The sequence below is a fragment of the Nonomuraea corallina genome, from assembly GCF_027620315.1.
Lineage (GTDB): Bacteria > Actinomycetota > Actinomycetes > Streptosporangiales > Streptosporangiaceae > Nonomuraea > Nonomuraea corallina.
The window spans coordinates 1-54,380 of the sequence record NZ_JAPNNL010000028.1 but is presented as its reverse complement, the minus strand read 5'-3'; the positions used below and the strand labels follow the sequence as shown (position 1 = coordinate 54,380).

Annotated in this window: 54 protein-coding genes, 1 pseudogene and 1 riboswitch; of the genes and pseudogenes, 22 read left to right on the top strand and 33 right to left on the bottom strand. The window is 71.1% G+C overall.

From position 1 onward, the window contains the following. Positions 1 to 21: 21 nt before the first annotated feature. Entirely contained in the window at positions 22 to 2,952 is a 2,931-nt protein-coding gene (locus OUY22_RS10355) for a glycoside hydrolase family 48 protein (protein ID WP_270154624.1), read from the bottom strand. Positions 2,953 to 3,250: 298 nt separating this feature from the next. On the opposite strand from OUY22_RS10355, the gene OUY22_RS10350 reads away from it, so the two are divergent. After that, positions 3,251 to 5,602, top strand: coding sequence for a glycoside hydrolase family 6 protein (locus OUY22_RS10350; RefSeq protein WP_270154621.1), 2,352 nt, complete (start codon positions 3,251 to 3,253; stop codon positions 5,600 to 5,602). Positions 5,603 to 5,718: 116 nt separating this feature from the next. Here OUY22_RS10350 and OUY22_RS10345 read toward each other — a convergent pair whose 3' ends face one another. The 5 genes from OUY22_RS10345 to OUY22_RS10325 form a co-directional block, all read right to left on the bottom strand. Beyond that, positions 5,719 to 6,123 carry a DnaJ family domain-containing protein gene (locus tag OUY22_RS10345; RefSeq protein WP_270154620.1) on the bottom strand — a complete coding sequence of 135 codons (405 nt, stop codon included), beginning with the start codon at positions 6,121 to 6,123 and terminating at the stop codon, positions 5,719 to 5,721. 73 nt (positions 6,124 to 6,196) lie between these two features. Further along, entirely contained in the window at positions 6,197 to 6,661 is a 465-nt protein-coding gene (locus tag OUY22_RS10340; RefSeq protein WP_270154619.1) for an ATP-binding protein, read from the bottom strand. A 104-nt stretch (positions 6,662 to 6,765) separates the two neighbouring features. Further along, on the bottom strand, positions 6,766 to 7,824 hold the full coding sequence (locus tag OUY22_RS10335; protein ID WP_270154618.1) for an NAD-dependent epimerase/dehydratase family protein: 1,059 nt from the start codon (positions 7,822 to 7,824) through the stop codon (positions 6,766 to 6,768). A gap of 43 nt (positions 7,825 to 7,867) precedes the next feature. After that, complete coding sequence (locus OUY22_RS10330; RefSeq protein ID WP_270154617.1) at positions 7,868 to 9,049, bottom strand: zinc-dependent alcohol dehydrogenase; 1,182 nt, start codon at positions 9,047 to 9,049, stop codon at positions 7,868 to 7,870. Positions 9,050 to 9,152: 103 nt separating this feature from the next. Further along, positions 9,153 to 9,491, bottom strand: coding sequence for an STAS domain-containing protein (locus OUY22_RS10325; RefSeq protein WP_270154616.1), 339 nt, complete (start codon positions 9,489 to 9,491; stop codon positions 9,153 to 9,155). Positions 9,492 to 10,074: 583 nt separating this feature from the next. Between OUY22_RS10325 and OUY22_RS10320 the strand changes: the two genes are divergently transcribed. Beyond that, positions 10,075 to 10,479: a C40 family peptidase gene (locus OUY22_RS10320; protein WP_270154615.1), complete on the top strand. Its 405-nt coding sequence runs from the start codon at positions 10,075 to 10,077 to the stop codon at positions 10,477 to 10,479. 43 nt (positions 10,480 to 10,522) lie between these two features. On the opposite strand, the gene OUY22_RS10315 is transcribed toward OUY22_RS10320, so the two are convergent. Both OUY22_RS10315 and OUY22_RS10310 read right to left on the bottom strand, forming a co-directional pair. Beyond that, positions 10,523 to 11,083, bottom strand: a complete 561-nt coding sequence (locus OUY22_RS10315; protein WP_333486653.1) for a MarR family winged helix-turn-helix transcriptional regulator — start codon at positions 11,081 to 11,083, stop codon at positions 10,523 to 10,525. Further along, a complete protein-coding gene (locus OUY22_RS10310; RefSeq protein ID WP_270154614.1) occupies positions 11,080 to 11,706 on the bottom strand; it encodes a type 1 glutamine amidotransferase family protein in 627 nt (208 codons plus the stop codon). The genes OUY22_RS10315 and OUY22_RS10310 overlap by 4 nt, the downstream gene beginning before the upstream one ends. A 59-nt stretch (positions 11,707 to 11,765) precedes the next feature. Between OUY22_RS10310 and mads6 the strand changes: the two genes are divergently transcribed. The 4 genes from mads6 to OUY22_RS10290 all read left to right on the top strand — a co-directional run bounded on the left by mads6 (position 11,766) and on the right by OUY22_RS10290 (position 16,019). Continuing rightward, positions 11,766 to 13,109, top strand: a complete 1,344-nt coding sequence (gene mads6, locus OUY22_RS10305; RefSeq protein ID WP_270154613.1) for a methylation-associated defense system protein kinase MAD6 — start codon at positions 11,766 to 11,768, stop codon at positions 13,107 to 13,109. Positions 13,110 to 13,275: 166 nt separating this feature from the next. Further along, complete coding sequence (gene trpB, locus OUY22_RS10300; RefSeq protein WP_270154612.1) at positions 13,276 to 14,481, top strand: tryptophan synthase subunit beta; 1,206 nt, start codon at positions 13,276 to 13,278, stop codon at positions 14,479 to 14,481. Then, the gene (trpA, locus tag OUY22_RS10295) at positions 14,478 to 15,254 is read left to right on the top strand and encodes a tryptophan synthase subunit alpha (protein WP_270154611.1); all 777 of its coding nucleotides are present in this window, start codon (positions 14,478 to 14,480) and stop codon (positions 15,252 to 15,254) included. The genes trpB and trpA overlap by 4 nt, the downstream gene beginning before the upstream one ends. Positions 15,255 to 15,263: 9 nt before the next feature. Further along, on the top strand, positions 15,264 to 16,019 hold the full coding sequence (locus OUY22_RS10290; protein WP_270154610.1) for a GntR family transcriptional regulator: 756 nt from the start codon (positions 15,264 to 15,266) through the stop codon (positions 16,017 to 16,019). A 9-nt stretch (positions 16,020 to 16,028) separates the two neighbouring features. Here OUY22_RS10290 and OUY22_RS10285 read toward each other — a convergent pair whose 3' ends face one another. After that, positions 16,029 to 16,835, bottom strand: coding sequence for an FKBP-type peptidyl-prolyl cis-trans isomerase (locus tag OUY22_RS10285; protein WP_270154609.1), 807 nt, complete (start codon positions 16,833 to 16,835; stop codon positions 16,029 to 16,031). Positions 16,836 to 16,926: 91 nt separating this feature from the next. Between OUY22_RS10285 and OUY22_RS10280 the strand changes: the two genes are divergently transcribed. Together OUY22_RS10280 and OUY22_RS10275 are read left to right on the top strand one after the other, a co-directional pair. Beyond that, positions 16,927 to 17,973, top strand: coding sequence for a DUF2293 domain-containing protein (locus OUY22_RS10280; protein ID WP_270154608.1), 1,047 nt, complete (start codon positions 16,927 to 16,929; stop codon positions 17,971 to 17,973). Continuing rightward, positions 17,970 to 18,347, top strand: a complete 378-nt coding sequence (locus OUY22_RS10275) for an MmcQ/YjbR family DNA-binding protein (RefSeq protein ID WP_270154607.1) — start codon at positions 17,970 to 17,972, stop codon at positions 18,345 to 18,347. Before OUY22_RS10280 ends, OUY22_RS10275 begins: the two co-directional genes overlap by 4 nt. Here OUY22_RS10275 and kynU read toward each other — a convergent pair. Genes kynU through OUY22_RS10245 form a run of 6 tightly spaced genes read right to left on the bottom strand, consistent with a single transcriptional unit; the run spans position 18,340 to position 23,375 of the window. Beyond that, positions 18,340 to 19,581, bottom strand: a complete 1,242-nt coding sequence (gene kynU, locus OUY22_RS10270; RefSeq protein WP_270154606.1) for a kynureninase — start codon at positions 19,579 to 19,581, stop codon at positions 18,340 to 18,342. The genes OUY22_RS10275 and kynU overlap by 8 nt on opposite strands. Beyond that, positions 19,538 to 20,653, bottom strand: coding sequence for an ABC transporter substrate-binding protein (locus OUY22_RS10265; RefSeq protein ID WP_270154605.1), 1,116 nt, complete (start codon positions 20,651 to 20,653; stop codon positions 19,538 to 19,540). Before OUY22_RS10265 ends, kynU begins: the two co-directional genes overlap by 44 nt. Before the next feature lie 12 nt (positions 20,654 to 20,665). Continuing rightward, on the bottom strand, positions 20,666 to 21,634 hold the full coding sequence (locus tag OUY22_RS10260; RefSeq protein WP_270154604.1) for an amidohydrolase family protein: 969 nt from the start codon (positions 21,632 to 21,634) through the stop codon (positions 20,666 to 20,668). Further along, positions 21,635 to 22,150 carry a 3-hydroxyanthranilate 3,4-dioxygenase gene (locus OUY22_RS10255; RefSeq protein ID WP_270154603.1) on the bottom strand — a complete coding sequence of 172 codons (516 nt, stop codon included), beginning with the start codon at positions 22,148 to 22,150 and terminating at the stop codon, positions 21,635 to 21,637. Then, positions 22,147 to 22,581, bottom strand: coding sequence for a RidA family protein (locus tag OUY22_RS10250; protein WP_270154602.1), 435 nt, complete (start codon positions 22,579 to 22,581; stop codon positions 22,147 to 22,149). Before OUY22_RS10250 ends, OUY22_RS10255 begins: the two co-directional genes overlap by 4 nt. After that, positions 22,578 to 23,375 (bottom strand): 2-keto-4-pentenoate hydratase, encoded by a 798-nt coding sequence (locus tag OUY22_RS10245; protein ID WP_270154601.1) that lies wholly within the window; start codon positions 23,373 to 23,375, stop codon positions 22,578 to 22,580. Before OUY22_RS10245 ends, OUY22_RS10250 begins: the two co-directional genes overlap by 4 nt. Positions 23,376 to 23,597: 222 nt before the next feature. Between OUY22_RS10245 and OUY22_RS10240 the strand changes: the two genes are divergently transcribed. The 3 genes from OUY22_RS10240 to OUY22_RS10230 all read left to right on the top strand — a co-directional run bounded on the left by OUY22_RS10240 (position 23,598) and on the right by OUY22_RS10230 (position 25,333). Next, complete coding sequence (locus OUY22_RS10240; RefSeq protein WP_270154600.1) at positions 23,598 to 24,062, top strand: VanZ family protein; 465 nt, start codon at positions 23,598 to 23,600, stop codon at positions 24,060 to 24,062. A gap of 153 nt (positions 24,063 to 24,215) precedes the next feature. Continuing rightward, positions 24,216 to 24,968 (top strand): GntR family transcriptional regulator, encoded by a 753-nt coding sequence (locus OUY22_RS10235; RefSeq protein ID WP_270154599.1) that lies wholly within the window; start codon positions 24,216 to 24,218, stop codon positions 24,966 to 24,968. A gap of 125 nt (positions 24,969 to 25,093) precedes the next feature. Further along, positions 25,094 to 25,333, top strand: coding sequence for a hypothetical protein (locus OUY22_RS10230; protein ID WP_270154598.1), 240 nt, complete (start codon positions 25,094 to 25,096; stop codon positions 25,331 to 25,333). A gap of 138 nt (positions 25,334 to 25,471) precedes the next feature. Here the strand turns inward: OUY22_RS10230 and OUY22_RS10225 are convergent, their stop codons facing one another. Beyond that, positions 25,472 to 26,473, bottom strand: coding sequence for a coiled-coil domain-containing protein (locus tag OUY22_RS10225; protein ID WP_270154597.1), 1,002 nt, complete (start codon positions 26,471 to 26,473; stop codon positions 25,472 to 25,474). Positions 26,474 to 26,628: 155 nt separating this feature from the next. Here OUY22_RS10225 and OUY22_RS10220 point away from each other — a divergent pair, with 155 nt between their 5' ends. Beyond that, positions 26,629 to 27,150, top strand: a complete 522-nt coding sequence (locus OUY22_RS10220) for a gamma carbonic anhydrase family protein (RefSeq protein WP_408638137.1) — start codon at positions 26,629 to 26,631, stop codon at positions 27,148 to 27,150. Here the strand turns inward: OUY22_RS10220 and OUY22_RS10215 are convergent. Continuing rightward, positions 27,122 to 28,024, bottom strand: a complete 903-nt coding sequence (locus OUY22_RS10215; protein ID WP_270154595.1) for a hypothetical protein — start codon at positions 28,022 to 28,024, stop codon at positions 27,122 to 27,124. The two genes, OUY22_RS10220 and OUY22_RS10215, sit on opposite strands and share 29 nt — an antisense overlap. A 62-nt stretch (positions 28,025 to 28,086) precedes the next feature. Between OUY22_RS10215 and OUY22_RS10210 the strand changes: the two genes are divergently transcribed. Continuing rightward, complete coding sequence (locus OUY22_RS10210) at positions 28,087 to 29,601, top strand: hypothetical protein (RefSeq protein ID WP_270154594.1); 1,515 nt, start codon at positions 28,087 to 28,089, stop codon at positions 29,599 to 29,601. A 475-nt stretch (positions 29,602 to 30,076) separates the two neighbouring features. Here OUY22_RS10210 and OUY22_RS10205 read toward each other — a convergent pair whose 3' ends face one another. The 7 genes from OUY22_RS10205 to OUY22_RS10175 form a co-directional block, all read right to left on the bottom strand. Next, positions 30,077 to 30,358, bottom strand: a complete 282-nt coding sequence (locus tag OUY22_RS10205) for a metal-sensitive transcriptional regulator (RefSeq protein ID WP_049560737.1) — start codon at positions 30,356 to 30,358, stop codon at positions 30,077 to 30,079. Between the two features lie 29 nt (positions 30,359 to 30,387). Continuing rightward, the gene (locus tag OUY22_RS10200) at positions 30,388 to 31,449 is read right to left on the bottom strand and encodes a glycosyltransferase (RefSeq protein WP_270154593.1); all 1,062 of its coding nucleotides are present in this window, start codon (positions 31,447 to 31,449) and stop codon (positions 30,388 to 30,390) included. Further along, entirely contained in the window at positions 31,446 to 32,228 is a 783-nt protein-coding gene (locus OUY22_RS10195; RefSeq protein WP_270154592.1) for a hypothetical protein, read from the bottom strand. Before OUY22_RS10195 ends, OUY22_RS10200 begins: the two co-directional genes overlap by 4 nt. A gap of 161 nt (positions 32,229 to 32,389) precedes the next feature. Further along, the gene (locus OUY22_RS10190) at positions 32,390 to 34,498 is read right to left on the bottom strand and encodes a (Fe-S)-binding protein (RefSeq protein ID WP_270154591.1); all 2,109 of its coding nucleotides are present in this window, start codon (positions 34,496 to 34,498) and stop codon (positions 32,390 to 32,392) included. Between the two features lie 138 nt (positions 34,499 to 34,636). Next, positions 34,637 to 35,221: a TetR/AcrR family transcriptional regulator gene (locus OUY22_RS10185; protein WP_270154590.1), complete on the bottom strand. Its 585-nt coding sequence runs from the start codon at positions 35,219 to 35,221 to the stop codon at positions 34,637 to 34,639. A gap of 4 nt (positions 35,222 to 35,225) precedes the next feature. Then, the gene (locus OUY22_RS10180; RefSeq protein ID WP_270154589.1) at positions 35,226 to 36,002 is read right to left on the bottom strand and encodes a class I SAM-dependent methyltransferase; all 777 of its coding nucleotides are present in this window, start codon (positions 36,000 to 36,002) and stop codon (positions 35,226 to 35,228) included. Further along, positions 35,999 to 36,808, bottom strand: a complete 810-nt coding sequence (locus tag OUY22_RS10175) for a sugar phosphate isomerase/epimerase family protein (RefSeq protein ID WP_270154588.1) — start codon at positions 36,806 to 36,808, stop codon at positions 35,999 to 36,001. Before OUY22_RS10175 ends, OUY22_RS10180 begins: the two co-directional genes overlap by 4 nt. A 56-nt stretch (positions 36,809 to 36,864) precedes the next feature. On the opposite strand from OUY22_RS10175, the gene OUY22_RS10170 reads away from it, so the two are divergent. From OUY22_RS10170 to disA, 5 genes are all read left to right on the top strand, one after another. Then, entirely contained in the window at positions 36,865 to 37,563 is a 699-nt protein-coding gene (locus tag OUY22_RS10170) for a class I SAM-dependent methyltransferase (RefSeq protein ID WP_270154587.1), read from the top strand. A 42-nt stretch (positions 37,564 to 37,605) separates the two neighbouring features. Further along, positions 37,606 to 37,980: a MerR family transcriptional regulator gene (locus tag OUY22_RS10165; RefSeq protein WP_270154586.1), complete on the top strand. Its 375-nt coding sequence runs from the start codon at positions 37,606 to 37,608 to the stop codon at positions 37,978 to 37,980. Further along, positions 37,977 to 38,321, top strand: coding sequence for a thioredoxin (gene trxA / locus OUY22_RS10160; protein WP_270154585.1), 345 nt, complete (start codon positions 37,977 to 37,979; stop codon positions 38,319 to 38,321). The genes OUY22_RS10165 and trxA overlap by 4 nt, the downstream gene beginning before the upstream one ends. A gap of 10 nt (positions 38,322 to 38,331) precedes the next feature. Further along, the gene (gene radA / locus OUY22_RS10155) at positions 38,332 to 39,738 is read left to right on the top strand and encodes a DNA repair protein RadA (protein WP_270154584.1); all 1,407 of its coding nucleotides are present in this window, start codon (positions 38,332 to 38,334) and stop codon (positions 39,736 to 39,738) included. A 351-nt stretch (positions 39,739 to 40,089) separates the two neighbouring features. Next, entirely contained in the window at positions 40,090 to 41,172 is a 1,083-nt protein-coding gene (gene disA, locus OUY22_RS10150) for a DNA integrity scanning diadenylate cyclase DisA (protein WP_270154583.1), read from the top strand. 57 nt (positions 41,173 to 41,229) lie between these two features. Here the strand turns inward: disA and OUY22_RS10145 are convergent, their stop codons facing one another. After that, positions 41,230 to 41,898 carry a hypothetical protein gene (locus OUY22_RS10145; protein ID WP_270154582.1) on the bottom strand — a complete coding sequence of 223 codons (669 nt, stop codon included), beginning with the start codon at positions 41,896 to 41,898 and terminating at the stop codon, positions 41,230 to 41,232. 196 nt (positions 41,899 to 42,094) lie between these two features. Between OUY22_RS10145 and OUY22_RS10140 the strand changes: the two genes are divergently transcribed. Continuing rightward, positions 42,095 to 42,850: an HhH-GPD family protein gene (locus OUY22_RS10140; protein WP_270154622.1), complete on the top strand. Its 756-nt coding sequence runs from the start codon at positions 42,095 to 42,097 to the stop codon at positions 42,848 to 42,850. A gap of 35 nt (positions 42,851 to 42,885) precedes the next feature. On the opposite strand, the gene OUY22_RS10135 is transcribed toward OUY22_RS10140, so the two are convergent. After that, positions 42,886 to 43,302: a cupin domain-containing protein gene (locus OUY22_RS10135; RefSeq protein WP_270154581.1), complete on the bottom strand. Its 417-nt coding sequence runs from the start codon at positions 43,300 to 43,302 to the stop codon at positions 42,886 to 42,888. Positions 43,303 to 43,363: 61 nt separating this feature from the next. On the opposite strand from OUY22_RS10135, the gene OUY22_RS10130 reads away from it, so the two are divergent. Beyond that, positions 43,364 to 43,834 (top strand): MarR family winged helix-turn-helix transcriptional regulator, encoded by a 471-nt coding sequence (locus OUY22_RS10130; RefSeq protein ID WP_270154580.1) that lies wholly within the window; start codon positions 43,364 to 43,366, stop codon positions 43,832 to 43,834. Between the two features lie 66 nt (positions 43,835 to 43,900). Here the strand turns inward: OUY22_RS10130 and OUY22_RS10125 are convergent, their stop codons facing one another. From OUY22_RS10125 to OUY22_RS10100, 6 genes are all read right to left on the bottom strand, one after another. Beyond that, a complete protein-coding gene (locus OUY22_RS10125) occupies positions 43,901 to 44,785 on the bottom strand; it encodes a TIM barrel protein (RefSeq protein ID WP_270154579.1) in 885 nt (294 codons plus the stop codon). A gap of 346 nt (positions 44,786 to 45,131) precedes the next feature. Then, positions 45,132 to 47,633, bottom strand: a complete 2,502-nt coding sequence (locus tag OUY22_RS10120) for an ATP-dependent Clp protease ATP-binding subunit (protein ID WP_270154578.1) — start codon at positions 47,631 to 47,633, stop codon at positions 45,132 to 45,134. A gap of 758 nt (positions 47,634 to 48,391) precedes the next feature. Continuing rightward, a complete protein-coding gene (locus tag OUY22_RS10115; protein WP_270154577.1) occupies positions 48,392 to 48,724 on the bottom strand; it encodes a histone-like nucleoid-structuring protein Lsr2 in 333 nt (110 codons plus the stop codon). A gap of 511 nt (positions 48,725 to 49,235) precedes the next feature. Continuing rightward, a complete protein-coding gene (locus OUY22_RS10110) occupies positions 49,236 to 49,724 on the bottom strand; it encodes an RDD family protein (protein ID WP_270154576.1) in 489 nt (162 codons plus the stop codon). Positions 49,725 to 49,832: 108 nt separating this feature from the next. Continuing rightward, a complete protein-coding gene (locus OUY22_RS10105; protein ID WP_270154575.1) occupies positions 49,833 to 51,056 on the bottom strand; it encodes an RDD family protein in 1,224 nt (407 codons plus the stop codon). Between the two features lie 205 nt (positions 51,057 to 51,261). After that, positions 51,262 to 51,819, bottom strand: a complete 558-nt coding sequence (locus OUY22_RS10100; RefSeq protein WP_270154574.1) for an amino-acid N-acetyltransferase — start codon at positions 51,817 to 51,819, stop codon at positions 51,262 to 51,264. A 287-nt stretch (positions 51,820 to 52,106) separates the two neighbouring features. Further along, positions 52,107 to 52,259, top strand: a riboswitch (cyclic di-AMP (ydaO/yuaA leader). Positions 52,260 to 52,266: 7 nt separating this feature from the next. Here OUY22_RS10100 and OUY22_RS10095 point away from each other — a divergent pair. Further along, complete coding sequence (locus OUY22_RS10095) at positions 52,267 to 53,310, top strand: C40 family peptidase (protein WP_270154573.1); 1,044 nt, start codon at positions 52,267 to 52,269, stop codon at positions 53,308 to 53,310. Between the two features lie 52 nt (positions 53,311 to 53,362). Here OUY22_RS10095 and OUY22_RS10090 read toward each other — a convergent pair whose 3' ends face one another. Beyond that, a complete protein-coding gene (locus OUY22_RS10090) occupies positions 53,363 to 53,575 on the bottom strand; it encodes a helix-turn-helix domain-containing protein (protein ID WP_270154572.1) in 213 nt (70 codons plus the stop codon). 189 nt (positions 53,576 to 53,764) lie between these two features. Here OUY22_RS10090 and OUY22_RS10085 point away from each other — a divergent pair. Next, positions 53,765 to 54,380, top strand: a pseudogene (locus OUY22_RS10085) (hypothetical protein); the annotation flags it as partial.

Genomic DNA, 54,380 nt, shown 5'->3' with positions numbered 1-54,380 from the left:
CCCTCCGGAGGGTGCGGCTGATCACGGGAAGAGCCGCCCGTATTCGGCCAGGGCCACGGCCACGTCGACCTGCGCCCAGAACCGGTGGTAGTTGAACGTCGGCACCGGCCCGGTGCCGTTGAGGTACGCCTGGACCTCGGGCCAGTCCGGGTCGTCCTCGTAGAAGGACCTGATCGACATGAACGTGGAGTTCGAGTTGATCGGGTCGCCGTTCGGCATGGTGCCGGTCCAGCCCGGCGGCACGTAGACGGGGTCGTTGACGCGCTGGTAGTCCGCCTTGGTCTCCTCGACCGAGACGCCCTTGTCGTCGCGGTTCTCCCACACGGCGTCGAGCAGCGCCTTGGCCGTGTCACGGGCCTCGGCGTGGTTCGCCCTGGCCGCGTAGTACATCAGCACCTTGGCGTAGGAGCCGGCCACGCCGACGTCCTGGGTGTGGTTGACGACCTCGACGTGCAGGTTCGGGTTGGCCGGCGGCATGCCGGTGGTCGCGTTGAAGTTGCCCGCGGGCGCGCCGGTCCAGCGCAGCGTGGACGGGATCTCGTAGCTGCCGTCCGTCCCGACCGTGGTGTTGTCGAGCGCCCAGGCCACCCACTTGTCGAGCAGCCGCTTGGCGTCGGCGTTGCCGGTCACGTTGTACAGCTCCGCGACCCGCTCCATCGTCCACGCCTGGAAGCCGAACCACTGGTTCGACGGCGGGTCGTGGTAGACGGGCTGCCAGTCGTAGGTCATGCCGTGGAACTTGGGCAGGTTGCTCGGCGGGGTGCCGTAGTCGCCTTCCCAGCTGTTGGTGGCGCCGCCCGCGATCGCGCCCTCGGCCGACTGCAGCCAGGTGTAGAACTGCAGCTGCCGGGTCAGGCTGGTGCTCCAGTCGTTGGCGCCGGTGGAGCTGCGCGGCCGCAGCTCGGTGACGTTCGACAGGGCCCAGGCCGCGAACGGGTTCTGGTAGCCGGAGTGGTTGTGGCTGGAGCCGATCCGCCAGGCCCAGCCCGCGTTGGCGTCGGTCGCGCCGCCCCAGGCGTAGTACCAGGACATCAGGTACGAGGCGGCGTTCTTGCCGGTGCCCGCCGGGCAGGACGGGCTGGTGCACCCGGGCTGCTTGAAGTACTTGTCGTACATCGAGTAGCGCAGGTAGTCGCCCATCTTGGCGGCCTTGGCCACGGTGGCGGAGATCTGCGACTCCTTGCCCTGCGCCTTGGCCCAGGTCAGCGCCCAGTACGCCACCTGCACGGCGCGGGCGTCGGCGTCGGGGGCGTTGGTGTACTTCCACTGCTTGGCGTAGGACGAGTCCTTGATGAACAGGTCGAGGAAGCCGTTGGGCCCGCCGTGCTCGAACGTGTCGCACGACGGCTGCGGGATCGTCTCGAACACGGACTCCTCGGCCCCGCGCTGGTAGGTGTTGATGTAGGCGGGCTTGGTGGTGCCGTCGCCGCAGCGGCCGAAGCCGTAGGTGTTGTCGACGTCGAGCAGCCAGTGCATGCCGTAGATGTCGCGGGTGCCGTACGCGCTCTGCAGCTCGTTCGCGATCGGGTCGGTGCCCACGCTCACGCCCTGCTCGATCTGCGACGGGTAGTCGCTGACGCTGGGGTGCTCGGCCGCGTACGTGGCCGGCTTGGACGGGTCGTAGAACGAGTTCGTCGGCTGGTCGGCGGTGGCCGGGATGATGTACCTCTCCATGGAGGCCCAGGCGTTGTTGAACTTCGACCAGTCACCGGTGACCTGCCCGTAGACCGCCTCCAGCCACAGGTAGTAGCTGTAGGCCTCGGACGTGGTCTCGTGCCCGTGGTCGGGCGCCTCGACCATGAACGTCTCCACCGAGTGGTACGGCACGCCCTCGGGCGAGAAGTAGCCGTTGGCGGGGTCGTGCAGGTCGTTGTACAGCTCGGTGAAGCGCTGGATGTACTCGTTGTCGCCGCCGGACCCGTCGTCGTCCACCTCGGTGGCGTTGACGTCGACCGGCGCGTACCCGCTCGCGCTGACCCGGAACACGGCGGAGCCGCTGGTGTCGTCCGCGTCGTCGGCCGCGTTGAGCGTCACGGTCTGCGCGGTGTTCCAGTTGGAGGTGCTGAACGTGCGGGTGGCCCCGGTGCCGACGGTCAGGTCCGTGTCGCCGCTGACCCGCGCGGTGGTGACGGACACGTTGCCGGAGGGCTGCGCCGACAGCCGGACACTGAAGGAGGCGTCGCCCGACTCGGGCACGGCAAGGCTGAGCGGGCTGACGAGGAGCGCGGGGGTGTTGCTCGACGTGACGGTGATCCCGACCGGCGACGACACGGTGGTGTCTCCGTCGTCGTCGGTCGCCCTGGCGGTGATCGAGTAGTTCCCGGCCGCCACGTTCTGCCAGTTGTAGGTGTAGGGCGCGCTGGTGTCGGTGCCCAGCAGCGTGCTGCCCTGGTAGAAGTCGACCTTGGCGACGGTGCCGTCGGCGTCGGCGGCGGTCGCGGCGATCGGCACGGTGGCCGGGGCGGTGAAGCTCTGCCCGGCGGTCGGCGAGGTCAGCGAGACCGTGGGCGGGGTGTTGACGGGCCCGCTGTCGCCGCAGGTGGTGCCGTTGATCGCGAAACTGGTCGGCGCCGGGTTGCTGCCGGACCAGGTGCCGTTGAAGCCGATGGAGGTGCTGGCGCCGGTGGCCAGGTTGCCGTTCCACGGCATGTTCTGCGCCGTGACCCGCGTGCCGGACTGGCTCCAGGTGGCGCTCCAGCCCTGCTGGTAGCGCTGGGTGGTGGTGGGGAAGTCGAAGGTCAGGGTCCAGTTGGTGAGGGGGTCGCCGCGGTTCTCGATGGTGATGGCCGCGGTGAAGCCGCCGCTGGAGCCGCTGCTCCAGTCGTTGGAGGCGTAGGTCACCTGGCAGGCGACGGCCGCGCTGGCCGGCGCCTGGGCGAGTACGGTGGTGGTGCCCGCCACGAGGACCAGGACCGCGGGTGCGGCGAGCCTCCTGGCCAGGCGTGAGAGCATCGAACGGGGTCTACGGATCACGGCTGCTCCATGGGAGTAGGGGGTGGGAGCGCTCCCATGGGGATTGTGCGATGCGCCGTGGAGCCGGTGTCAACGAAACGCCCTCCGCGTGACAGCCGTATTTCCTCTCACCTGGTGGCGTGGCATGAAAGTTTCACACCGGTTCATCGGCGTTCGGCGAGCGTGTGACCGCGGGGCGGGGCTCGCGCAGCGTCGTCGGCTGTACACCCTGGCGGACCCGGTTGCACGATGGGAGCGCTCCCAAGTCAGCCTCTGTCCCCCCTGGAGATGATGACTCGTGAACATCCCACGCGGCCTGCGTAAATGGGCCGTGACCGCGACCGCGACCTGCGTCGCGGCCTTCGGCCTGGTCGCCGGCCAGACGACGGCGGCGCACGCCGCGGTCTCCTGCGACGTCGTGTACACCGCCAACACGTGGACATCCAGTCCGGGACAGGGTGGCTTCACCGCCGGCATCACCCTGAAGAACCTCGGTGACCCCCTCAGCAACTGGACGCTGACCTTCGACTTCCCGACCACCGGCCAGCGCTACACGCCCGAGGGCTGGGGCGCCAGTTGGAGCCAGTCCGGCACCACCGTGACCGGCAGGAACATGCCGTGGAACGGCAGCCTGGCCACCGGCGCCAGCACCTCCATCGGCTTCAACGGCACCTGGACCGGCAGCAACCCGAACCCGACGTCGTTCGCCGTGAACGGCACCACCTGCGGCGCCCCCGGCGGCGAGACCCCCTCGGTCGTCACCTCCGCCAGCTCCGTGGCGGTCCCCGAGGGCGGCACCGCCACCTTCACCGCCCGCCTGTCGTCGGCCCCCACCTCCAACGTGACCGTCAGCACCACCAGGGCCAGCGGTGACACGGACCTGACCGTCTCCTCCGGCGGCTCGCTCACCTTCACCCCGTCCAACTGGAACACCCCGCAGACCGTGACGCTGGCCGCGGCCCAGGACGCCGACACCGCCTCCGGCACCGCCGCCTTCACCGTCGGCGGCACCGGCGCCACCTCGGCGACCGTCAACGCCAGCGAGGTGGACGACGACGCCGCCGTGGAGCAGTCGCTGATCGTCACACCCACGTCGGTGACCGTGCCGGAAGGCGGCACCGCCACGTACACCGTCCGCCTGGCCGCCAGGCCCAGCGCGAACGTGACCGTCACCTCGACCGGCGGCAGCGGCGACACGAACCTGACCGTCTCCGCCGGGGCCTCGCTCACCTTCACCCCGGACAACTGGAACACCCCGCAGACGGTGACCCTGGCCGCGGCGCAGGACTCCGACACCACCGCCGGCACCCGCACCTTCACCGTGGCGTCCACCGGCCTGACCTCACGGACCGTCACGGCCACCGAGGCCGACGACGACGGCGGCACCAACCCCGTCCACGTCGAGAACCCGTACGCCGGAGCGACCGGCTACGTCAACCCCGACTGGTCGGCCAAGGCCGCGGCCGAGCCCGGCGGCGCCGCGGTGGCCAACATCTCCACCGCCGTGTGGATGGACCGGATCGCCGCCATCGGCGGCTCCGCCTCCGCCATGAGCCTGCGGGAGCACATGGACGAGGCGGTCGCCCAGGACGCCGCCAACGGCACCGCGCCGCTGACCATCCAGGTCGTCATCTACAACCTGCCGAACCGCGACTGCTCGGCGCTGGCCTCCAACGGCGAGCTGCGCATCGCGCAGAACGGCTTCAACCGCTACAAGGCCGAGTACATCGACCCGATCGCCGGCATCCTCGACGACCCGCAGTACGCCAACCTCAGGATCGTCACGATCATCGAGCCGGACTCGCTGCCCAACCTGATCACCAACACCGACCAGTTCGCCGACTGCCGCGAGGCCGACGGCCCCGGCGGCTACCGTGACGGCGTCCGCTACGCGCTCGACAAGCTGCACGCGATCACCAACGTCTACACCTACATCGACGCCGCCCACCACGCCTGGCTCGGCTGGGACTCCAACTTCCAGCCCGCGGTCGACCTCTTCTACCAGACCGTGGCCGGCACAGCCGCAGGCGTCGACAGCGTGGACGGCTTCATCGTCAACACCGCCAACTACTCCGCGCTCAGGGAGCCGCACTTCACCATCAACACCATGGTGAACGGCACCACCGTCCGCCAGTCCGAGTGGGTCGACTGGAATTACTACATCGACGAGGCGAGCTTCGCCACCGCGCTGCGCAACGCTCTGATCGCCAAGGGCTTCCGCCAGGGCCTGGGCATGCTCATCGACACCTCGCGCAACGGCTGGGGCGGCACCGCCCGCCCGTCCGGGCCGAGCAGCTCGACCAACGTCAACACGTTCGTGGAGGAGTCGCGCGTCGACCGCCGCATCCACGCCGGCAACTGGTGCAACCAGAGCGGCGCGGGCCTCGGCGAGCGGCCGCAGGCCAGCCCCGCGGCCGGCTTCGACGCCTACGTGTGGATCAAGCCGCCGGGCGAGTCCGACGGCGCCAGCAGGGAGATCGACAACGACCAGGGCAAGCGCTTCGACCGGATGTGCGACCCCACCTACACGGGCAACGAGCTCAACGGCAACAACCTGACCGGCGCCCTGCCCGACGCGCCGATCTCCGGCCAGTGGTTCTCCGCCCAGTTCAGGGAGCTGCTCAGGAACGCGTACCCCCCGCTGTCCTGACCTCCGGCACCTGACAACGAGCACAGGGCCCAGACCGCCGGACCTGCCCCGGTCTGGGTCCTGTTCCCACCCCTGGTGAACGCCCCGTCGCACGCGGCGGGGCGTTCACCGCGCTCTCAGCCCGCGTTCCTCTCGCGCCACTCCGCGACCAGGCGCTCGACGTCGTAGGGCACGAGGTTGAGCGGCGGCCCCGGCAGCCCGGTCCTGATCGCCTCGCGGATCCGGTCGTTGATCTCGCCGGCGATCCGCCGCACCTCGGCTTCGGTACGCGCCCCCTCGGCCTGGCGCAGCGCCTCCTCCGCGTCCTTGCGCAGCTGCAGCGTGGGCGGCAGCGGCATCGACAGGCCCTCGGCGCGCACCTTCTGCTTGACCCACCACAGCTCGTCGTACGGCTGGTCGAGCCCGGGGATGGGCTTGCCGGCGCCGGGCAGGTCGTCGAACTCCCCGCGCTCGATCGCCTCGCGGATCTGCCGATCGACCCAGCTCTCGAAGGGCACTCCCGGCGGTTTGCGCTCGCTCACACGCGACCCCCTGATCTCGGCTCTCCTTGCGAGGCTACCCGGGGTACGCGAGAGCCCGCCGGGGCGTCCGTGATCAGGCGGTGAACCCGCCCGGCTGCCCGTCGGCCGCCACCCGGATGCGCTTCATCGGCGACCGGCGCCGCACCCGGCGCACGGGCAGGAGCATGGTGATCTCGACCCGGGTGCCGCGCGGCCCGGTGCGGACGGTGACGCCGTCGCTGAGCTCGCGGATGAGGTAGAGGCCCCGGCCGTCGCACACCGTCGCCGGAGGCCGGCGGTGGACCTCCAGATAACCGCCGGGGATGCCGGCCCCGTGGTCGACGGTCTCGGCGCCCAGCACCCCGTCCACCGTCCACAGCTTCACGTGGCCGTGCCCGCCCGCGTGGGTCACCACGTTGATGACGCTCTCGTGCACGGCCAGGACGAAGTCCTCCAGGCGAGGGCTCGCCAGCCCGCAGCCCGTCGCGTGGCGAGCGACCGCCCGGCGCAGGTCGGCGACCTCCGTGCCGGTGATGGATCGGGTCAGCAGAGTGCGCATCCCAGCCTCCTCACGCTTCCTCCGTGTCGGATGACACGCAGGCCGCGCTTCCGGACCTCGCGCAGTCCGCTTGTTCCCCCGGTCTGACCGGTTTACACCCGGGATCAGCCTTCCGGGGTGGAACGACCGCCGACTCCCGTGACGAGCTCGCGCAGCCGGCCCCGCGCGCTGTCGGGGGCGAGCGGCGCGGTGTCCGCCCCGGCGCCCTCCCGGATGCCCTCCAGCGCCTCCAGGATCGCGTCCTGCGCGGTGTGCCGGGGCTCCCAGCCGAGCTCCTGCCGCGCCCGGTCCGTCTTCATCAGCGGAATGGCGAGCGCCAGCTCCAGCAGGCCGGGCGCGGCCGGCACCAGCCGCAGATGCCAGCCGGCCGACACGGCGGCCCTGGCCAGCGGCCCGGAGACCGGCACCACCCGCGCGCCGAGCAACTCCGCCAGCGCGCGCGGGTCGAGCACCGGCTCGGCCGCGAGATTGAACGCCCCGCTGACCTCACGGGTGACGGCCAGCCGGTACGCCTGCGCGGCGTCCTCGGCGTGCAGCACCTGCAGCTTGAGCCCGGGGATGTCGGGCACGAACGGGACGCGCCCCGCCTTGACCAGCCGGCGCGGCAGGAACGGCCCGGCGAACAGCCTGCGCTGCTCGGTGCCCGCCTCCCGCTTGAAGATGAACCCGGGCCGCATGCGGACCACCCGGATGCCCGGGTTGTCGTTCTCGAACACGTCGAGCACCCGCTCCACGTAGGCCTTCTCCCGCCCGTAGGCGGCGCCGGGGAAGCCGTGCGTGGGCCAGCTCTCGTCCACCCGCGTGTCCTTGGGCCGGGGCGAGTACGCGCCCACCGAGGACGCGTACACCAGCGCGGACACCCCCGCCTCCGCCGCGGCCCTGAAGACCCGGGTGCTGCCGAGCACGTTGGCCCGCCAGGTGACGACGGCGTCCCTGGTCGGCTGGAACAGCCACGCCAGGTGCACGACCGCGTCGGCGCCCTCGAAGATCGGCGACAGGTCGGAGTGGACCACGTCGGCCTTGTGCCACTCGACCCGGCCCTCGCGCGAGCCGGGCGGCCGCCTGGCCACGCCGACGATCGACGTCACGCTCTCGTCCGCTTCCAGGGCCCGCACCACGCTGGTCCCGACGTTGCCCGTCGCCCCCACCACCACGACTCTCATGCGCGTGGGGCTGCCCACGCCACGGGCAGCGAAACCGCCCGCGTCACGGCGTGAGCAGGATCTTGACCACCCCGTCCCGCTTCTTCTGGAACATCTCGTACGCTTGCGGCGCCTGGTCGAGCGGCATGGTGTGCGTGGTGAGGTCCATCACGCCGAGCGGATCGGCGTCGTCGGTGAGCAGCGGCATCAGCGCGTCGATCCAGCGCTTGACGTGCGCCTGGCCCATGCGCAGCGCGATGCCCTTGTCGAACATGCGCAGCATCGGCAGCGGGTCGGTCATGCCGCCGTAGACGCCGATGACCGAGATGGTGCCGCCACGCCGGACGCTCTCGATGGCCTGGTTGAGCGCGGCCAGCCGGTCGACGCCCGCGTGGGTCATGAGCGGCGCGGCCACCGCGTCCGGCAGGAGACCGGTGATCCTCTGGGCCAGCTTGCCGCCCGGCGAGCCGTGCGCCTCCATGCCGACCGCGTCGATCACCGAGTCGGTGCCGCGCCCCGAGGTCAGGTCGCGGATCGCGGCGGGCACGTCGGTGACGTCGGAGGCGTCGATCACCTCGATGCCGTGTCGGCGGGCCATCTCCAGGCGGGCGGGCACCCCGTCGACGCCGATCACCCGGTGACCGCGGTGGCGGGCGATGCGGGCGCACATCTGCCCGATGGGGCCCAGGCCCAGAACGGTCACGCTGCCGCCCTCGGGCACCTCCGCCCACTCCACGGCCTGCCAGGAGGTGGGCAGCACGTCCGACAGGAACACGAACCGCTCGTCCGGCGGCCCATCGGGCACCTTGATCGGGCCGAACTGCGCCTGCGGCACCCGCAGGTACTCCGCCTGCCCGCCGGGCACCTGGCCGTAGAGCCTGGTGTAGCCGAACAGGGCCGCGCCCATGCCGTGCTCGCGGACCTGGGTGGTCTCGCACTGGGCGTACAGCTCCAGCCCGCACATGTGGCAGTGGCCGCAGGAGATGTTGAACGGGATCACCACCCGGTCACCCGGCTTGAGCCCGGTCACCTGGGCGCCGACCTCCTCCACGACGCCCATGGGCTCGTGACCCAGGATGTCGCCCTCCTGCATGAAGGGCCCGAGCACCTCGTACAGGTGCAGGTCGGAGCCGCAGATGCCGGTGCTGGTGACCTTGATGACGGCGTCGTTCGGCTCCTTGATCTCAGGATCGGGCACTTGCTCGACCCGTACGTCCCTCTTGCCGTGCCAGGTGACGGCCTTCATGGTTCCCTCCCTCGTCGATCCGCCCCGCATACCCCCGGGGCGACCGCCTAGACACCGGGTCACGGCGGGATCACGGTCGCGCGGGGGCCTTCCGGGTGGCGGGTCAGGCGAGCGGGCGGGCGCGGGCCTTCTGGCGCCAGCCCATGAGGTCCAGCAGCCGCTTCTGGCACGGGGTCAGGTTGATCAGCCTGATCCACCGGTCTTCCGGCGGCAGCGCGGGCAGCGCCAGCACGCGCAGGCCGGACAGGTCGACGAAGGTCAGCGCGCCGGTGTCGACGACCAGCGGCTCGCCGCCGTTCCACGAACGTCGCAGAGTACGGGCGAGCTCCTGGCTATTGGTGATGTCGACCTCACCCACCAGGAGGATCGTCAGCGGCGGACATCGCGCGATGACGTGCACCTGGGCGTCCTGGTAGAGCAGTCGTTCCGTGTCGTCGCTCATCACGCGCACACCCCCCTCTCTGGCTCAGGGGGTTGTCACCGGGCCTCGTGGCGGAAGGCGCCGGCCGGGGCCCACGATACACGAAATATGCCCGTCTATGTAATCTTCGCAGGAAAATGACCGAATTGACACCTTCTCATGAAGGCCGCCACTGCGGTCCGGCCCGGCGAACGGGCGCGCTCATGGAAGGCCAAACCCCTTTCCGTGAACGGAATATACCGCGCCTCCGAATGAGGAAATGTCCGGACTGTTCCGCTTTTGCCGCTGCGCCATTAGAGCCTATTTTTCAGCTTGTCGCCATACACGCGTCTCTCCTGGTTAAAGGGCGTTTTATCCCCATAGCTCGTGGAGCATTCATCAGAGGGACAGCGAGGCTGCGCCGGCGGCGAGGATCGGCGCGTCCAATGACGCAGAAGCGGTGAAAACAGAGATGCGGGCACTACGCGTACTCATACTCACAGCCCTGGCCTGTGCTTTCGTCAGCGCCGTTGATTCCGCCACGGCAATGGCCCACGACTGTTCCTCCTGGGACCGGGACGACTGTAATGACGACGCTCCGGCGTCCGATTACCACCGGGGACGAATGGCGGCCCGGACCGCGCTCGACATGGTCGGGCTCCCGTACTCGTGGGGCGGAGGCGGCACCGGCGGCCCCGGCTACGGGATCGGCCGCGGCGCCAGGGTCTGGGGGTTCGACTGCTCCGGGCTCGCGCAGTACGCGTGGGCCACGGTGGGCGTGACCATCGCCCGCACCTCGCAGGCGCAGTGGCGTGAAGGGGCCCGGATCCCCAGGAACGCGGTGCGCCCCGGCGACCTGGTCTTCTACGACAGCAACCGGCACCGCCCGGGCCCCGAGCACGTCGCCGTCGCGATCGGCCGCAAGCGGATGGTCAACGCCCCGTACACCGGCGGCCGCGTACGGGTGGAACCCCTCGACCGGCGCACCTACCTCGGCGCCGTCCGCCCCGGGTCGAACGACGCCCGCTGAACGCCCACGGCGACTCGACCGCGGGAGCCGGCTCGGCGGGGGTTCAGGGGGTGGGACGGCGGTGTGCGGCGGCGGTGGTCTCCGGGCGTGGCCAGGAGGCGGTGATGTGTTCCATCGCCGTGTTGAGCCGTCGCAGGGACTCCAGGCAGGCGTGCATGCCGTCGACGCCGAGTTCGCGCGCCAACCTGGCGGCCAGTTCCCGATGACCGGGGTTGATCTTGGCGATCGCCTCCCTGCCCTCGGCGGTCGGGGTGAGGAGCTTGGCGCGCTTGTGCGCGGGGTTCGGCCGGTACTCGGCCAGGCCCCTCTCCACCAGCAGGTCGGCGACCCGCTGCACGCCCTGGCGGGTCATGCCCATCGCCCTGGCGATGCCCGCCGCCGGCAGCGGCTCGCGCAGCACCGCGCCGAGCACCTGCCACCAGGCGGCCGTCAACCCCGCCGGACGGGCCAGCGTCTCGGACATCTCCAGGAACCGCCCGTGCAACCGGAACACCGTCACCGCGGTGTCCGACAGCAACGCCCCGACCTCCAGTTCGTCCAATTCGTCACTGGACCCGCCCGGCGGCGGGGCGGGTCCGTCGAGGTGCTGGTTCGCGTCGCTCACGCCGACACCAGGACCTCGTACGCCGACGCGTCGCTGCGGGCGAAGAGCCGGTACCAGGCGTCGATCACCTCAGGGCGGCTGACGTCGAGCCGGCGGAAGATCTCCCTGGCGAACGCCACGGGCTCGGTGGGCCCGGCCGTGACCAGGTCGCCGTCGGTGACTGCGTCCGCCTCCACGTAGCGGTCGGCGCCGGAGTAGCCCTCCTGGGCCTGGAGGTACTCCAGCGCCCCGCTGGTGTGGGCGCGCTGGTCGAGCAGTCCTTCCCTGGCGAGCCCGGCCGTGGCCCCGCAGATCGCGGCGACCGGGACGCCCGCGTCGAGGAACGCGCGCGCCGTACGGGCGAACGGCGCGAGGGAGTCGCCCACGTCCCACAGCTCGGCGCCGGGCAGGATCAGCAGCGCGCTCCGGTCGGGCGTGAGCTCGTCGAGGGCCAGGCCGGGGGTGATGCGCAGGCCGCCCATGCTGGTGACGGGGTCGCGGGTGAGACCGACCATGACGATCTCGTAGCCGTCGCCGTCGCGGTGGAAGCGGCCGCTGCGCAGATGCGCCGTCGCGTGCCCGACCTCCCAGTCGGCCATGGTGTCGTACGTCGCCACATGGATCGTCTTCTTCGCTTCGTTCACGACAATATACTGTCATAACGACATTATGTTGTCAACTGTATCCGTGCGAGGATAGGCCCATGGCACAGATCGTCGGGGGTGGGCAGCCGGTCAACGACGCCGAACGGCGCGTGATCGCGTACCTGAGGGACCACGCGCCCGCCGACTGGTTGCTGCTCCACAACGTCGAGGTGCCCCGCGGCGACGATCTCTTCGAGGTGGACCTGCTGGTGCTGACCGGGCACGCGCTGGTGGTCGTGGACGTCAAGGGCACCAGGGGCCGGATCGAGGTGTCCGGTGCGCGCTGGTTCCCGCCGCGCAGGGAGGCGTTCGGCTCGCCGGTCACCAAGCTGCGCGGCACGGCCAAGGCGCTCAAGGGTCTGCTCGTCTCGCGGGCGACCCAGCTGGAGCGGGTCTACGTCGACAGCCTGGTGGTGCTCACCTCGCCCGACGCCCGGCTGATCGACCCCGCCGGACGCGACGCGGGCAGCGTCACCGACCTGTCCGGCCTGATCCCGACGTTGAGCGACGTCAGGCGGGTGCGGCGCGGCTGCAGCCCCGACGTGCGCCCCTACCTGACCGCCGTGCTCGACGCGCTCAACCAGACCGTGCGGCGCAGCACCGCCCCGCCCCGGTTCGGCAACTGGGAGGTCGAGGAGCAGCTCGGCGGCGACGCGCGGGTCACCGAATACCGCGCGTTCAACGCCACGCTGCCGGGCAGCGAGACCGTGCTGCTCCGGGTCTACCAGGCCGACCCGCTCGCCGACCAGGCGGCCAGGGCGGCCGAGCGGCAGCGCATCGCCAACGCCTACCAGACCCTGGCCAGGATCCCGCCGCACCCGTGCGTGGTGCGCTCGCGCGACTTCTTCGCCATCGACGACGAGAGCCGGTTCGTGCTCGTGCTCGACGACGTCCACGGCCAGGCCCTCCACCTGCGGCTGGGCCGGGGTGAGCGGCTGAGCGTGATCCAGGACCTGCTGCGCGGCCTGGCCCACGCGCACGCCCACGGGGTGATCCACCGCGCGCTCACCCCGGCCAGCGTGCTGGTGACCGACGAGGGCCACGCGGTGCTGACCGGGTTCGACTACGCCAAGCCGGGGCCGCGCGACTACACGGTGGTGCACGAGCTCAACAACGTGCTCGACGCTCATTACGTCGCGCCCGAGTGCCACGACAAGGCGGATCGGATGACCGCCGCCGCCGACGTGTACGCGGCCGGCGTGATCGCCTACCAGCTCCTCACCGGCGCGCTGCCGACCAGTGCCGACGCGTACGGGCAGGAGGTCCCCGAGGTGGTGCGGCGCATGATCGACCCCGCCCCGGCCAAGCGGCCGACGGCGGCGGAGTCGCTGGCCGCCCTGGAGGGCGCGGGCTCGGGCTCCCGCGTCAGGCGCCTCTTCCGCCGCCTGCTCCCCAACGACTGACCACCGACCGCGCCGGACGCCTCTCCTCCGCTCCCGTACGGCCGACCCCCGCCGCGCGAGCCGCTCCCGTACGGCCGGCCGCCATGGGTGGCGTTCCCCGGCGTCCTCGTGTCATGCTCACTGTTATAGAACTCTGTGATGAGTTATAGAACGAGGTGGGTGCGGGATGCGATACGTGTCGCCATGGCGTGAGGCCGCCCCGGTGGCCGGGACGATGGGTGAGCCCGGGGCGCGGGGCCGGTTCGGGGACTACGGCGGGCGGTACGCGCCGGAGTCGCTGGTGGAGGCGTGCCGCGAGGTGGAGGAGGCGTTCCGGGAGGCGTGGGCGGACCCGGGGTTCCGGGGCGACCTGGCGGAGCTGCTCGCCGTGCACGCCGGGCGGCCGACCCCGCTCACCCCGGCCCGGCGGCTGTCGCGGGAGCTGGGCGTGCGGCTCTGGCTCAAGCGCGAGGACCTCACCCACACCGGGTCCCACAAGATCAACAATGTGCTGGGCCAGGCTCTGCTCGCCGCGCGGATGGGACGGCGGCGGTTGATCGCCGAGACGGGGGCGGGCCAGCACGGGGTGGCCACCGCGACCGCCGCCGCGCTGCTCGGGCTGGAGGCCACGGTCTTCATGGGCGAGCGCGACATCGAGCGGCAGGACCTGAACGTCTTCAGGATGCGCCTGCTGGGCGCCGAGGTGGTCCCGGTGACCACGGGCAGCCGTACGCTCAAGGACGCGACCAGCGAGGCCATGCGGCACTGGGTGGGCGCGACCGGCGACTCCCACTACTGCGTCGGCTCGGTGATCGGCCCGGACCCGTACCCGTGGATGGTCAGGGAGTTGCAGCGGGTCATCGGCGACGAGGCCCGCGCGCAGTGCGCCGCCGAGCTGCGGACCGGCCTGCCCGACCACGTGGTCGCGTGCGTGGGCGGCGGCTCCAACGCGGCCGGCACGTTCGCCGGGTTCGCCGACACCCCGGCGCGCTTCGTCGGCGTCGAGGCGGAGGGCGGCGCCGGGGCGTCCCGCGGCAGGCTCGGCGTCCTGCACGGCTGCCGCTCGCTTTTCCTGCAGGACGGCGACGGCCAGATCGTCGAGGCGCACTCCATCGCCGCCGGGCTCGACTACCCCGGGGTCGGACCGGAGCACGCCCACCTGCGCGACCTGGGCCGGGCCCGGTACGTCACGGTGACCGACGAGGAGGCGGTCGGCGCGGCGCTGCGGCTGGCGCGGACCGAGGGCATCGTCCCCGCGCTCGAGTCGGCGCACGCCCTCGCCTGGGTGATCCGCGCCGCGGGCGACGGCGGCCTGCCCGCCGGATCGACGGTCCTGATGACGCTGTCCGGCCGGGGCGACAAGGACATCTCCACTCTGAAGGAGCTGCTGTGACCGTCGAGGACCGTCTGCGCGCCCGCCGGGACACCGGCCGCGGCCTGCTCATGCCGTACGTCACCGGGGGCATCGCGCCTGGCTGGACGCGGTACCTGGAAGCGTTCGCCGCGGCGGGGGCCGACGCGATCGAGGTCGGGCTGCCGTTCTCCGATCCGACACTCGACGGCGTCACCATCCAGCGGGCGAGCGAGGCCGCGCTGGCCCGGGGGGCGAGCACCCGCCGCGTTCTCGCCGACCTGGCCGAGGTCGCCGGCCTGGGCGTGCCGCTGGTCGCCAGCACCTACTACAACCTGGTGCTGCACGACGGCCCCGGGGCGTTCTGCGCCGCGCTGCGCCGGGCCGGCGTCAGCGGCCTGATCGTGCCCGACCTGCCGGTCCACGAGGCGGACGAGCTGGCCGGCGTGGCCGCCGCCGCCGGGATCGACCTCGCCCTGCTGGCCTCTCCTGCCACGCCGGACCCGAGGCTCGGGGAGATCGCGCGCCGCAGCCGCGGGTTCGTCTACGCGGTCTCGCTGATGGGCACCACCGGCGAGCGGGCCGGCCTCGCCGCCTCGGCGGGCGAGCTCACCGCGCGGATCAGGAGCGTCTCCGACCGCCCTGTCTTGCTAGGATTTGGCATTTCCACGCCTGACCAGGCGCGCGAGGCCCGCCGGCACGCCGACGGCGTGGTGGTCGGCGCCGCGGTCATGCGGCGGGTGCTCGACGGGGCAGGGCCGGACGACGTGCTGACCTTCCTCGCGGCCCTGCGCCGGGCCCTCGACCAGGAGTGACGCACCACGATGACCCCCGACGCCGGACATGAGGCGAGATACCGCGCCATCGCCGCCGACCTCGCCGCCAAGATCCGGTCGGGACACTACGCCCCGGGCGAGGCGCTGCCCCCGCAGCGGGAGCTGAGCGCCTCCTACGGGGTGACCCTCATGACGCTGCGCCAGGCGCTGCGCGAGCTCAGCGACGAGAGGCTGATCGTGCAGCGGCCGGGCAAGGGCACGTACGTGTCCCCGCCCCACCTGGCCTACCAGCTCGGCTCGCTCCGCAGCCTGGCCGACGACCTGCGCGAGCAGGGCCACGACGTGCGGACCGTAGTGGCCGGGCGGGCGATGCGACGGGCCCCGGCCGTGATCGCCGCCGAGCTGCGGCTGCGCCCCGGTGACACCGCGCTGCGGCTGGAACGGGTCCGCGAGTTCGCCGGTCGTCCCGCCGTGCACCAGGTGTCCTGGGTGCGCCGGCCGGTGGCCGACCAGATCCGCGACCGCGACTTCGCCGCCGTCTCCCTCTACGCGGCCCTGGCCGACGTGGGGGTGGCGGTGGCGCGGGCGTCGGAGGCGGTCCGGCCCGGCCTGCTGGACCCCGCCGCCGCGCGCCGCCTGCACGAGCCCGAGGGCAGTCCGGTGCTCCTCAGCACCCGCATCACCTACACGCCCGACGCCGTCCCCGTGGTGTCCGACCACGCCACCATCCTGGGCACCATGATGGAGATCCGCACCGAACGCGCCGCCACCGGCCTGTCCCTGTCCTGGCGCGCGACCAGCTGAGGGCCGTGGTCAGCAGTTCACGCAGTCCACGATGTCGACCACGTACAGCAGCCCGGCGGCCGGCGAGCCGAACGCGACCCTGCCGCCGACCCGCTGGCCGCGCAGCCCCTCCACCCAGCCGGCCGGCGCGCCGTCCCGGGCCAGCGTGAAGGCGGCCGGGCCGCCGGCGCGGTACGAGGAGTCCGCCACGGTCCTCGACGGCCACGCGACGGCGACGTACTGCACCACCACCTTGGATCCGGCGCGCACCGCGTCCCCCGAGCCCCCGATGAGCGTGCGGGCCGGGGCCTGCGGGGTGAGGTCGGCGGGCGGCGTGGGCAGCGGCCGGCCGACCAGGCGGGCGTCCGGCGGATAGCCGCCGAGCACGTCGATGACCGCCACCAGCGGCTCGTCGGGCCGCAGCCCTTCGGTGTCCGCGCGCAGGTCCGGGCCGAGCACCTGCGCGGCGGGCCCGACCAGCAGCACCCGGCTGCCCGCCGCCCGGCCGGCGACGGCCTCGCGCCAGGCGCGCGGGAGCGGCCGCCCGTCGAGCACGACCGCGACCGGCCGGTGGGTCTCGTACGTGCTCAGCCGGGAGACGTTGTCCTGCCACCGGCGGATCTCGACGTCGGCCAGCACCACGTCCCCAGGAGAGGTCAGCCGTCCCCGGCCCGCCACCAGCACCGCCATCCGCACCCGGTGACCGGGCCTGCCGCCGGGCACGGTCACCTGCGGCCTGACCCCGAACCCGCCCTTGACCTCGGGCATCGGGGCGGCGGCCGGGGCGGCGCCGCACGAGGCGGCGAGCAGGAGCACGGCGGGCCAGAGCAGGCGCAAGATTCCTCCGAAGGACGACTCGTCCGGATACTCGCCGCGATCGCCACATGGGATGCCCACCGGGTGACAAAGGCGCGGCACACTGAGAGGCGTGAGCAAGCCGAACCTGGCCCGCAGGGTCGCCCAGGCCGCCGAGATCGCGCTGGCCGACCATCGCTACGTGACGTTCATCGACGTGGTGACGGGGCTGCGCTGGCTGCACACGCGGCACGTCGACGTCTGGCGGCAGGGCCGGGCGGCCACGCTCGCCGAGTTGGCCGCGGTCGACGGCGACCGCCTGCTCACCACGGCCGCCCTGCTGCGCTCCTGGGCGGAGGCCAAGGGTCTGCGCCCGGTGCCGGCGCCGTACGTGTCGGGCAGCCGCGACCGCCGCCCGCTGCGCTTCACCGCGCATCCGGAGCAGGAGCCGTTCACCGTCCACTGGCTGTCGCCCGACCTGAGCGAGGCGCGGGTGCGGCGGATCGCCGAGCGCCAGGCCAGGCCGCCGGACCTGGTCGTGGTCGAGCCTTCGGCGGCGTGGACGTGTGCCGGGTGCGCCGACAGCGGACCGTACCTGATCATGGAGGACGACCGGCCGCACTGCCTGACCTGCGCCGACCTGGACCACCTGGTGTTCCTGGCGGCGGGGAACGCGGCGCTGAGCCGCCGGGCCAAGCAGGAGAGCGGGCTGGCGGCGGTGGTCGTCCGGTTCGACCGGCGGCGCAAGGTCTACCAGCGCCGCGGGCTGCTGGTCGAGGAGGAGGCGCTGGCCAGGGCCGAGGAGCGGTGCCTGGCCGACGAGGACGCGCGCTCGCGCCGGCGTGAGCGCGACCGGGAGCGCAGGGCCGAGCAGGACGTGGTCTACCAGGAGCGGATGGCGGCCGAGATCGCCCGGCTGTTCCCCGGCTGCCCGCCGGAGCGGGCCCGGTCCATCGCCGAGCACGCCGGTCTGCGCGGCAGCGGCCGGGTGGGCCGCACGGCGGCGGCCAGGGCCCTGGACGAGAACGCGATCACGTTGGCGGTGATCGCGTCGATCCGTCACCTGGACACCGGTTATGACGCCATGCTGATGGCGGGGGTGCCCCGGGCGGAGGCGCGCGAGCGGATCCGGGACGCCATCGAACGGAAACTGGCCGAGTTCAGGACGGGGTCGGGATGAGCGCATGGCACGACACCCGGGAGGAGCTGCGCGCGTTCGCGCTCGGCCTGCCGGAGGCGTGGGAGGACCACCCGTGGGGCGACACCGTCGTCAAGGTCGGCAAGAAGATCTTCCTGTTCCTCGGCGTCGAGGAGCCCACCGACAAGTGGCGGCCCACGTTCGGGGTGAAGCTGCGGACGGAGGCGCACGGCCACGCGCTCGCCGTCGAGGGCGCACGGCCCAGCGGCTACGGCCTCGGCAGGGCCGGATGGGTGACGGTGCCGCTGGAGTCGCCGCTGCCGCCGTCCGACGTGCTGATCGACTGGGTCGAGGAGAGCTACCGCGCCGTCGCGCCGAAGCGGGCGGTCAAGGAGCTGGACGGCCGGGTCACGTGACGGCGAGCCGGCGGGCGTACTTCTCGTCCCGCCACAGCTCCTTGTCCAGGACCTCCAGCAGGATCCGCGCCGCGTCGTGGACGTCCACGTAGCGGATGTAGAGCGGGGCCAGCCCGAACCGCAGGATGTCGGGCGCCCGGAAGTCGCCGTGCACGCCCCGGTCGATGAGCGCCCGCATCACCGGATACCCGTGGGGATGGCGGAAGGCGAGGTGGCTGCCGCGCCGTTCGGGGTCGGCGGGCGAGGCCAGTTCCAGGGCGTCGCCGACCAGGCCGGCGAAGATCTCGCCGAGCGCCACGCTCTTGGCGCGCAGCAGGTGCAGCGGCACCCGCTCCCAGACGTCCAGCGCGGCCTCCAGCGCGGCGAACGACAGCACGTGCGGCGTGCTCACCGCGAACCGCCTTACCCCGTGGGCCGGCCGGTAGCCGGGCTCGAACCCGAACGGCTCGGCGTGGCCGTACCAGCCCGACAGCACGTTGACGGCCTCGTCCTGGTGGCGCGGGTTCACGTACAGGAACGCCGGCGAGCCGGGCCCGCCGTTGAGGTACTTGTACGTGCACCCGACCGCGAAGTCGGCGCCCGACACGTCCACCGGCATGGCGCCGACGCTGTGGCAGACGTCCCAGATCATCAGCGCCCCCGCCGCCTGCACCCGGGCGGTCACCTCGATCACGTCGTGGCGTTCGCCGGTGCGGTAGTCGACCTCCGACAGCAGCACCGCCGCCACGTCGTCGAAGCGGCCCTCGGAGACGTCGCGCAGCTCGTAGCCGAGCGCCTCGGCCAGTCCCTGGACCATGTAGTGGTCGGTCGGGAAGTTGCGCGCGTCGGAGACGATGACCCGCCGGTCCGGGCGCAGCCGAGCCGCCGCCGCGACCGCCTGGTGGATCGCGATCGAGGTGGTGTTGCCCACGACGACCTGCCCGGGGCCCGCGCCGATGAGCGGCGCGATCCGGTCGCCGGCGGTCAGCGGCTGCTCGAACCAGCCGGCGCTGTTCCAGCCGCCGACGAGCTGGGCGCCCCACTCGTCCTCGACCGTCCTGCGCACCCGTTCGGGGGCGTGGCGCGGGAGCGCGCCGAGCGAGTTGCCCACGAGGTAGATGACCCCTTCGGGGAGCACGAACTCGTCCCTGAACTCCCGCAGCGGGTCCTCGGCGTCCAGGGCGAGGCAGCGGTCGCGATCCAGCAACTGGTCACTCCTTAGGGGGAATGGTGGCGATAACCCGATTTGTACCATTTTGGTACTGGCGGGCATACCAGTTCTGCACCGGGTCATGCGTCGCCGGATGCAGCCGCAGCGCCCCGCGCGGGCTGGGCAGCTCCCCCACCCTGCCCAGCTCCGTCATCAGGTCGCCGCCCCGGGCAGCGGCCCGATCCAGCAGCCGCATGGCGTCCCAGCTCTGCACCGCCACCACCGACGGGTTCTGCCCGGTCCGGGTCTGCCACCTGGCCACGAAGGCGGTGTTCTCCGGGTTCTCCAGCACCGGCGCGTACAGGCCGACGCTGACGACGCCCTCCGCGTCCGGCCCGATGGCCGCGAGCACGTCCTCGTCCATGAGGTTCTGACCGGTCAGCAGGTCGATCCTGGCGTCGTAGCCGAGCTGCTTGAACGCCTTGGCGAAGGTGACCGCCTCGCCGCCCGCGTAGAACGCGTACAGCAGCTCCGCCTCCGGCGGGATCCGCGCGAGGTACGGCGCCAGGTCCAGCGTCCTGCCGTACGGGGTCAGGATGCGCGCCAGCTTGCCCGCCCCGTACCCCTCCTCGAAGCCGTCCAGGGTCTCGACGCCGGCCGAGTAGTCGGAGGCCATGAGCACGGCGGGGCGCCGGCCGTGGGCCTCGGCGGCGTAGCGGCCCGCGGCGTGCCCGTGCTCGTGGTTGGTGAACGACACCCGGAACACCCCCGGCCCGCCCAGCTCGTCGGCCCCGGCGTTGGCCACCACGACCGGGGTCCCCCGGGCCTCCTCCACCACGGCCTCGGCGACCGGCGAGGCCAGCAGCCCGGTGATCACGTCCACCCGGTCGCGCTCGATGAGCCGTCTGGCCGCCTGCCTGCCCTGCCCCGGCGTGCCGCCGTCGTCGGCGACGACCAGCCGGGCGGGCCTGCCGCCCAGCTCGCCGCCGCTCGCCTCCAGGAACAGGCGCATGGCCTGTTCCATCTCGTCACCGAGCAGGGCGAAGACGCCGGTCTGGGAGACGATCACACCCACCCTGACCTCGCCGTCCTCGTGCTGCGACGGCTGCGGCGCCGACCCGCCGCCGCAGCCCGCGGCCATCAGCACCACCAGCCCGACGACAGGCGGTAACCGCATGATGAGCTCCCCTCAGCCCAGGAACGCCTCGGCGTTGCGGCGCAGCAGCTTGTCCCGCGCCGCGTCGGTGAGGAACCCGGCCGTCCTGATCAGCCCGCCCGCGGGCGACTCGCCCAGCGGGTACGGGTAGTCCGAGCCGAGCATGACGTGGTCCTCGCCGAAGGTGTCCACGAGCAGGCGCAGCGCCCGTTCGTCGAAGACGGCCGAGTCGACGCTGAACCTGCCGAGATAGCCGGACGGCGGCAGCCGCGAGACGCCGATCACGTCTTTCCTGCGGTGCCAGGCGTTCTCGAACCGGCCCAGCCAGAACCCGAACGACCCGCCGCCGTGCGCGAAGCAGATGCGCAGGGTGTCGGGGACGCGGTCGAACACGCCGCCGAGGATCATCGCCAGGATCGACAGGTGGGTCTCGGCCGGCATGCCGACCAGCCATTGCGCCATCCACCGGTCCAGCCGCGGCCCTGACGGCATGTCCCACGGGTGCACGAACACCGGGACGCCCCGGCCGGCGCAGTGGGCCAGGAAGCGCACGATCCCGTCGTCGTCCAGGTCGCGGTCGCCGGCGTGGTTGCCGATCTCGACGCCCCGATGCCCGTTGGCCAGGCACCGGTCCAGCTCCTCGCAGGCCAGGTCGGGGTCCTGCAGCGGCACCTGGCAGAACGGCACCAACCGGTCCCCGTCGCAGATCTCCAGCGCCAGGTCGTTGAAGATCCGGGCGATCCGCACGCCCTCGGCGGCCGGCCGGTCGTAGCCGAAGAACACCGGCGTCGGCGAGACCACCTGACGGTCCACCCCGTCGCGGTCCATCGCCTCCAGCCGCGCCCGGGGGTCCCAGCACTCGTGGCCGATCCGGCGGAACTCGGCGCCGCCGACGAGGATGACGGCTTCCCGCTCGGACTCCACCCGCAGGCTCGGCGCTCCCGGCCGGCCCAGGTCGGGCCAGCCCTTGGGCACGTGGTGGGTGTGGACGTCAGTGATCATTCAGCCCTTGCCCGGGTGGAGCGCGCCGCAGCCCGGGCAGGTGCGCGCCTTCTCGTCGGCGTAGAACGCGTTGAACACCGGCGGCAGGTCCTCGACGATGTCGCGTACCTGGAGCTCCACCTCGTGGACGAGCGAGCCGCACCGCTCGCAGTACCACTGGAACCGCTCCAGCGTGCCCTCCGGCCGGATCCGCTCCACCACCAGCCCGACCGACCCCTCCTCGGGGCGCTGCGGGGAGTGCGGCATCGACGGCGGGAGCAGCCACATCTGCCCCTCCCTGACGTGCACGGTCTCCGGCCCCCGGTCGGTGATCACGTTGACGTGCATGTTGCCGCGGATCTGGTAGAAGAGCTCCTCGTACGGGTCGACGTGGTAGTCGGTGCGGGAGTTCGGCCCGCCGACCACCATGACGATGAAGTCCTCGGCCCCCTCGAAGACCACCTTGTTGCCCACCGGCGGCTTGAGCAGGTGGGCGTGCTCGTCGATCCACTTGGTGAAGTCGATCGGGGGAATCATGATCTCTCCAATGGGTGATAGGCGACGGCCTGCATCTCGATCAGCAGGTGCGGGTGCGGCAACTGGTGGACGGCGACCGTGGTCCTGGTCGGCCCCTCCTCGTCGAAGAACTCGGCGTACACCTCGTTGTAGCCCTTGTAGTCGTTCATGTTGACGAGATAGGCGGTGATCTGCACCAGGCCGGCCAGCGAGCAGCCGGCCGCCTTGAGTATGTCGCCGAGGTTCTCGATGACGGCCCTCGTCTGGGCGCGGATGTCGAGGTCGGTGACGCCCAGCTCGTCGGCCTCCGCGCCGGCGAAGGTGTTGTCCGGCCTTCTGGAGCTGGTGCCCGAGATGTACAGGAAGTCACCGGCGCGGCGGGCGTGCGGGAACCGGCCGCGCGGCGTCGCCTTGCCCTCGACCAGCAGCGCCCGGCCGTGGTCGCGCGTCATCGGGAGAACACCGCCCGGACCGAGCCCAGCCCGTCGATGTGGGCCTCGAACGCGTCGCCGGGCTCGGCCGGGACCACCGGCCCGAGCGCGCCCGTCAGGACCACGTCACCGGCCCGCAGCGGGAAGGGCGTGCGGCCGAGCGCCCCGGCGAGCCACACGGCCGCGTTGAGGGGGTGGCCCATGCACGCCGCGCCCGCGCCGGCCGAGACCTCCGCGCCCGCGCGGGTCATGCGCATGCCGGCCAGCCGCAGGTCGGAGCCGATCAGCGGGGCGGGCGTGTTGCCCAGCACGAACGCGCCGGCGGAGGCGTTGTCGGCGACGGTGTCGGGGAGCGTGATGTCCCAGCCGGCGACGCGCGAGTCGGCGATCTCGATGGCGGGCAGCACGAAGTCGATCGCCCTGATCACCTCGGCCACCGTGAAGGGCCCGCCCACCAGGTCGGCGCCCATGACGAAGGCGATCTCCGCCTCGACCCTGGGCTGGAGGAAGCGCGTGATGGGGATGGGCAGCCCATCGAGATACGACATATCCGCAAAAAGCATGCCGTAGTCGGGATGGTCGATGCCGAGCCGCTCCTGCGCCTCCCGATGGGTGAGGCCGATCTTCCGGCCCACCAGCCGACGTCCCTCGTCCAGCGCCCGGCGCGTGTTGATCTCCTGTACGGCGTACGCCTCCCGCGTGGTGCCGACCACGTCGCGCACGGGCTCGCACGGCTTGCCGGACCGCGCGGCCTCCGCCAACCGGTCGGCGGCGTCGGTGCGCCCGTCGACCGCCTGCGACCATTCATCCTGCATCGGGTAACTCCCGCTTGATCGTTGTCGTGCCCATAGCATCGTCTCTCGCCGCGTCGCCGCGCGCCATGTCGCTGATGTTGCCCACGCGCGACCTGTCTTGAGGGTCATCTTCCCGTAGCCGTCCGCCGCGGACATCATGGTCCGGTGGCGCGCACGTGGGATTTGTGGGGAAACGTCATTATTGCTGGTACCTTTGCCCTTCCCTGGGCCGCGGCAGCCGTCGTGCTCCTGTCGCGTCGGCGCGCCCGCCGCGGGCACCCCGCGGCCCTGCGCACCGCGCTGGCCGACGTCGGGATCGCGGTCGGCACCGCCCCCTGGATCTGGATGATCCTCACCCCGGCGGGCGGCGCGGAGGGCGTCAGCCTGATCCCGTTCCGGGATCTCGCCGCGGTGCTGCGGGCGCCGTGGGAGACGGCGTTCGTGCAGGTCGGGGGCAATCTGCTGGTGTTCGCCCCGCTCGGCGCGCTGCTGCCCGTGCGCTCCGCGCGCCTGGCCTCCCCGGCCCGCGTGGCCGCGGTCGCGGCGCTCGCCTCACTGCTCGTGGAGACCCTCCAGTACGTCCTGCGACTCGGCCGGTTCTCGTCCGTGGACGACGTCCTGATCAACACGGCGGGGGCGGTGGCGGCCGCGGCGGTTACGCGCCGCTGGTGGGCCGGGCCCGCAACGGTCGGCCCTTTTCGCGGGTAACGGCCCGATAAAAACGGGCCGTTGTCACCACACAGGCATACACCGCTCAAAAAGAGACACGCAACCAACCTCTGTACCTGTGCGATCGTAGACAAGACGGGGCAAGTTCTCTGGAGACGCCAAACCCGGTTGGTGACAGAGGGTGATCTAACTGTGTCTGAATCCCCGGTACCCCACGAACCTCCCATCTACCGCCAGATCGCCGACGCACTCCGCGACCGGATCCACTCCGGCGACCTGCGCGACGGGGACCGGCTACCAGGCGAGAACGCTCTCATGACCGAGTACGCGATCGCACGGGCCACCGCCAGGCAGGCGCTCGCGGTTCTGATCAACGAAGGTCTGGCCGTACCGAAGCGAGGCTCGGGGGTCTACGTGCGACTGTTCAAACCGATACGCAGGCACGGCTCCCGCCGTCTGGCGCGCGAGCAGTGGGGCGAGGGACGATCGATCTGGGACGCCGACACCCGCGGCCGTCCCTTCACCGTCGACCAGGTCGAGGTGGTCCGCGAGCAGGCCCCCGCCGAGGTGGCGCACATGCTCGGCACCCCCGATGTCTGGGTGCGCCGGCGCCGCTACCTGGTCGACGCCAGGCCCGTGCAGCTGGCCACCTCCTACTTCCCCGCGCCGCTCGTCGAGGGCAGCCCGATCACCCAGGAGGACACCGGTCCCGGCGGCGTCTACGCCCGGCTGCGCGACCTCGGCCTGCCTCCCGCGCACTTCACCGAGGAGGTCCGCGCCCGCATGCCGAGCCCCCGCGAGAGCGGCCTCCTGGGCCTGCCGGCCGGCACCCCGGTCATCGTCGTCGACCGCACCGCCTTCCTCACCGGAGGGTCGCCGGTGGAGGTCAACGAGATGGTGCTGGACGCCGCGGCATACGTACTCCAGTACGACTTCGACGCATGAGTCAAGCGATTTTGTCAAGTGGCTACGTTGACCTGACCCCTTCGATCATTGTGTTCTCTAGAGAGGTGGCGCACTCTCGAAAGTGGATGGAACCTCGAACAGGGGCCCTCGGAGGGTTTGATCAGATGACCTTTGACCGGCATCTCGCTGAGATCGCCCGAGAGTTCCCGCAGTGGACCATCTGGCGAAGCGATGCCGGGCGCTGGTGGGCGACGCGCCACCACCCGCTCAGCGACGCGCAGCGCGACGCCGGCGGCGCGATGACCATCGACGCGGACGACCCCGACAACCTGCGCGAGCAGCTCCGGGACCAGCAGAGGCTGGCGGGCGAGTTCGAGCGGCGAGCCGGCCCCGCTCCTCCGTGAGCGGCGGGCCGCCTCGCCCGCCGCCACCACGATCCGCCCGGTGCCGTGTCCAGCGTCTCGGCGGCCCCGGCACCGGGCCACCAAGAGGGGGCACGCGTGGAAGCCTCCGACCCGATCGGGGGCGGAGGCTTCCACCCGCTACTTGCGCAGTTCGAGCCGGCCCAGGTTGACGTCCGTGTCGTCGGCCGACCGCTCCTCGCGCGGCTCGTCCTCCTCCTCGACGATCACCCGGACGTCGTCCTGGTCCTGCCCGCTGGGCAGCTGGGGCTGCGCCGCGGGCGGCGCGATCGCCTCGGGCGTCAGCGGGCCCGCCCCGGCCTCCTTGCGCATCAGGTCGCTCAGCACCGAGTTGACCTCGTTCAGCCTGCGCACCACCTCGTTGTGGGTGTTGCTCAGATACTCCACCCGGCGGCCGGCGTGCTCGTCGAGCGAGGCCACCCGCTGCTGCGCCGCGGCCAGCGCCGCCTCGGCCTCGGCGTGGGCGGCGGCGACGGTCCGCTCCGCCTCGGCCCGCGCCCCGGCCAGGGTCTGCTCCGACTCGGCCGTCGCGGTCGACACCAGCCGCTCGGCCTCCTCACGCGCCACGGTCACCAGGTGCTCCGACTCGGCCCGCGCCTGCTGCAGCATCGCGTCGGCCTCGGCGCGCGCGGAGGTACGGGCCTCCTCCGCGTCGGCCCCCGCCTGCTCCAGCATGCGCTCGGCCGCCTCGGTGGCCTCGCCGACCCGCCGCTCGGCCTCCGCCTGCGCGGAGGTGAGCATCTTGTCGGCGGTCTCCCTGGCGGAGGTCAGCAGCCGGTCCGACTCGGTCTTGGCGGACTCGCGCAGCGCGGTGCTCTCGGCCTCGGCCTCCTCCCGCAGGGCGGCGGCCTCCTCCTGGCCGAGCTTGAGGATCTGCTCCAGCCGGGTGCTCGGGTTGAAGTTCTGCGGCACCTCGGCGATCTGCCGCCTGGCGTCCACGAGCTCGAGGCGGCTCTGCTCCGCCTGGTCGATCGCGCGCGCCAGCCGCTCCTCCAGATCCCTGATCTGGTTACGGGTCTTGGCCATGTAGTCGTGCACCTGGCGGCGGTTGTAGCCGCGCATGGCGATGTCGAAGATGTCTTCCTGCATCAGGTCGGGAATGCTGTCGTGCCCGTGTGTCATGGGGATTACCTATACGTTCGCGTGAGGCGGGGGAAACTGCGGATTGTGAGGATCTGATGACGAGACGTCAGTAATCGACTCTCCTGCCTCCTGCCCCCGACCGCAACCGGAATGCCGGAGCCGAGCGGGAAATGGCGGGAATTACGATGGGTGGGATGTACATCGCTGCATTGGACGACGGGGCGATCCCGGAGATCCACCCGGACGCGTACGTCGCCCCCGGCGCCGTCGTGGTCGGCAGGGTCACGATAGGCCGGGCGTCGAGCATCTGGTACGGGTCCGTCCTGCGGGCGGACGGCGAGCGCATCGAGATCGGTGAGGAGTGCAACGTCCAGGACCTCTGCTGCCTGCACGCCGATCCCGGTGAGCCGGCCGTCCTGGAGCCGCGGGTGAGCCTGGGCCACAAGGCCATGGTCCACGGCGCCCACGTCGAGACGGGCGCGCTGATCGGCATCGGCGCGATCGTGCTGGGCGGCGCCCGCGTGGGCGCGGGCACCCTCGTCGCGGCCGGCGCGCTGATCGGGCCCGGCAAGAAGATCCCGGCGGGGGTGCTGGTGGCCGGGGTGCCGGGGAAGGTCGTGCGCGAGCTGACCGACGACGACCGGGCCTCCTTCGCCCGTACGCCGGACACCTACATGGCGGCGGCGCTCAGGCATCGGCGGGCGTCAGCGCTTTGATCAGCACCTCGTCCGAGACCGACGCGGTGTTCAGCGGGTCGGCGTAGTCGGGGAGCTCCGGCCTGAGGAACCTGACGTAGTCGACGGTCATCCTCAGGTCGGGGCGCCCCCTCACCAGCTTGGCGTTGCCCTTGACGTGGTCCCTCTTGAGCGCGGCGTAGCTGTCCCAGTCGGAGTACGCGGTCACGCCCCACTGGAGCACCTCGGGGAACTCGGTCGGCCAGCGGTCGGCCACCTTCCACTCGCCGCCCTCCTCCTTGTAGAGCGCGGCGCACACCCTGCCCACCCGGGCCAGCACGAACTCCGTCCAGCCGCCCTTGGCGGCCACCTCCTTGGGCTTGGAGCTGCCGTCCTCGGTGTACTTCGACTCGATCCGGCCCGGCCTGTCGGTGGTGCCGGTGGTGATCGACACCCAGTTGGGGTTGTCGTACGAGCCGGGCACCCGGGCCATCAGGCCGCCGAGCGAGAACTTGCGCGCGGGCCTGCCGCCCCGTCTGCTCTCGACCTTCACCCGGGCGTGCATGACGATGTCGCCGGCCAGGTCCTGGTAGACGAACGGGCCGCGGAAGCCGTCGAACCAGGCGGAGGTCCTGGGCTCCAGGTACATGGCGCCCTTGGCGGTCGCGTTGACGTCCAGCTTGGCGAGGCGGTCGACGTCCTTCTCCTTCTCGCTGAGCTTGAGCCACATCGCCAGGTCCTTGGCGGTCGTGAACTCGGTGGAGGCGCCGCCCACCTCTCCGCCGGGCGTGGGCGGCCGCGCCTTGGCGAGAGTGAGCACCCCGGGGCCTTCCAGCTGCGGCGGGGCGGCCGTCACCGTCCCGCACCCGCTCACCACGCCCACGACCGCCATCATGCCCGCCAGTCTCGCCCTCATAGCCGACATTCTGCCGTCTACTCCTGACCCTCGGTTCCGGTCTGGCGATTACGATGGCCGCCGTGGACCCTTGGAATGCGTTCACCGCCGCCGAAGCGGAGATCCACGCGATGGTCCATGACCCGCGCTGGCGGGAGCTGCCCGACAACGCCCGCGCGCACGCCATCGCGGCCAGGACGCTGGTGACCCGCGAGGGCGACCGGTGGTTGTTCGGCGCGCACGCGCGCTGGCACCTGCTCGACCCGGCCGACGGCCGCTGGCATCTGGCTCCGCCGCCCCGGCGCGTCCGCGTCCGGCGGGTGGGCCACTCCCCGGCGGCGCTGCCCCGGTCGGTGATCCCGCGCGGCCCTGACTTCGCCGGCGAGCCGGGCTCGACCCAGGCCTTCGTCGGCCCCGACGTGCCGCCGCGGCTCTGCGCGCACATCAGCGACCTGCTGCGGGCCAACTGCCTCAGGAGCGAGACCGACCATCCCCTCTCCGCCTTCGACGACGTCTTCGCCGCCGACGTGCCGAGCACGGTCGCCGCGATCTGGGGGACGATCATGTGGTGCGCCTACGCGCCCGCCTTCGACGGCAACGAGCGGCTGATCACCATGTTCGGCGAGTTCCTGCGGCGGCCGCTGCCGGGCGACGAGTGGGTGCGCTGGCTGCCCGCGCCACGGCTGGCGGACCTGGCCAGGCTCGTGGCCGAGCGGCACCGCGCCGGCCATGAGCGCGTCTCGCTGCGCCTGACCGCGTTGATCGCCGACACCGCGCATCTGCTGCTGTCCGACACCCGGTTCAGGCCGCGGGCGCTGGCGCTGCTCACGATGGTGGAGCCCGCGCTCAAGCGGCCGGGCCTGGACGACGAGGCGGCCGGGCGCGGCGACCATGCGCTGCGCCGGGCCTGGCTGCGCCGCTGCCCGCCCCGGCTGGCCAGGGCGCTGATGGCGGAGACCGACCCGGAGTCGGACCTGTCGCACGCGGTCTACGAGCTGGTCGAGGCGCTGGCCTTCACGCCCGATCCGCCCCGGGCCGCCGCCGCCTATCTGGCCGACCTGTCCGACTCCAAGGGGTCGCTGCCGCCCCGGCTCGACCACCGGCTCCGTCACGCGTACGAGGAGCTGGTGCGGGCGGGGCTGACGAGCACGTCGGCGGCCGAGCGCACCGAGCCGGACGGTTTTCCGGTCCGGCTCTCGCCGGCGCATTACGGCCATTACCCCGATACCGGTTCCTTTACCGGGCCAGGGGGAGGGCCCGATACGCGCACGGGCGGCATTCCGGAGCCCGGCAGGCCGGATTCAGGTCACACGTCGGGCACGACGTCGGAGGGCGCCGCGAGACGGCGGCTCAGGCTGCCGGGAATCACGCTGCTCGACCGGCGCGGCGGGTTCACGCACGTGCGCGAGGAGGCGGGGACGGGCCTGATGCCGCCCGACCGCGACAGCACGGCGGCGGTGCTCGGGGCGGCGTACGCGGTGGGGCTGGCCTGGCATCGCGTGTCGGGCGCGCGGGTGCCGGAGCGGGGCTTCGCGGGGTCGGCGGCGCTGGTGCGCCGCCTCATCAGCGAACGTGACGATCCCGGCAGTCCCCGCTAAACCAGTAATGCCGCTATTTCACTCTAAGCCCGCCTATATCGTTCTAACACTTAAGATCATATCTATTTAGCTGAATTGTGATCTCCACCTGCGGAAATGATCCGCTTGGGGCCTCATCGGCGACGAAAGGAATGACTCCGATGGGCCATGTCGCCGGAAGAGCTCGCACCGTAACCTCGAAGAGGGTGTGGGCTGCGGAAGGGAAGGACGACGCGGTGGGGCACGAAACTCTGGACTCCCGGGTCCATGACCGTGTCGCGTTGGACGAGATCGCGCTTTACGCCGAGGTGCTCACCGCCGTCGCTGTCAGCGAGCGGCGGCTTACCTTGGACGAGCTCGACGACGCGCTCGGATTGCGGACTTCGGTCAGTCACTGAAGACGATCACATGACCTCGTCCCGGACTCCTCAAGGGGTCCGGGACATGTCATGTCGGGGGTGGCTCACGATGACTAGTCCTCCTGGGGGGTGTCCGCCTACGAGCGGACGAGCCGCGCGATGGCGGCCGAGGCCTCCTTGACCTTCGCGTCGGCCTCAGGGCCGCCGGTGGCGATGGCGTCGGCGACGCAGTGGGAGATGTGCTCCTCCAGGAGCCCCAGCGCCACCGCCTGCAGCGCCCGCGTGGCCGCGGAGACCTGGGTGAGGACGTCGATGCAGTAGGCGTCGTCGTCGACCATGCGCTGCAGACCCCTGATCTGCCCCTCGATCCGCCTGAGCCGGGTCAGGTAGGCCTGCTTGTCTCCGCTGTACCCATGCATGCCTCTACGGTACCCGCTACCGGTATCACTCAGCGGAGTCCGGCGAACAGCTTCTCCCACTGCTCGCCCACCTCGTCGGCCCCGTGGCGGATGGCGGTGTCGAGCGCCCCCGCGGCCAGCGAGCGCCGTCTGCGCTCGTCGCCGATGAGCGCCAGCAACGCCGCGGCGAACGCCTGCTCGTCGGCGCCGGGCACCAGCACGCCGTTGTAGCCGGTGGCCACCAGCTCGGCGGGTCCATGAGGGCCCTCGAACGCCACCACGGGCACCCCGCAGCCCATCGCCTCCAGCACGGTCATGCCCAGGTCGGCGGTGTGGGAGGTGTTGGCCACGATGGACGCCTTGGCGAACTCGCCGGTCAGGTCGGGCGTCGTGCCCATGAAGTAGACGTGGTTGTGCAGGCCCAGCTCGTCGACCAGCGCCCGCAGCCGCCGCTCCTCCGGGCCGCTGCCGTACAGCCTGAGCCGCCAGTCAGGCCGCTCGGCGCAGACCACGGCGAAGGCGCGGATCAGCCTGTCGTACGCCTTGGCGGCCACCCAGCGGCCGCCCGCCGCCACGATGCGGTTGTCCATCCGGGAGCGCGGCCACAGCGAGCCGGGCAGCGCGTCGGGGATGGCGTGCACGGGCGGCCCGGAGTCGAGCAGGTCGCTCCACTCCTCACGGGCCGGCTCGGTGGCCGCCACGACCGCGTCCAGACGCGGGTAGAGCTTCCTGACCGGGCCGGGGACCGCCGGCCTGCCCCACTCGCGGGCGATGCGCAGCGTCTCGCGCGGGGCGTGCCGGGCGGCCTGGACGCTCAGCCCCGGCCTGGTGGTGATGAGGACGTCGCTCCTGAGCGAGCGCAGCACCCGCCAGAGCGCCACCTCGGTCCGCACCTGGCCCTGCGGGAACAGCCGTCTGACCCCGGGCCTGGCGTCGACCACCGAGCGCATGTCCACGCCCGCGGCGACCGGGAAGAACGGCTTCTCCTTCTGCCTCCTGAGGCTGATCACCTCGACGTCGTGGCGCTGGGCCAGCGCGCCGGCGAGGCTGAGCATGGAACGGACGTCCCCGCGCATGGCGTAGGCGGAGGAGAGCAGGAAGCTGACCTTCACCCGCCCACCTCGATGCGCAGCTCGTCGTCGGCCGTGTAGGAGGGCTTGATGGGCACGCCGTCGATCCGGGCCGAAGGGTACTGCAGGCGGCGGCGTTTGCCGTCGACGTCGTCGAGCCAGCCGCCCAGCCGCAACGGCTCGCCGAGGCCGTCCACCTCCAGCGACGGCTCCCACGTGCCCGACGCCTCGGGGTCGGCGGCGAGCACGTCGACCAGCGAGACCGCGGCGTGGAAGCGCACGCCCTGCACGGTGGCGGTGGCCGACACCCGCATGCCCGTCTGCCTGCGGTGCAGCGCCAGCGTGGCCTCGTGGCGGGACTCGTCGTCCGCCAGGCCCGTGTAGGCGAGCAGGCCGGTCACCTCGAAGCGGCCCTCCCTGAACCAGACGGCACGCACCTCCGCCACGGGCGCCGCCTCGTCGATCTTCAGCGCGAGGTAGCCGTTGCGGGTGCGGTAGGACCGGTAGGCCAGCGTGCGCTTGCAGAGCGCGTACGCGTCGAGGTGGTCGAGCGAGAAGCCGGGGTCGATGCTGCGCAGCCGGCTGCGCCTGCCCTGGTGGCGCAGGTAGGCGTCCCAGCGCCCGGCGGTGAGCAGCAGTGGGGCCAGCGACACGGCGACGGTGGCCTCGCGGGTCTCGGCGCCGGGCGTGCCCAGGGTCACCTCGCGCTCGACGCCGCTGGTGCGGTGGCGCAGCACCAGCTCGGTGCCGCCGGGCAACGGCTCGGCCATGGCCAGTCGCAGGGCGAGGACGTCGGCAAGGGTGACTTCGGCGTCTGTCACGACGACAGCTGTCACAAGCCCCCCTCCCCGTCGAATAGAGCCATGCGACGTTGAGGTTACCGTGATTTTCCCGTTATGTGGATGCCAGATTTACCGCGATCAGCCCTCTTGACCGGCGAAACTCCTCCACACGGGCGTGTGGAGGAGTTTCACTTCGCGGGTCAGGCGGAGGTCTTCACGGATTTGATCAGGAGTTGCGCGACGTCCACGACTTCGAGCGACTCCTTGGCCTCTCCGGAGTTCTTCTTCTCGTTGATCGCGTCGCCGAGCATGACCATGCAGAACGGGCAGGCGGTGGACACGGTGTCCGGGTTCGTGGTCAGCGCCTCGTCCACCCGCTCGGTGTTGATCCGCTTGCCGATCCGCTCCTCCATCCACATGCGGGCGCCGCCCGCGCCGCAGCAGAAGCCGCGGTCCTTGTGGCGGTGCATCTCCTGGGTCTGCACGCCCGGCACCTTGGACATGATGTCGCGCGGCTGGGAGTAGACCTTGTTGTGGCGGCCCAGGAAGCACGGGTCGTGGTAGGTGATCTTCTCCTCGATCGGCGTGATCGGGGTCAGCTTGCCCTCGTCGACCAGCTTGGCCAGCAGCTGGGTGTGGTGGATCACCTCGTAGGTGCCGCCGAGCTGCGGGTACTCGTTGGCCAGCGTGTTGAAGCAGTGGGGGCAGGTGGCGACGATCTTCTTGACGCCCGCCTCGTTCAGCGTCTCGATGTTCTGCTGGGCGAGCATGTTGAACAGGTACTCCATGCCCAGGCGGCGGGCCGGGTCACCGGTGCAGGCCTCCATCGGGCCGAGCACCGCGAACTTCACCCCGGCGATGTGCAGCAGCTCCGCGACCGCCTTGGTGGTCTTCTTGGCCCGGTCCTCCAGGGCGCCGGCGCAGCCGACCCAGAAGAGGTATTCGGCGTCCTCGGGCATCTTCTCGTCGACCAGCTCCACCTCGAAATCGAGCTCCTCGATCCAGTCGGCCCGCTTCATCTCCGACATGCCCCACGGGTTGGCCTTGTTCTCCAGGTTCTTGACCATCACCCCCGCCTCGGACGGGAACGACGACTCGACCATCACCTGGTAGCGGCGCATGTCGATGATGTGGTCGATGTGCTCGATGTCGACCGGGCACTGCTCGACGCAGGCGCCGCAGTTGGTGCACGACCAGAGCACGTCCGGGTGGATCACGCCGTCCTCGCCGACCAGGGGCTTCTCCAGCAGCGCGAGCACGTCGGTGTCCTTGTGCTCGGCGCCGCCGTTCTGCGCGGCCATCAGGTAGGGGGCGACGGCGAAGGCGTGGTCGCGCTGGTCGAGGATGAGCATCTTGGGCGACAGCGGCTTGTCGGTGTTCCACGCCGGGCACTGCGACTGGCAGCGGCCGCACTCGGTGCAGGAGTAGAAGTCGAGGAAGCCCTTCCACGTGGTGTCGCCGATCTTGCCCCGGCCCAGCCGCTCGGGGTCGAGGTCCTCGTCCTCGAAGTCGACCGGCTTGCCGTCGACGCGCATCTCGGGCACCGCGCCCAGGCCGTCGGGCCGGCGCGAGAACAGCACGTTCAGCGGCGCGGTGAAGATGTGCAGGTGCTTGGAGTGCACCACGATGATCAGGAACACCAGCATGAAGCCGATGTGCAGGAGCAGCGCGATCTCCTCCAGCAGGTGGCTGGCCGGCAGCACCTCGCCGAGCGGGATCGACACGAACGCGCCCGAGGAGTAGGGCAGGTTGCCGTTGGCCGCCGCCGCGCCCCTGGCCAGGAAGAGCGTCCAGATGATGTTGAAGATCATGAACAGGACGAGCCACGCGCCGCCCAGGTGGGACCCGGAGAAGCGGGACTTGCGGCCGAGAGTCTTCGGCGAGTTCTTGAGCCGGATGGCCGCGAAGGCGACCAGGCCGAGCAGACAGGCGACGGCGATGAAGTCCTGCAGGAACCCGAGGACCGGCCACTGCCCGATGAGCGGGATGTGGAAGTTCGGCCTGCCGGTGACGGCGCCCTGGATGATCGCGCCGTACGCCTCGATGTAGACGGTCAGCAGGATGAAGAACGCCCACATGACGAAGAAGTGCGCCACGCCGGACGGCGTCCACTTCAGCAGCTTCTTCTGGCCGAACACCTCCACCAGCTGCGCCTTGGCCTCGGCGCCGGCGTTGGCCTTGGCGTACTCGATCCGCTCAGGAGCCGGTGGGCCCACCGTGGCGAGCTTGAACAGGAATAGAGCCCTGCGGCCCGCCACGGCCACCGCCGCGACGGTCATCACGAGCCCGATGATGGCTACCCAGAGCACGGGTCCTCCCACAACGACGTTGGCTTGCCAGCGTACGGTGACCGCGCTGACCTGGCCCCCTCGGGATCCTACCTACGAGTAACTTCCAGAGGGTAACCGTGTTCACCTTATGGCGCGGAGCTGTTACAGAACAATGCTCTAGCCTGTGAGATAGCGCTGAATCGTCGGCGCTATCAACTCCACCAGTTCCTCCGGCGCGGCGCTCGCGATGGGCTCCAGGCGGAGCACGTGCCGCGCCATGACCACGCCGAACATCTGCGCGAACGCGGCCTCGACCCGCAGGTGGGGGATGCCGAGCTGGTCGGCCACCCGGTAGAGCAGCGCGTTCGTCATGAACTCCTGGAACATCACCCGCGCCTGCTCGTGGGTCATCGCCGAGCGGATCAGCGCCACCAGCGGCTCGCGGGTCTCCGGCTCCTGGGTCACCGCGAGCACCATCGTGACCAGTCGCCTGCCGATCTCCTCCCGGGGACCGTCGAGCAGCACCGCCTGCACCCGGTCGGGCGACAGCGGCAGTTGCATGGCCGCCGCGAACATGCCCTCCTTGGTGGCGAAGTAGTGGTGCACCAGCGCCGGGTCGACCTGGGCCTCCCTGGCGATGCCGCGCACCGTCGCCTTGTCGAAGCCCTTCTCGGCGAAGACCTTCCGCGCCGCCGCGAGGATCTCCCCGCGCGTGTCGGCGGAGCCTGGACGCCGCCCGGGACGCCGCTTGATGGTGCTCACGCCCTCACCGGCCCACGGCCAGGTAGACGCGCATCGGCACCGACATCACGCCACCGGGGAACTCCTTGACCAGCTCCGCCCGCTGCCGCTCCACCAGCGCGTCGGCCTCGGCCTCCGGCATCGCCGCCATGTACGAGTGAGAACGCAGGTCGAGCAGGAACTCCTCGACCCCGACCAGGCGGGTCCACGGCATCCAGCGCTCCCCCACCACCTCGAACACGGCCGCGATCGGCGGCGGCGACCACTCCGCCCTGGCCGGCCCCCAGTAGGTGGGGCACGCCCCGGCCAGCCGCTCCTCGTGGGCGGCCAGCCACTCGGCCTGGGCCGCGTGCGCGAAGTTCCAGCAGGCGGCGATGACCCCGCCCGGCCGCAGCACCCGCCTGGCCTCCTCGATCGAGGCCGCCGGGTCGAGCCAGTGCCAGGACTGGCCGTACGTCACCAGATCGGCGCAGCGTCCGGCCAGCGGCAGCGCGTTGCCGTCGGCCCGCACCGCGGCCACCCCCGCCGTGCCCTTGGCCCGCAGCCTGGCGAGCATCTCCGCGCCCGGATCGACCGCGACCACCCGGGCGCCGCGGGCGCGCAGGGCGTGCGCGAGCTTCCCCGTGCCGGCCCCCACGTCGACCACCGTGGCGCCGTCGAGCGGCACGCCCGACACCTCCGCCAGCGCCAGGTAGAGCTCGTCGGGATAGCCGGGCCGGCCCGCGTCGTAGGCGTCGGCCACCCGCTCGAACGCCAGGCCGAGTTCGGGGCTCGGCCCCGTGCGCAGACGGTCGTGGTTCATCGCGAGGCCGCCAGGTAGAGGCGGGCGAAGGCCAGCGCCTCGGCCAGGTCGTCGATGCGCTCCGAACGGCTGGCCGCCTTGCGGGTGTTGATCTCCAGGACGACCAGGCCGTCGTAGCCGTTGCGGGCCAGCCGCTCCAGCATGGGCGCGCACGGCTGGCTGCCCCGGCCGGGCACCAGGTGCTCGTCCTTGTTGGTCACGCCGCTGCCGTCGGCCAGGTGGAGATGGGCCAGCCGGTCACCGAGCTTGGTGGCCATCTCCATGGCGTCGGAGCCCGACACGGCGGTGTGCGACAGGTCGAGCGTGACGTGCGGGAAGTCGTAGTCGATCGGGTTCCAGTCGGGTGAGTACGGCACCACGTCGTTGCCCCTGGCCCGAAGCGGGAACATGTTCTCGACCGCGAAGACCACGTCGGTCTCGTCGCGCATGCGGGCCAGACCGGTCTCGAACTCGCGGGCGTAGTCGCGCTGCCAGCGGAACGGCGGGTGCACGACGACCGTGGACGCGCCGAGCCGCTCGGCCGCCTTCTGGGCGCGGACGAGCTTGGCCCACGGGTCGCGCCCCCACACCCGCTGCGTGACGAGCAGGCAGGGCGCGTGGATGGCGAGGACGGGCACCTCGTAGTGGTCGGAGAGCCGCTCGATCACGTCGATGTCCTGGCTCACCGGGTCGGCGCCGACCATGATCTCAACGCCGTCGTAGCCCAGGCGGGCCGCCAGCTCGAACGCATCGGGCGTGCGTTCCGGATATACCGAAGCGGTGGACAATGCGATCTTCGCATTGGGCACGCGGATGACATCAGCCACGTTGCCAGCCTAAGCCGGATGTCCCGTGCCGGCGCGCCACCACGTACGGTTGTCGCATGCCCAGGACGGTCCGCGGCGCGATTCCGAGCCCCAACATCTGGCACACCCCCCACGTGTACGAGCTGGAGAACCGCGCCGTCGACCCCGGCGACACCGCCGGAGCGGCGATGCGCGAGCTGCGGCCGTGGCGTGGCGCGACCGTGCTCGACATCGGCTGCGGCACCGGCTACCACCTGCCCGGCTACGCCGCCGAGGCGGCGCGGGTGATCGGCGTGGAGCCGCACCGCGGCCTGGCCGCCGCCGCCCGCCGCCGGTGCGCCGCGCTCCCGTCCGTCGAGGTGCGCGAGGCGGCCGCCCAGGACCTGCCGCTCCCCGACGCCTCGGTCGACGTCGCGATCGCGCGCTGGGCGTACTTCTTCGGGCCGGGCTGCGAGCCGGGCCTGCGCGAGCTGTCGCGGGTGGTGCGGCGCGGCGGCGCGGCCTTCGTGCTGGACCTCGACGCCTCCCGTGGCGCGTTCGGCCGGTGGTTCCAGCGCACGGTCCCGTCCTACTCCGCGCCGGAGGTGGAGGCGTTCTGGGACCGCCAGGGCTGGCTGCGTCGCCCCCTCGACCTGCGCATGGTGTTCGAGCGGCGGGCCGACCTGGAGGCGGTGCTGCGCATCGAGTTCGCCCCCGAGGTGGCCGAGCAGGCCATCGCCGAGACGTCCGGGCTGGAGCTGGCCTACCCGAACGTGCTGCGCTGGCGCTTCTACTGAGGGCTTGACCTTGACGCCGGTGTCAATGTCTACCGTGGGCTCATGCGCATCGGAGAGCTGGCCCGGCGGACCGGGGTGAGCACCCGTTCCCTCCGCTACTACGAGCAGCACGGGCTGCTCAGCGCCCGCCGGGGCGCCAACGGCTACCGCCTCTACACGGAGGGGGACGTCCGGCTGGTGTCGGAGATCCGGGCGCTGCTGTCGGTGGGGTTCACGCTGGAAGACACCCGCCCGTTCGTCGACTGCCTGCGCTCCGGTCATGACAGCGGCGGGTCCTGCCCCGAGTCGGTGGCCGTCTACCAGCGCAAACTCGCCGAGATCGACGACGAGGTCCGGCTGCTGCTCGCCCGCCGCGCCGAGGTCGCCGCGCAGCTCGCCGGCTCGTGCGAAGACTGCTTCTTCAGAGGAGAGACATGATCACGCTCACCGCGGACAACTTCGAGGAGCGGGTGCTCGCCGCCCGCGAGCCGGTGCTGGTGGACTTCTGGGCCGAATGGTGCCCGCCCTGCAAGATGGTCGCCCCCGTACTGGAGGAGATCGAGGCCGAGCTGGGGCTGACCATCGGCAAGCTCGACACCGACCAGCACCCCGAGCTCCAGGCCCGCTACGGCGTCATGAGCCTGCCCACGCTGCTGCTGTTCGAGAACGGCCAGCCGGTCAGGCAGGTCGTCGGCGCCCGGCCCAAGCGCGTGCTGGTCCGTGAGCTGGGCCTGACCCAGGCTCCGCGGGATCAGCCGGATGTCGGTCCGGCCCGCTAGCCTGCTCGCCATGGCCAAGACTGCCCAGAAGCCCGGATACCGCTGCGCCGAGTGCGGCTGGCGCACCTCCAAGTGGGTGGGCCGGTGCGGCGAGTGCCAGGCGTGGGGCACCGTCGACGCGGAGGGCGGCCGGGCCGGCGCCCATGTCGTCCAGGCCGGCGCCACCACCGCCCCGGCGCTGCCGATCGGCCAGGTCAAGGCCGAGATCGCCGCCGCCCGCACCACCGGCGTCGGCGAGCTCGACCGGGTGCTCGGCGGCGGCCTGGTGCCGGGCGCGGTCGTGCTGCTGGCCGGCGAGCCCGGCATCGGCAAGTCGACGCTGCTGCTGGAGGCCGCCGCCCGCATGGCCGAGCGCGAGACCGTCCTCTACGTCACCGGCGAGGAGTCCGCGGCCCAGGTCCGGCTCCGCGCCGACCGCATCGACGCCGTCCGCGACCGGCTCTACCTCGCCGCCGAGACCGAGCTGTCGGCCCTGATCGCCCACGTGGACAAGATCCAGCCGCGCCTGCTCGTGGTCGACTCGGTGCAGACCGTCGGCTCCGCCCAGGCGACCGGCGTCCCCGGCGGCGTCACCCAGGTCCGCGAGGTCGCGGCCAACCTCGTGCGCCTGGCCAAGGAGCGCGACATGGCGACCGTCCTGGTCGGCCACGTCACCAAGGAAGGTTCCATCGCCGGCCCCCGCACCCTCGAACACCTCGTGGACGTGGTGCTCAACTTCGAGGGCGACCGCCACTCCCGGCTCCGCATGGTACGAGCGATCAAGAACAGGTTCGGCCCCACCGACGAGGTCGGCTGCTTCGACCTGCACGAGCGCGGCATCGAGGGCATCACCGACCCCAGCGGCCTGTTCGTCTCCCGCCGCACCGACCCGGTCCCCGGCACCTGCGTGACCGTCACGGTCGAGGGCACCCGCCCGCTGCCCGCGGAGGTCCAGGCCCTGGTGGCGCGCACCGAGGCCCAGCAGCCCCGGCGCACCTCCTCCGGCCTCGACACCTACCGCGTCCAGATGGTCCTGGCCGTGCTGGAGCGCCGGCTCAACGCCCGGCTGGGCGGCTGCGACGTCTTCACCGCCACCGTCGGCGGCATCAAGCTCGGCGACCCGGCCGTCGACCTGGCCGTCATGCTCGCCGTCGCCAGCGCCGCGGGCGACAAGCCGCTGCCGGCCGGCCTGGTCGCGCTCGGCGAGGTCGGTCTCGCGGGCGAGCTCCGCCCGGTCAAGGACGTCCGCCGCCGCCTCACCGAAGCGGCCCGTCTCGGCTTCAAGCGCGGCCTCGTCCCGCTCGGCTCCCTCGACGAGGGCAGGCGCAAGGCCGGCGGCCAGCGCTCCCTCGTCCCGGTCGGCCCGGTCGCCTTCGCCCCCGGCTTCGAGGTCGTCGAGGCCGAGAACGTCTGGGACGCCCTCACCCACGTCACCTGACCCCCGCGAGCGGCCCTTTTCGGGGCCGGGCGGTTGAGCTACGGACATCGGCGGGACGTCTAGCCTCCCAGAGCCGACGTGACCGCCGCCGTGACGGGGTCGCGCACCGGCCGCGGCCGGTCCACGAACGCCCTCAGGTCGCCGCCACGGCCCGCCTCGGGGGCCGCCGCGTCGTCCGGTGACGCCCCGCGGGCGCGAAGGACGCGCTGCGGGTGCCGGGAAACGTCCGTTTCAGTACCGTTGAAACCTCTCTCGCCGTACCCGGCCACGGCGCATGCCTCGGCCAAAGGCGGAGGAGAGAGTGAGACGGCGCGGCTAAGCTGGGCTTGACTATTTCGACACGGGGGTCAGGTGCCAAACGACCGGAGTCTTGACGACCGCCGTCGGGAAGCCCTCGCCGCGGTGGCGCCGGGCACACCCCTCCGCGACGGCCTGGAGCGGATCCTGCGCGGGCAGACCGGCGGCCTGATCGTGCTCGGCCACAACAAGACCGTCGAGCGGCTCTGCAGCGGCGGCTTCGAGCTCGACGTGGACTTCTCCGCCACCCGGCTGCGCGAGCTCGCGAAGATGGACGGCGCGATCGTGGTCAGCGGCGACGACAAGATCGTGCGCGCCGCCGTCCATCTCGTCCCCGACCCCACCATCCCGACCGACGAGTCCGGCACCCGCCACCGCACCGCCCAGCGCGTGGCCAAGGAGACCGGCCTGCCGATCATCGCGATCAGCAAGTCCATGCGGATCATCGCCCTCTACCTCGACGGCATCCGCTACGTGCTGGAGGAGTCGGCCGCCATCATGTCCAAGGCCAACCAGGCCCTGGCCACCCTTGAGCGCTACAAGCACCGCCTCGACGAGGTGTCCGGCACGCTCTCCGCGCTGGAGATCGAGGATCTGGTGACCGTGCGCGACGTGGCGGCGGTGGCGCAGCGGCTGGAGATGGTGCGGCGCATCTCCGACGAGATCAAGGGGTACGTGGTCGAGCTCGGCACCGACGGTCGGCTCCTGTCCCTGCAGCTCGACGAGCTGGTCTCCGGCGTCGACTCGGAGCGGGAGCTGGTGGTGCGCGACTACCTCCCGGCCCCGTCGGGCCGCCGCCGGCGTCGCCTGTCCGACGCCCTGCGCGATCTCGACGCGCTGTCCGGCAACGAGCTGCTCGACCTGGCGGTGGTGGCCGGTCTGCTCGGCCACGACGACGGCGAGAAGCTCGACAGCCCGGTCAGCCCGCGCGGTTTCCGCCTGCTGGCCAAGGTGCCCCGCCTGCCCGCCACGGTGGTCGACCGCCTGGTCGACCACTTCGGCAGCCTGCAGAAGCTCCTGGCGGCCAGCATCGACGACCTCCAGGCGGTGGGCGGCGTCGGCGAGTCCCGCGCCCGCAGCGTCAGGGAGGGGCTCTCCCGCCTCGCCGAGTCCTCGATCCTCGAACGCTACGTCTGAGCGCCGTGGGCCGCGCGGTGACCGGCCGCATCCGTGCCACCGGCGGGCAGGCCCGGTTCAGCGCAGGTGGAAGACCCCTCTGGGGCTCCTGTGCTCGCCCAGCCGCGCCACCACCACGTACGTGCCGGGAAGGGCGGCGGGCGGATCGGCGCGGCAGTCGCCGCTGGAGCGGCGGCGGTTCCAGTCGAGGGAGCGGACGTAGGGCACGCCGCGCTTCAGCTCGCGCGTGTCCGTCCCGGGGCCGCTGACGCAGTCGGCGGTGGACCAGATACGGTCGTCACCCGAGGTGATGCGGATCTCCAGCGCCCGCGGTCCGACGTCGGTCCTGCACATCACGGGCCCGGTGTTGACCACGGTGACGATGAAGTGCGGGCGCGTGCCTTTCGGGTAGATCTCCTGTTTGCCCTGGAGGTGGAGCACCAGGTCGTTCTCCTTGCAGGGCTCGCCCGCGCGCCGGGGGCGTGGGCTCCTGCTCGGGCTGGGCGAGGGTGACGGGCTCGCCGTCCCCGTGGTCAGCGTACGCAGCCCCGCGAGCAGGGGGTCCGTGACCGGCGCCGGACTGGGTGAGGGCTTGGCGTCCGAGCGTTCTTCCGGGCCGCTGGAGCCGGAGCAGGCCCACGCCACCACCGCCACCACGACGAGCACCGCGATGAGCAGGCTCATGCGCCGCCGCCAGTAGACGTCGCCCCCGAGTCCCGGCTCTCCACGCATGGTTTCCGGATCCATGTGGCCAGGATGGGTAACGGGAGGATGACGTGCCGTGACGACACGCCGGACCTTGCCATCTCGTCATACGCTGGGCCGCGTGATCGAGCCGAACCTCCTACACCTTCCCGTTCTGGAGTGGTACGAAAACAACGCCCGGGACCTCCCCTGGCGCGCTCCCGATCGGACACCCTGGGGAGTGCTCGTCAGCGAGATCATGCTCCAGCAGACGCCGGTGGCCCGGGTCCTTCCCGTCTGGCACGAGTGGATGACGCGCTGGCCCACCCCGAAGGCGCTGGCCGCGGAGCCCTCCGGTGAGGCGGTGCGGGCCTGGGGGCGGCTCGGCTACCCGCGCCGGGCGCTGCGCCTGCACGCCTGCGCCACGGCCATCACCGAGCGGCACGACGGCGAGGTCCCCTCCGACCACGCGACCCTGCTGGCCCTGCCGGGGATCGGCGAGTACACCGCCGCCGCGGTCGCGAGCTTCGCGTACGGGGGCCGGCACGCGATCCTGGACACCAACGTGCGTCGGGTCTTCGCACGGGCGGTACGGGCCGAGGAGTATCCTCCGACGGCCACCTCCGCCGCCGAACGCCGCCTGGCGGAGGCGCTCCTGCCCGAGCTGGGCGCCGCCCTCTGGGGGGTGGCGGTGATGGAGCTGGGCGCGCTCGTCTGCACCGCCCGCGCCCCCCGCTGCGAGAGCTGCCCGATCGCGGGGGTCTGCGCCTGGCGGCTGGCGGGCAAGCCCGCGCACGCGGGTCCCGCCCGTAAGGGGCAGACGTACGCGGGCACCGACCGCCAGTGCCGGGGCCGGCTGCTCGCGGTCCTGCGCGCGGCGCACGGGCCGGTGCCGAAGGCGGCGCTGGACGTGGTCTGGGACGACGCCGTGCAGCGCGAGCGGGCCCTGGACGGGCTCGTCGCCGACGGCCTGGCAGAAGTCCTGGAGGACGGCACGTACAGCCTTCCTGCTTGACCTCAGGCCCTCCCTCGCCCGGGCGGCCCGGTCGTTCACCGGGCCCAGGGCAGCGGCATGCGGCGGGTGCCCTCGGGGACGAGGTCGCAGGCGTCCGGGGTGTCGAGCCCGTCCGGGTTGTAGACGTTCACGCCCGCAGGGGCCGCCACGATCGCGGCGAACCCGTGCCGTTCGTCGGCGACGAGCTGTCGCAGCACGTCGGCGGGCAGCACCATGGTGTCGCCGGCCGCGACCTCGACCCATTCGCCGCCGAGCTGGACGGTGCAGCGGCCCGCCAGCCAGGTCCACACCGACTCGGTGTCGAAGGCGTGCACCGGGCCGGCCGTGCCGGGCCTGGCGTCCACGCGCCACACGGCCTGGCGTGACTCCCCCTGGGTGGGTGAGGCGAGGGTGGTCATGGTTCCGTTGGGCGTCTCGATCCTGCGTGCCCCCGCGTCGCGGATGACGGTCATGGCAGGTGCTCCCCTAAGATAGACAACGTCATTGTCTAGATAGTGAACCAGGTTGTCTATCGTGTCAAGCACACCTCCGGGATTCGAACTCCCGCTCCGCCTCTTCCTGGCCTTCCGGGTGCTCATCGACGAGCTCCATGCCGAGCTGGGCCGTCAGGGGCATCCGGACATCCGGCCCATGCACGGCTTCGTCATGCAGGCCATAGGGCCCGACGGCACGACGGCGGTGGACCTGGGCCGTACGCTCGGCGTCACCAAGCAGGCCGCGGGCAAGACCATCGAGACACTGGAACGCCTCGGCTACGTCGAACGCACCCGCGACCCCGCCGACACCCGCCGCAAGATCGTCCGGCTGACCCCGTACGGCAGGGATGCGCTCGCCCGCTCGGCCGCGATCTTCGACGACCTGCGCGCCCGCTGGGCCGCCGAACTGGGCGAGGACCGGCTTCGGGCCCTGGAGGCCGACCTCCGCAAGATGACCCCGGCCGACCTGTGGCGCCTCGACATCCCGGGCTGGTTCGGCGCCACGTGAGGCGCCGCACCAGCCCCCGGATCAGGCGGCTTCGGCGGCGCGTGAGGCGCCGGACCAGCCCCCGGATCAGGCGGCGAGCTGGAGGCCCAGGCTGGTGAGGCTGGTGCGGGCCCAGTCGAGCTCCTCGGCCAGCAGGGAGACCAGGGCGCCGGGGCCCTTGGCCCGGCCGGGGACCGCCAGGTTGTGGGTCTCGACCTCGATGTGGGCGCTGCCGCTCACCGCGCCCGAGAGCATCGCCGTGAGGGTGTCGTGCAGGACGCTGCCGGTGTTGGGCGCGCCGCCGGTGTGGTGGTGGACGTGGCCGAGCTTGACCACGGGCGCACCGGTCATGGCCAGGCCGCGCAGCGCCTCCCCGGCCTCCTCCGCGCCACGGGCCAGGTGACAGGCGTCGAGACAGACGCCCAGGTGGTCGGAGTCGATGCCGCTCACCCGCTCCAGCGCCTGCTCCGTGGTCTCCAGCACACAGCCGGGCCACGGCTCGAAGCCGACCCTGACGGTCTTGCCGGTGACGCTGTGGAGGCCGCGCAGCTCGCGGGCGAGCCGCTCCAGCCGGCGGGTGGCGATGGCCTGCAGGTCGGAGGGCCAGTCGCGGCGCCAGCCGATCGGGATGGTGGAGATGCTGCCGGACTGGACGTCGTCGGGCAGCAGGAACGCCAGGATCCTGGCCAGTGCCATCGTGTAGCGGTAGCGCTCGGGCTTGGCCCAGTCGGGGCCGGGCGCCTCCTGGTTGCGGCCGCCGGTGCCGTTGAGGCTGACGACCTCCAGGCCGCGCTCCTCAAGAGAACGGCGCAGGCGGACCAGCTCGATGCGGTCGGCGGTGAGATGGTCGGCGACGGCCGGCGAGAGCCACAGGCCGACGCCCATCCGCTCGACGCCGAGGCGCTTGCGCACCGGCACGGCGTAGCGGGTGAGGTGGGCGATGAGGTTCTCCAGGTCCTCCGCGGGGTGCACGCCTGCGTTGTAGGCGAGGTGAACGAGCGTTCCGTCATCGTGACGCAGGCGCATCGACTTCCTCCACGACTTTCACTGGTTCCCTCGCCCGCTGGTGCGCTCCAAGCATGTCGGCTCGTGAGCGGCGCGCGCGTCAGCCCTGGGTTGATTTCCGGCTACTCCCCAGGGAGCAGTCCCGACCGTACGGGTGTGATCTTGCGGATCACTTGGACAGGACTGGGCGAAGCTCTACGCAGTGTAGTACTACTACTCGTGGCGAACCAGTCGTGGCGTCAACGATTCGGCAACGTTTCCAGAGCACGAAGAACCCCCGCGTGCCGGAGCACGCGGGGGTTCTTCGGAACCGTCAGTTCTGGATCGAACCGGCGATGGCGGCCGCGGAGTCGGGCACCTGGGTGGCGTTCTCCCCGGCGAAGACGAACGTGGCGTCGTCGCCCTCGCCCTGGATGGTCACCTTGACGACCTGCCCCGGACGGAGCTCGCCGTAGAGGATCTTCTCCGACAGCGAGTCCTCCAGCTCGCGCTGGATCGTACGGCGCAGCGGCCGGGCGCCCATGACCGGGTCGTAACCGCGGTCGGCGAGCAGCTGCTTGGCGTCGGGCGAGACCTCGAGCCCCATGTCGCGGTCCTTCAGCCTGTCGGCCACCTGCGCGAGCATCAGATCCACGATCTTGATGATCTCGTTCGGCGTCAGCTGGTGGAAGACCACGATGTCGTCGACGCGGTTGAGGAACTCGGGCCGGAAGTGCTGCTTGAGCTCCTCCTGGACCTTGGCCTTCATCCGCTCGTAGTTGGACTCGGTGTCGTTGGACTTCGCGAACCCGACCCCGATGCCCTTGGAGATGTCCCGGGTGCCGAGGTTGGTGGTCATGATGATGACCGTGTTCTTGAAGTCGACCACCCGGCCCTGGGCGTCGGTCAGGCGACCGTCCTCCAGGATCTGCAGCAGCGAGTTGAAGATGTCGGGGTGGGCCTTCTCGATCTCGTCGAACAGGACCACGGAGAACGGCTTGCGCCGCACCTTCTCGGTGAGCTGACCGCCCTCCTCGTAGCCGACGTAGCCGGGAGGCGAGCCGAACAGCCGGGAGACGGTGTGCTTCTCCATGAACTCCGACATGTCCAGGCTGATCAGAGCGTCCTCGTCGCCGAAGAGGAACTCCGCCAGAGCCTTGGACAGCTCGGTCTTACCGACACCGGAGGGACCCGCGAAGATGAACGAGCCGCCGGGACGCCGCGGGTCCTTCAGACCGGCGCGGGTGCGCCGGATGGACCGCGACAGGCCCTTGATGGCGTCGTCCTGGCCGATGATCCGCTTGTGGAGCTCGTCCTCCATGCGGAGCAGGCGCTGCGACTCCTCCTCGGTCAGCTTGAAGACCGGGATGCCGGTGGCGGTGGCCAGGACCTCGGCGATGAGCTCCTCGGTCACCTCGGCCACGACGTCCATGTCGCCGGCCTTCCACTCCTTCTCCCGCCGCTCGCGCTTGAGCTGGAGCTGCTTTTCCTGGTCGCGGAGGGCAGCCGCCTTCTCGAAGTCCTGCGCGTCGATCGCGGACTCCTTGTCACGGCGGACGTTGGCGATCTTCTCGTCGTACTCGCGCAGGTCCGGCGGCGCGGTCATGCGGCGGATGCGCATCCGCGAGCCGGCCTCGTCGATGAGGTCGATCGCCTTGTCGGGCAGGTAGCGGTCGCTGATGTAGCGGTCGGCCAGCTGCGCGGCGGCGACCAGCGCGCCGTCGGTGATGGACACGCGGTGGTGCGCCTCGTAGCGGTCGCGCAGGCCCTTGAGGATCTCGATCGTGTGGCTGAGCGAGGGCTCGGCCACCTGGATCGGCTGGAAGCGGCGCTCCAGCGCGGCGTCCTTCTCGAGGTACTTGCGGTACTCGTCGAGAGTGGTGGCGCCGATGGTCTGCAGCTCGCCGCGGGCCAGCATGGGCTTGAGGATGCTGGCGGCGTCGATCGCGCCCTCGGCGGCGCCCGCACCCACGAGCGTGTGGAGCTCGTCGATGAACAGGATGATGTCGCCGCGGGTGCGGATCTCCTTGAGCACCTTCTTGAGGCGCTCCTCGAAGTCGCCGCGGTAGCGGGAGCCGGCGACCAGGGCGCCGAGGTCAAGCGTGTAGAGCTGCTTGTCCTTCAGCGTCTCGGGCACCTCGCCCCTGACGATCTTCTGCGACAGGCCCTCGACGACGGCGGTCTTGCCGACGCCGGGCTCGCCGATGAGAACGGGGTTGTTCTTGGTCCTCCGGGAGAGGACCTGCATGACCCGCTCGATCTCCTTCTCGCGGCCGATGACCGGATCCAGCTTGCCCTCGCGGGCGGCCTGGGTCAGGTTGCGGCCGAACTGGTCGAGCACCAGGGAGGTGGACGGGGCCGACTCCTGGGGGCCGCCCGCGGCGGCCGGCTCCTTGCCCTGGTAACCGTGGAGCAGCTGGATCACCTGCTGCCGGACCCGGTTGAGATCAGCTCCAAGCTTGACCAGCACCTGGGCGGCCACACCCTCACCCTCGCGGATGAGCCCGAGCAGGATGTGCTCGGTGCCGATGTAGTTGTGACCCAGCTGCAAAGCCTCACGGAGCGACAGCTCGAGGACCTTCTTGGCCCGCGGGGTGAAGGGAATGTGCCCCGACGGAGCCGACTGGCCCTGGCCGATGATCTCCTCGACCTGCTGACGCACGCCCTCAAGGCTGATGCCGAGGCTCTCCAGAGCCTTGGCGGCCACGCCCTCACCTTCGTGGATCAAACCAAGAAGAATGTGCTCAGTGCCGATGTAGTTGTGGTTGAGCATCCTGGCCTCTTCTTGGGCCAGGACGACAACACGCCTTGCTCGGTCGGTGAACCTCTCGAACATCTCGTCGCTCCTCACAGAGCGGTCAGTCAGGCCGGTAAGTCCGGTCCCGTCATCCCGCATGCTAGCCCTGGCTCGGCGAACCGTGCCCTCTGCCGCTGACACGCTCTATAGCACAGAGCGTTCCCCGAGAGCAGGGCGTTCACCCTCCATCCAACTATGGTTCGGGGGTGACGTGTTCCCGATACGCCGCAAGCGAACGATGTTTGGGACGCTTGGGTCTACGCCTCTGATTCGCCGCCGGCGACGGTGACAGATGACACGGAAAGGGCGAACGGGGGCGCCCGGCGGGCCGGCCCTTGGGGCGGGTCGTCGCCCGTCGTCACGCCCATGCGTCCTGGACGCCGCTTCCACGTCTCTTGCTCCTGCCATGGTATGCGGCGATGCAAACGAGGGCCAAGCGGATGTGGAACGCATCACTCAGGGCGAAACCCCGTCTGGTCAGCGGCGTTACCAGAGTGGCGGGATCGCCATGCCGGGCCGGCGGGACTGCCGGTGAAGCGCGGGCGGATGGAAGCCGGACACAGAGATGGGACCCCAGATCGCCCGAAAGCGCTGGAGTCCCGTCATCCCCGACAAAACCGCCAAAAGCACGCGCTCGACGGTTCGACGCGAAGACCCAAATGCCCATTTCTCAGGCGAATCCAAGATCGCCGGATCGACGTCCAGGATCGGGATTCGCCCTCGACGATCATGCGCTTATGGCGGCCGCCGGGGTCCTTAGGCGAACGGCATAAGCGCATGGTCAGCCGCGGCTCGCTTTAGTGGGCCGCTTCGTACTTCTCGACGACAGTGGAGGCGATCCGGCCTCGCTCGCTGACGGGCAGGCCGTGAGCCTTGGCCCACTGCCTGATCTCGGCGCTCTTCTCACGGCTCATCGCCCGCTGGCCGCCCCGGCCCCGACGGCGCGTGGGGACGGCTCCCGCCCTGCGGGAGCGCTGCACGAAAGGCTGGAGAGCGTCCCTCAGCTTCTTGGCGTTAACGTCGCTGAGGTCAATCTCATAGGAAGAGCCGTCAATAGCGAAGCTGACCGTCTCATTGGCCTCGCCCCCATCGAGGTCATCGATGAGAATCTCCTGGATCTGCTTGGCCATCTACGCAATCCTTTCCGGAGCATTGTTTCATTCGCTCGCCCAAACATATACCCGGAAAGACGTTAAGACAATTCAGCTCAGCTATGATTCTGCTGAGTCACCGATCAGTGGCTGTTCTCGGCCTGATCCTGCCGGTTTGGCCGCCGCCCCGGACCCTCGGCGCGCACCAACTTGACCACCCCAAAGATGAAGGCTCCCCCCACCACGACCGGCGGGATGAGCGCGGACAATACCTCTCCCAGAACTTGCATTCGTCCTCGCCTCCACAGCGGACGGGGTTTCCTGGCGCTTAATACACGCGCGGTGCGGCGGCGCGGCTTGACCGCACCGGTGTCGCCGATGCCCGGCAACCTTCGCACCTCATACCATAGCGGCACACAGATGCCCATAGCGTGTCAGGGGCATCAACATCCGGCAACCCGAACGCCCCATAGCCTAATGGCAGTCTCTCCAGGCGTCTTACCGGATCTCCACCAAGTTTCCTGAAAAGCGGCTCCCGGTCTTGCCCCGCTCAGGAATGATCTTTAACCACGATGGTCCCGGCCAGCCTGTCATGCGGCCCGCGCTGCAGCGGCTTGTCCATCAGGATCAGCAGGCCGACCGCGAACACGAACATTCCGGCCAGCAGATTGAGCACCGGAATGCCCATCACGATGGCCGGCGCCGGATAGCCGAGCACCCGTTTCCACGCCTCCCGGGACGCCAGCGGGGCCGGCTCCACCCGAATGCGCATGATCGCCTTGCCGAACGTGCGCCCGCCCCGGAAAAGGGTGACCCAGTCGTAGACCGTATAACCCAGCCCCGCCAACACCCACGCGAACACGCCGGGCAATCGGCCCCCGAACACCTCCAGCACCCCGACAGTCCGGAAGATCCCCCATAGCGCGATGAACAGAATGTAATAGAACACCCCGAACACGAGCGCTTCAATGAGCCGGGCGACGAGGCGTTCCCACCATTCCGCGGGCACCGGATCCACCCGCGGCGGTGTCTCGGCCATAACCTCACCTCGCCCCATCGGTGTCTCCCGACGTTCCCATTCTGGTACGGAGCACACACGAAAACAGGGGCCGGTGGATCACCGGCCCCTGTTTTCCGGACTGCGCAGTTACTTGATCTTCACCACGACCGTGCCGGCGAACTTGTCCGCGAACGTCTGCTGCAGCGGCTTGTCCCACAGATGCGAGATGGCGTTGACCAGCACTGCGATCGAGCCGAGCCAGCCGACGAACGGGACGCCGGCGACGAGGTAGCCGCCCCACGTTGCGCCCGCCCGCTTCAGCGCCGTGCCGCTCGCCAGGCCGCCGGGCGGCAGGGCCTGACCGACGGGCACGATCTTGATCCCCATGACCAGCTTGCCGAGCGTCTGCCCGTTGGCCTTGGTCATGAAGAACTCGTAGGCGATGTAGAGGCCGCCGACGAAGACCCAGAGCAACAGGTTGGCGAGGAACGTGGTGAAGAGGCCGCCCGAGACGCCCGTCACCGAGTTGTACGAGACGAACAGCAGGCTGAAGAGAATGAAGTACAACACACCGTAGACCACGCCGAAGATGACGAAGTCGACGAGTCTGGCCACGAGCCGCTGCCACCACTCCGCCAGCGGCGCCGGGGCGCCCGGAGGCTGGAGGCCGACAGGCTGGCCGTACGCCTGCCCGTAGCCGGGCTGACCGTAGCCCTGCTGCGCGTACTGCGGCTGCTGCCCGTAACCGGGCTGACCGTAGCCGGGCTGGCCGTAGCCGGGCTGGCCTGGCTGTCCGTACTGGGGCTGCTGACCGTACTGCGGCTGCCCGTACTGCTGCTGGCCGTAGCCCGGCTGCGACTGCGGCTGCTGCCCGTACTGGGCCTGGCCGTAGTCGGGCTGGGACTGCGGCTGCTGCCCGTACTGCGGCGGCCCGAAGTCGGGCTGGGACGCGCCCTGCTGGCCGTAGCCCTGGCCGTAACCCTGCTGGCCCGAGGCGGGCTGCTGGCCGTACTGCTGCTGGCCGTAGCCCGGCTGCGACTGCGGCTGCTGACCGTACTGGGCCTGACCGTAGTCGGGCTGGGACTGCGGCTGCTGCCCGTACTGGGCCTGACCGTAGTCAGGCTGGGACGCGCCCTGCTGGCCGTAACCCTGCTGGCCCGAGGCGGGCTGCTGGCCGTACCCCTGCTGGCCGTAGTCGGGCTGCTGCCCGTACTGCGGCTGCTGGCCGTAGCCGGGCTGGGAGGCGCCCTGCTGGCCGTAGCCCTGCTGACCCGGCTGCCCGTACTGCGGCTGCTGGCCGTGCTGCTGCTGGCCGTAGCCCTGCTGGCCGTACTGGCCCTGGCCGTAGGGGTCGTCGGCCCGATAGCCCACGACCGTCGCGTCGGGATCCTCCCCTTGAGGGCGTCCCGGGTTATGCCCGTATCCAGGATGATTCTCTCCGGATTCATCCTGCGGATACGGCGGCTGTCCGGTGCTCACCGTGTCACCTCGCTTCGCGTGCGCATGTGGCACATGTCAGGGCACATGCCTGTCCTGGACAACGTATCGACATGGGTATCAACAATCACCTTTTCTGTCAGTCAAGATCCGCATCACCCGAGGTCAGATGAAGCAACATCCTGGTGTTGCCCAGGGTGTTCGGCTTGACGTGTTCCAGGTCCAGGAACTCGGCCACGCCCTCGTCGTACGAGGCCAGGAGTTCCGCGTAGACCTCGGGCGAGACGGGGGTGCCCTGGATCTCCCGGAAACCGTGTCTCGCGAAGAAGTCGACCTCGAATGTGAGGCAGAATACGCGGCGCAACCCGAGTTCTTTGGCCGTGTCGATGAGGGCCGTGACGATCCTGTGCCCGATCGCCAGTCCGCGCGCCTCCGGATGCACCGCGACGGTGCGGATCTCCGCGAGGTCCTCCCAGAGCACGTGCAGCGCCCCGCAGCCCACGACCTTGCCGCCGCGCTCGGCCACCCAGAACTCCTGGACGTCCTCGTACAGGGTGACGGCGGCCTTCTCCAGCAGCCTGGGGCCGGCTCCCGCATAGGTGTCCACCAGGAGTTTGATGGCCCTGACGTCGGGCGTTCTGGCACGCCGGACGAGGACCTCCGTCTCGGGAAGGGGACGTTCGGCGAGCTGCTCCATGGCTCTCCAGCGTACCGATTGCGATTACGGTTCACCCCAAACCCAGGACTTCCGCCCTACTTGTGAGCTCGCATGGCTGAACGAGCGCTCCTGGCCGTTGCAGGTTCCCTCCAGATTCACTTCTGCACCAAGTGCGGGGAAAGAGGACAGAAAGTCTTTGCCTTCAGGGGGTTCCCGAGATCATCCTGTGACCCGTCAGTTGTGAAACCTCTACAGACTCGGCAGTTCCGGTTGAGCAGGAACCCGGGGTGCATTAGTGTCCAGCGTCGATGTCCCCGCGCACGCGGCGCGGGGACGCGCCCAATCCCCGCAAGGGGAACCGGGGATCCGCCGGCGGCGATCAGGCAGCGCCGCCAGGGGTGAATCCGGGCACCTCGCTCGGTAGGGCTGCTCCGGCCCGAACCCGTCAGCTAACCCGGTCGGCGCCCACGGAAGGAGCTTTGATCGGTGAAGCGCACGCGCGACCGCAGGGGGAGCGCGGAGGGCGGGCACGCCCTCCCTCCGGAACGGACCGGCAACGGCCTCAGGCTGACCGTCGCGGTCGCCGTCCTCTCCGCCCTGGTGCTCGCCGTCCCCGCCGGTCCCGCCACCGCCGACCCCAATCCCTCGCTCAAGGAGCTCTCCGAGCAGGTCGAGAAGATGCACCTGGAGATCGAGACGCTCACCGAGCAGTACAACGGACAGCGCGAGAAGCTCAAGACCGCCAAGAAGGCCGTCGAGAACGCCGAGAAGAGGCTCGCCGCCAGCGAGGCCGACCTGGCCGCCAAGAGGACGAAGATGACGCTGATGGTCGAGGCCGAGTACATGTCGGGCGGCCTCAACCGGACGCTCGCCTTCGCCGGCGGCGGCGACCCCGACACCTACCTCGACCGCGCGGCCACCACCTACGCGCTGCGCCGGCAGCAGAGCGAGGAGGTGCTGAAGCTCACCAAGGCGATGGACGCCGCCGAACGCGCCAGGGCAGGCGCCAAGAAGCGCATCGACGAGGTGGACCGGATCGTCGAGGACCTCGGCGCCAAGCGCGACCGCATCTCCGCCCTCGTCACCAAGGTCGAGAGCCGGCTCTTCCAGCGCGCGCTCGGCGAGGCCGGCCGCCCCGGCACCCGGGCCGTCAAGGTCAACCTGCCCATCCCCGGCGACGGCAAGGCCGCCCAGGCCGCCCGGTGGGCCCTCACCCAGCAGCTCAAGCCGTACATCTGGGGCGCCGAAGGCCCCAACGGCTACGACTGCTCCGGCCTCGTCATGGCCGCCTACCAGCGCGTCGGGATCTCGCTGCCGCACTACACCGGCGACCAGTGGACCGCCGGCAGGCACATCTCGCGGGAGGAGCTGCGCCCCGGCGACCTGGTCTTCTTCTACAGCGACCTGCACCACGTGGGCATCTATCTCGGCGGCGGCATGATGGTGCACGCCCCGCGGACCGGTGACGTCGTCCGCATCGCCTCGATAGCGCGGCGCCCCTACGCCGGCGCGGTGCGCATCGCCGACTGATCACCAGGATCAGCCGGCACGCTCGATCGACCGGCGCTGGAAAGGCGGCGCGCTAGATCAGCTGGCGGCGCGCCGCCCAGGCCACGGCCTCGATCGCCGTGGCCACCCCGATCCGGTCGCAGATGCCCCTCAATCTTCGGCGCACCGTGCGGCCGCTGCAGTCGAGGCGGCGCCCCACGCGATCCACGGTGACGCCTCTGGCAAGCTCCGCCAGCAACGCCAGGTCTGCATGGCTCAGTTCGACATCTTCACTGAGCACATCCATCGGGGCCCTCCCCCCCAACAGCACTACTCGGTGACCTCCTGGCCCGAGCAATGGGCTGCTCGTCCCGGACTACGTAAACGCATCCTGGAAAGACCGTCAAGCGCGAGATCCGCTTCACTTGACCCTGGCCATTGACATGATCCGGCCTAGATGAAGTACTCGCCATATGTCGGCACATCCACCAGCGCGATGATCGATCACAACGCCTCTGACAGCGCGTCGCCGCCCGCGCTGACTCCCAGCGATCTACTGGGTTTCGATCCGTACGACGACGCATTTCTGCGCGACCCCTATTCCAGCTACCGGAAGCTGCGCAGGCCGTTCCACCGGACCCGCGGCGGGCTGGTAATCGCGACCTCCCACGAGCTCTGCTCGGCCATCCTGCGCGACCCCCGGTTCGGCCACGGCCCCACCCCGCCGTCCGGCCCCGACGAGCCGGTCCGCTCGTTCCTCATGATGGACCCGCCGGACCACACCCGGATGCGCGGGCTCGTCAGCAGGGCCTTCACGCCCGGGATGGTGCGGCGGCTGCGCCCGCGCATCGAGACGATCACCGCCGAGCTGGTCGCCGCGCTGCCCGACGAGGCCGACCTCGTCCGTGACTTCGCCTACCCGCTGCCCGTCATGGTGATCAGCGAGATGCTGGGGGTGCCGCCCGAGGACCACGAGCGGTTCCGCGGCTGGAGCGAGACCGTCGCGCGCAGCCTCGACCCGATCGTCACCGACGAGCTGGCCGAGCGCAACCAGCGGGATCGGCGTGAGTTCCACGCCTACTTCAGGGAGCTCATCGCGCTGCGCCGGCGGG

What these genes read in the sequence shown, in the direction of transcription:
- OUY22_RS10355 (WP_270154624.1), bottom strand. Translation starts at nt 2,952, where the DNA reads ATGCTCTCACGCCTGGCCAGGAGGCTCGCCGCACCCGCGGTCCTGGTC.
- OUY22_RS10340 (WP_270154619.1), bottom strand. Translation starts at nt 6,661, where the DNA reads ATGCGCACTCTGCTGACCCGATCCATCACCGGCACGGAGGTCGCCGAC.
- OUY22_RS10335 (WP_270154618.1), bottom strand. Translation starts at nt 7,824, where the DNA reads ATGAGAGTCGTGGTGGTGGGGGCGACGGGCAACGTCGGGACCAGCGTG.
- OUY22_RS10330 (WP_270154617.1), bottom strand. Translation starts at nt 9,049, where the DNA reads ATGAAGGCCGTCACCTGGCACGGCAAGAGGGACGTACGGGTCGAGCAA.
- OUY22_RS10325 (WP_270154616.1), bottom strand. Translation starts at nt 9,491, where the DNA reads ATGAGCGACGACACGGAACGACTGCTCTACCAGGACGCCCAGGTGCAC.
- OUY22_RS10320 (WP_270154615.1), top strand. Translation starts at nt 10,075, where the DNA reads ATGGCGGCCCGGACCGCGCTCGACATGGTCGGGCTCCCGTACTCGTGG.
- mads6 (WP_270154613.1), top strand. Translation starts at nt 11,766, where the DNA reads ATGGCACAGATCGTCGGGGGTGGGCAGCCGGTCAACGACGCCGAACGG.
- trpB (WP_270154612.1), top strand. Translation starts at nt 13,276, where the DNA reads ATGCGATACGTGTCGCCATGGCGTGAGGCCGCCCCGGTGGCCGGGACG.
- OUY22_RS10290 (WP_270154610.1), top strand. Translation starts at nt 15,264, where the DNA reads ATGACCCCCGACGCCGGACATGAGGCGAGATACCGCGCCATCGCCGCC.
- OUY22_RS10275 (WP_270154607.1), top strand. Translation starts at nt 17,970, where the DNA reads ATGAGCGCATGGCACGACACCCGGGAGGAGCTGCGCGCGTTCGCGCTC.
- kynU (WP_270154606.1), bottom strand. Translation starts at nt 19,581, where the DNA reads ATGGTACAAATCGGGTTATCGCCACCATTCCCCCTAAGGAGTGACCAG.
- OUY22_RS10265 (WP_270154605.1), bottom strand. Translation starts at nt 20,653, where the DNA reads ATGCGGTTACCGCCTGTCGTCGGGCTGGTGGTGCTGATGGCCGCGGGC.
- OUY22_RS10260 (WP_270154604.1), bottom strand. Translation starts at nt 21,634, where the DNA reads ATGATCACTGACGTCCACACCCACCACGTGCCCAAGGGCTGGCCCGAC.
- OUY22_RS10255 (WP_270154603.1), bottom strand. Translation starts at nt 22,150, where the DNA reads ATGATTCCCCCGATCGACTTCACCAAGTGGATCGACGAGCACGCCCAC.
- OUY22_RS10250 (WP_270154602.1), bottom strand. Translation starts at nt 22,581, where the DNA reads ATGACGCGCGACCACGGCCGGGCGCTGCTGGTCGAGGGCAAGGCGACG.
- OUY22_RS10245 (WP_270154601.1), bottom strand. Translation starts at nt 23,375, where the DNA reads ATGCAGGATGAATGGTCGCAGGCGGTCGACGGGCGCACCGACGCCGCC.
- OUY22_RS10230 (WP_270154598.1), top strand. Translation starts at nt 25,094, where the DNA reads ATGACCTTTGACCGGCATCTCGCTGAGATCGCCCGAGAGTTCCCGCAG.
- OUY22_RS10225 (WP_270154597.1), bottom strand. Translation starts at nt 26,473, where the DNA reads ATGACACACGGGCACGACAGCATTCCCGACCTGATGCAGGAAGACATC.
- OUY22_RS10220 (WP_408638137.1), top strand. Translation starts at nt 26,629, where the DNA reads ATGTACATCGCTGCATTGGACGACGGGGCGATCCCGGAGATCCACCCG.
- OUY22_RS10215 (WP_270154595.1), bottom strand. Translation starts at nt 28,024, where the DNA reads ATGAGGGCGAGACTGGCGGGCATGATGGCGGTCGTGGGCGTGGTGAGC.
- OUY22_RS10205 (WP_049560737.1), bottom strand. Translation starts at nt 30,358, where the DNA reads ATGCATGGGTACAGCGGAGACAAGCAGGCCTACCTGACCCGGCTCAGG.
- OUY22_RS10180 (WP_270154589.1), bottom strand. Translation starts at nt 36,002, where the DNA reads ATGAACCACGACCGTCTGCGCACGGGGCCGAGCCCCGAACTCGGCCTG.
- OUY22_RS10170 (WP_270154587.1), top strand. Translation starts at nt 36,865, where the DNA reads ATGCCCAGGACGGTCCGCGGCGCGATTCCGAGCCCCAACATCTGGCAC.
- OUY22_RS10165 (WP_270154586.1), top strand. Translation starts at nt 37,606, where the DNA reads ATGCGCATCGGAGAGCTGGCCCGGCGGACCGGGGTGAGCACCCGTTCC.
- trxA (WP_270154585.1), top strand. Translation starts at nt 37,977, where the DNA reads ATGATCACGCTCACCGCGGACAACTTCGAGGAGCGGGTGCTCGCCGCC.
- radA (WP_270154584.1), top strand. Translation starts at nt 38,332, where the DNA reads ATGGCCAAGACTGCCCAGAAGCCCGGATACCGCTGCGCCGAGTGCGGC.
- OUY22_RS10145 (WP_270154582.1), bottom strand. Translation starts at nt 41,898, where the DNA reads ATGGATCCGGAAACCATGCGTGGAGAGCCGGGACTCGGGGGCGACGTC.
- OUY22_RS10140 (WP_270154622.1), top strand. Translation starts at nt 42,095, where the DNA reads ATGCTCCAGCAGACGCCGGTGGCCCGGGTCCTTCCCGTCTGGCACGAG.
- OUY22_RS10135 (WP_270154581.1), bottom strand. Translation starts at nt 43,302, where the DNA reads ATGACCGTCATCCGCGACGCGGGGGCACGCAGGATCGAGACGCCCAAC.
- OUY22_RS10120 (WP_270154578.1), bottom strand. Translation starts at nt 47,633, where the DNA reads ATGTTCGAGAGGTTCACCGACCGAGCAAGGCGTGTTGTCGTCCTGGCC.
- OUY22_RS10115 (WP_270154577.1), bottom strand. Translation starts at nt 48,724, where the DNA reads ATGGCCAAGCAGATCCAGGAGATTCTCATCGATGACCTCGATGGGGGC.
- OUY22_RS10110 (WP_270154576.1), bottom strand. Translation starts at nt 49,724, where the DNA reads ATGGCCGAGACACCGCCGCGGGTGGATCCGGTGCCCGCGGAATGGTGG.
- OUY22_RS10100 (WP_270154574.1), bottom strand. Translation starts at nt 51,819, where the DNA reads ATGGAGCAGCTCGCCGAACGTCCCCTTCCCGAGACGGAGGTCCTCGTC.
- OUY22_RS10090 (WP_270154572.1), bottom strand. Translation starts at nt 53,575, where the DNA reads ATGGATGTGCTCAGTGAAGATGTCGAACTGAGCCATGCAGACCTGGCG.